The sequence below is a fragment of the Streptomyces mutabilis genome (assembly GCF_014649815.1).
Taxonomy (GTDB): Bacteria; Actinomycetota; Actinomycetes; order Streptomycetales; family Streptomycetaceae; genus Streptomyces; species Streptomyces mutabilis.
In genome coordinates this window covers 57,672-114,491 of record NZ_BMTT01000015.1, presented here as the reverse complement: position 1 = coordinate 114,491, position 56,820 = coordinate 57,672, and the positions used below count along the sequence as shown (strand labels likewise).

Below are 56,820 nucleotides of genomic sequence, written 5' to 3'. Positions count from 1 at the left end.
CCCCGTCACCGGCCTCACCGACGACGGAGTACCCCTCCTCCTCCAGCATCTCTTTGAGATCCAGCCGGATGAGCGCCTCGTCCTCGGCGATGACGACACGGGTCGTCAGCGGAGGCACGTGCGACTTGTCGTCGTCGTTCACGTCGGCGGGCTGGGGCGACTCGGGGGCGGTCACGTGGGGCTCCTCGTTCGGGGCAGGGATACTGCTGACAAGAGCCTACCTAGCTGCGGTATGGTGGACGGGCAGCGGGTCGGTTGCAATCTTCGATTCGCAGGAGCTCCGGTAGTCCAATCGGCAGAGACGATACCCTCAAAAGGTATTCAGTGTGGGTTCGAGTCCCACCCGGGGCACTTTTCCTCAGGTTCCAAGGTCACATCTTCAAGCGGATGTCCACGTTCTCGTGAACATCCGCTTTTTGCCGCGCGTCGCTGCTTTCCCACGTACGCAGTGGCCCGAATGTACGACCCCGGCACAGGCAAACGAGCGTTGGCCTCGCACCCCAAGGCCGCAGTTCCGATTCGGTGAGCGGGGAGACGGGCATCTCCCGGGATGGGATCCGGGCTTGGCGCGCACGCCTGACACCGCTGCCCCGCATGGATCCTGCAACCCTGGTCCGCCCGCAGGCGAGCGGTCCCACTCCTGCCTCCTGGGCCTGCTGCACCTGGGCGATGGCTGCCTCAGCGCTCATCCGCGCGGAACCCGAGCACCGATCACTTGGGGCTGTCGTCCTCCCCGATGTGGTGCACCCGTACCAGATTGGTCGTGCCCGACACACCCGGCGGCGAGCCCGCCGTGATGACCACGACGTCTCCCTTCTCGCAGCGGCCGTAGCGGGTCAGGAGTTCGTCCACCTGGTCGACCATCGCGTCCGTGGAGTCGACGTGGGGGCCGAGGAAGGTCTCCACGCCCCAGGTCAGGCTGAGCTGTGAGCGTGTCGCCGGTTCGGGGGTGAAGGCGAGCAGGGGGATGGGTGAGCGGTAGCGGGAGAGGCGGCGGACGGTGTCGCCGGACTGGGTGAAGGCGACGAGGTACTTGGCGCCGAGGAAGTCGCCGATCTCGGCTGCCGCGCGGGCGACCGCGCCGCCCTGGGTGCGGGGCTTGTTGCGTTCGGTGAGCGGGGGGAGGCCCTTGGCGAGGATGTCCTCCTCGGCCGCCTCGACGATCTTGGCCATGGTGCGCACGGTGTCGACGGCGTGCTTGCCGACGCTGGTCTCGCCGGAGAGCATCACCGCGTCGGTGCCGTCGATGACGGCGTTGGCGACGTCGGAGGCTTCGGCGCGGGTGGGCCGGGCGTTGTCGATCATGGAGTCGAGCATCTGGGTGGCGACGATGACGGGCTTCGCGTTGCGCTTCGCCAGCTTGATCGCGCGCTTCTGGACGATCGGCACCTCTTCGAGGGGCATTTCGACGCCGAGGTCGCCGCGGGCGACCATGATGCCGTCGAAGGCGGCGACGATGTCCTCGATGTTCTCGACGGCCTGGGGCTTTTCGACCTTGGCGATGACGGGGAGACGGCGGCCTTCGTCGTCCATGATGCGGTGGACGTCGAGGACGTCGCGGCCGCTGCGGACGAAGGAGAGGGCGACGACGTCGAAGCCGGCCCGCAGGGCCCAGCGCAGGTCGTCCTCGTCCTTCTTGGAGAGGGCGGGGACGGAGACGGCGACGCCGGGGAGGTTGAGGCCCTTGTGGTCGGAGACCATGCCGCCTTCGATCACCCTGGTGTGGACTCGGGGTCCGTTGACGCCGGTGACCTCCAGGCAGACCTTGCCGTCGTCGACGAGGACGCGTTCACCAGGGGTGACGTCGCCGGCGAGGCCGGCGTAGGTGGTGCCGCAGGTGTGGCGGTCGCCCTCCACGCCCTCTTCGACGGTGATGGTGAAGGTGTCGCCGCGTTCGAGGAGTACGGGTCCTTCGGCGAAGTGACCGAGCCTGATCTTCGGGCCCTGAAGGTCGGCGAGGGCACCGACGCTGCGGCCGGTTTCGTCGGCTGCCTTGCGGACTCGTCGATAGCGCTCTTCGTGTTCGGCGTGGGTACCGTGGCTGAAATTGAAACGGGCGATGTCCATTCCGGCGTCGACCAGGGCTTTGATCTGGTCGTACGAGTCGGTGGCGGGCCCCAGGGTGCAGACGATCTTTGCTCGGCGCATGGGTCGAGCCTATGACTTACTGCCGGGTAGCGAATTGGGCGCGCATGTCCACTCAACAACCTTTGAGTAAAGGGATATTGACAAGTGTTGAATTGTGCGACCGTCTGCTCCGATGAGCATTCACCTCGGCCGTCACCCCTTGACAGAGGGCATGTCCAGGACAGAATCTACGCGCGTTGCCGATGTCGTGCACGGGTCACTGAACCGAGGAGAGCCAGCCATGCCGTTGAACCGCCGGAAGTTCCTGAGCAGGTCCGCAGTGACGGGGGCGGGTGTCGCGCTGGCCGGCGCGGTGGCGGCTCCGGCGGCCGAGGCGGCCCCGGCCCACAAGGGATACCGGGGTCGCCGGAAGCCCAAGCGGTACGCCCTGACCGTGCTCGGCACCACCGATCTGCACGGGCACGTCTTCAACTGGGACTACTTCAAGGACGCCGAGTACTCCGACGCGGCGGGCAACGCCCAGGGCCTGGCCCGGGTCTCCACGCTGGTGAACCAGGTCCGGGAGGAGAAGGGCCGCGGCAACACGCTGCTGTTGGACGCGGGTGACACGATCCAGGGCACCCCGCTGACGTACTACTACGCCAAGGTCGACCCGATCACCGCCGAGGGTGGCCCGGTGCACCCGATGGCGCAGGCGATGAACGCGATCGGGTACGACGCGGTGGCGCTCGGAAATCACGAGTTCAATTACGGCATCGAGACGCTGCGCAGGTTCGAGGAGCAGTGCGATTTTCCGCTGCTGGGTGCGAACGCGGTGGACGCGAAGACGCTGAGGCCCGCCTTCCCGCCGTACTTCATGAAGACGTTCCGGGTGAAGGGCGCGCCGCCGGTGAAGGTGGCGGTGCTGGGACTGACGAATCCGGGCATCGCGATCTGGGACAAGGCGTACGTGCAGGGGAAGCTGGCGTTCCCGGGTCTTGAGGAGCAGGCGGCCAAGTGGGTGCCGAAGCTGCGTTCGATGGGCGCGGACGTGGTGGTGGTGTCGGCGCACTCGGGGTCGTCGGGCACGTCGTCGTACGGTGACCAGCTTCCGTACGTGGAGAACGCGGCGGCGAATGTGGCGAGGCTGGTGCCGGGTATCGACGCGATCCTGGTGGGGCACGCGCATCGGGAGATCGCGGAGCTGAAGGTCGTGAACGAGGAGACCGGCAAGGCGGTCGTGCTGTCGGAGCCGCTGTGTTACGCGGAGCGGCTGACCCTGTTTGATTTCGAGCTGGTCTTCGAGCGGGGCCGTTGGCACGTGGAGTCGGTGAAGGCGTCGCTTCGGGATTCCAGCACGGTCGAGGACGACCCGGAGATCACCGAGCTGCTCTCGGACGAGCACGCGAAGGTCGTGGCGTACGTCAATCAGGTGGTCGGTACGGCGACCGAGACGTTGACGACGGTGGAGGCGCGTTACACGGACGCGCCGATCATCGACCTGATCACGAAGGTGCAGGAGGACGTGGTCAAGGAGGCGCTGGCGGGAACGGAGTACGCTTCGCTGCCGGTTCTGGCGCAGGCTTCGCCGTTCTCGCGGACGTCCGAGATCCCGGCCGGTGACGTGACGATCCGGGATCTGTCGAGTCTGTACGTGTACGACAACACGCTGGTGGCGAAGCTGATGACGGGCGCCCAGCTGCGGGCGTACCTGGAGTACTCGGCGGAGTACTACGTGCAGACGGCGGCCGGTGCGCCGGTGGACGTGGCGAAGCTGACCAACGCGAACGGCCGCCCGGACTACAACTACGACTACGTGTCGGGGCTGTCGTACGAGGTCGACATCGCGCAGGCGCCCGGTTCGCGGATCAAGAACGTGGCGCACGGGGGTGCGCCGTTGGCTGATGACGCGCGGTTCGTGCTGGCGGTGAACAACTACCGGGCCAACGGTGGCGGTGCGTTCCCACATGTGGCGTCGGCCCAGGAGTTGTGGTCGGAGTCGACGGAGATCCGTACGCGGATCGCCGAGTGGGTCACGGCGAAGGGTGTGCTGGACCCGAAGGACTTCGCGTCGGTGGACTGGAAGCTGACGCGGGACGGTGCGCCGGTGTTCTGAGCCCAGCGTTTTCACAGCGTTTTCGATGAGCGGCCTCAGATTCCTTCCACCAGCGGGGTGAGTGCCCGGTGGTCGCGTGCGGAGGGGATCTGGGGCTGTGCGCGTTCCAGGCCGAAGGTGGTGAAGGCGGTGCGGCTGGGGAGCGGGTAGGGGTTTCGTCCGGTGACGTCGTTGAGGATGGTGGCGCTGCGCCAGGCGGCGAGGCCGAGGTCGGGTGTGCCGACGCCGTGGGTGTGGGTCTCGGCGTTCTGGACGTAGACGGTTCCGGTGACGGAGGGGTCGAGGAGGAGGCGGAAGCGTTCGTCGACGCGGGGGCGTTCGTGGCTGTCGCGTCGCATGTAGGGGTCGAGGCCGGCGAGGACGCGGCCGAGGGGGCGTTCGCGGTAGCCGGTGGCGAGGACGACGGCGTCGGTGGTGAGGCGGGAGCGGGCCTTCTGCTGGGCGTGTTCGAGATGGAGTTCGATCCTGTTGGTGGAGATGCGGCCGGCGGTGCGGACGTGGACGCCGGGGGTGAGGACGGCGTCGGGCCAGCCGCCGTCGAGGGTGCGGCGATAGAGCTCGTCGTGGATGGCGGCGGTGGTGTCGGCGTCGATGCCCTTGTGGAGTTGCCACTGGGTGGCGACGAGGCGGTCGCGGACAGATTCGCTCAGGGCGTGGAAGTAGCGGGTGTAGTCGGGGGTGAAGTGCTCCAGGCCGAGTTTGGAGTACTCCATGGGGGCGAAGGCTTCGGTGCGGCCGAGCCAGTGGAGTCTCTCGTGTCCGGCGGGGCGGTGGCGGAGCAGGTCGAGGAAGATCTCGGCCCCGGACTGGCCGGTGCCGATGACGGTGATGTGTCCGGCGGTGAGCAGGGGGTCGCGGTGCCGGAGGTAGTCGGCGGCGTGGACGACGGGGACGCCGGGGGTGTCGACGAGGGGCTTGAGCGGGTCGGGGACGTGCGGTTCGGTGCCGATGCCGAGGACGACGTTCTTCGTGTAGGTGCGGCCGAGGGCGTCGGCTTCTCCGTCGGCGTCGAGCCGGGTGTAGTCGACTTCGAAGAGGTCTCGTCCGGGGTTCCAGCGGACGGCGTCGACCTGGTGGTGGAAGCGGAGGGTGGTGAGGTTCTCGGCGACCCAGCGGCAGTAGGCGTCGTATTCGGCACGCTGGATGTGGAAGCGTTCGGCGAAGTAGAAGGGGAAGAGGCGTTCTCGGGCCCTGAGGTGGTTGAGGAAGGTCCAGTGGCTGGCGGGGGCGACGAGGGTGACGAGGTCGGCGAGGAAGGGCACTTGGACGCGGGCGCCGTCGAGGAGGAGGCCGGGGTGCCAGTGGAAGGCGGGGCGCTGGTCGTAGAAGACGGTGTCGAGGTCGGTGAGGGGGTCGGCGAGGGCGGCGAGGGAGAGGTTGAAGGGGCCGATGCCGATGCCGACGAGGTCGCGGGGGGTCTCGTGGGCGGGGCGTGCGGGGGTGTTCATCGGGGAGTGTGTCCTTCCAGGGCGCTTTCCACGTGGGTCAGGAGGGCGGCGAGGTCGCCGGGCTGTGTGTGGGGGTTGAGGAGGGTCGCCTTGAGCCAGAGGCGGTCGTCGGCGCGGGCGCGGCCGAGGACGGCGGTGCCGGTGGTGAGCAGGGTGCGGCGTACGGCGGCGACGGTGGTGTCGGTGGCGTGTGCGGGGCGGAAGAGGACGGTGCTGATGGGGGGCGGGGCGTGCAGTTCGAACGCGGGGTGGGTGTCGATGAGGGCGGCGAACCGCTCGGCGTTGGCGCAGACCTCGTCGACGAGCGCGCCGAGTCCGCCGCGGCCGAGGGTCTTGAGGGTGACGGCGATCTTGAGGATGTCGGGGCGGCGGCTGGTGCGCGGTGAGCGGCCGAGGAGGTCGGGGAGGCCCGCGTCGGTGTCGTCGTCGGCGTTGAGGTAGTCGGCGTGGTGGTGGAGGGCGGCGAGGTCGTCGGGGTCGGTGACGGTGAGGAGGCCGGCGGCGATCGGTTGCCAGCCGAGTTTGTGCAGGTCGAGGGCGACGGTGTCGGCGGCTTCCAGTCCGGTGAGTTTGGGGCGGTGCCGGTCGCTGAAGAGGAGGCCCCCGCCGTAGGCGGCGTCGACGTGGAGGCGGGCGCCGTGGGCGGCGCAGCGGCCGGCGATCTCGGGGAGCGGGTCGATGAGGCCGGCGTCGGTGGTGCCGGCGGTGGCGATGACGAGGTGGGGGCCGGGGATCCTGGTGAGGGCTTCGTCGAGTGCGGCGGGGTCGAGCGTGCCGGCGGGGGCGGGGACGGCGACGGTTTCGGGCAGGCCGGTCAGCCAGGCGGCACGGGGTACGGAGTGGTGGGCGTTGGCGCCGTGGAGGAGTCGCAGGCCGGCGCCGTGGGTCTCGCGGGCGAGCAGGACGGCGAGGTGGTTCGACTCGGTGCCGCCGGTGGTGACGACGGCGTCGGTGGCGCCGGTCTCCCGGGCGAGTGCGTGGGTGAGGAGGGCTTCGAGGGCGGAGGCGGCGGGGGCCTGGTCCCAGGAGTCGAGGGAGGGGTTGAGGGCGCTGGCGGCGAGGTCGGCGGCGGTGGCGACGGCGAGTGGTGGGCCGTGCAGGTGGGCGGCGCACAGGGGATGGGCGGGGTCGGCGGCGCCTTCGGCGAGCGCGGTGACGAGGGTGTGCAGTGCGTCGGGGTCGCCGTGGTCGGGCAGGAGTTCACCGGCCGCCTTCGTGACCTTGGCGGTGACGGCGTCGGGGCCGCCGGCGGGCAGGGGGCCGCCGCGGGCGGCGATGCCGGTGCGCAGGGCGTCGAGCACGGTGTCGAGCAGGGGCCGCAGGGTGTCGGGGCCGTGCGGGCCCGAGGCGAGGGGCGGCAGGCCCATGGGCTGGCCTCCGGGCGCGGGGACTGGGGTTCCAGCTTGGACGCGGTCGCGTCCGTACACCCGGACAGCTCAATGATCACTACCCGAAAGGGGTATTCGTGCGGCCGGTTCCGGCCCGGTGTGCGGGAACCGGCCGCCATCGGGTCAGCCGGTGGCCGCCTCCCGTACGCGCAGGGCGCGGGCCAGGTCGTCGAGTTGGTCGGTGAGCTTGCGGCGCAGGGCGGGGATGGGGTCGGCATCGCTCAGGCACTGCCGGCCGAGGCGCAGGGTGTCGGTGTCGACGGCGTGGGCGGGGAAGGCCCAGCGGCCGGCGGCTTCGGCGATGGCGGGGCCGCGGCGGGCGGCGACGGCGACGGCTTCGGCGTAGTAGCGGGAGACGTAGTCGCTTACGAGGTCGGCCTGTTCGGGTTGCCAGAAGCCCTGGGCGGTGGCGGTGAACAGGTAGTTGGAGAGGTCGTCGGTGGCGAACATGGCTTCCCAGGAGCGGCTCTTGGCCTCGGCGTCGGGCAGGGCGGCGCGGCAGCGGGCGGCGCCTTCCCGGCCGGTGGCGCTGGGATCGTTCGCGAGTTCGGCGGCGATGGCGGTCTCGTCGGTGGCGCCGAGGACGGCGAGGCGGGTGAGGATGCGCCAGCGCAGTTCGGGGTCGAGTTCGGGGCCGCCGGGGACGGTGCCGTCGGCGAGCCAGGCGGCGATGGTGTCGGGGTGGGCGGCGGTGGCGATGCGGTGGCGGACGGCGATGAGGCGCAGTCCGGGGTGGTCGCCGTCCTCGGTGCGGCGGATGAGGTCGCGGCACAGGTCGGTGAGGGTGGTGAGGGCGGCGGGCCGCTGTTCGGGGGTGAGGTAGCGGTCGGTGACGTGGGCGCCGGCGAAGGAGAGGACGCCGTCGACGAGGGCGAGGTCCCTCTCGTGCGGGAGGTGGGTGCGGGCGATGTCGAGGTAGGCGGTGGGGGCGAGTTCGCCGTCGCGGACGGCGTCGCGCAGGGCGTTCCAGACGACGGCGCGGGTGAGGGAGTCGGGCAGGCCGGACAGGCCGGTGCGCAGGGTCTGGAAGGAGTGGGCGTCGAAGCGGATCTTGGCGTAGGTGAGGTCACCGTCGTTCAGGACGGTGAGGGCGGGGCGTTTGCCGATGGGCCTCGGTTCGCTCTGGGGTACGTCGATGTCGAGGCGTGAGCGCAGGGTGAGGCGGCCTTCGTCGGTGAGGTCGGGGTCGTAGAGGCCGACACGGACGCGGTGGGGGCGGCTGCCGGTGCGGTCGACGGTGAGGGCGCGGTCGCCGTTGTCGCCGGTGATGCGGGGGGTGATGGTGTCGACGCCGGTGGTGCGCAGCCAGGCGTCGGCCCAGGCGTGGACGTCGCGGTCGGTGGCGGCGGCGAGGGAGTCAATGAAGTCGGCGAGGGTGGCGTTGGCGAACTTGTGCCGTTCGAAATGGGTGTTGATGCCGGCGAGGAAGTCCTTCTCGCCGAGCCAGGTGACGAGCTGGCGCAGGGCGGAGGCGCCCTTGGCGTAGGAGATGCCGTCGAAGTTGAGGAGGGCGGAGGCGGTGTCCGAGACGTTCTCGGGGGCGACGGGGTGGGTGGAGGGGCGCTGGTCGGCGTCGTAGCCCCAGGGTTTGCGGGTGACGCCGAAATCGGTCCAGGTGCCGGTGAAGCGGGTGGCTTCGGCGGTGGTCTGGTAACCCATGTACTCGGCGAAGGACTCGTTGAGCCAGATGTCGTCCCACCACTTCAGGGTGACGAGGTCACCGAACCACATGTGGGCCATCTCGTGGGCGATGGTCACGGCGCGGGTCTGGCGCTGGGTGTCGGTGACGGCGGAGCGGAAGACGTACTCGTCGCGGAAGGTGACGAGGCCGGGGTTCTCCATGGCGCCGGCGTTGAACTCGGGGACGAACGCCTGGTCGTAGGAGTCGAAGGGGTAGGGCTCGGTGAACCTCTCGTGGTAGCGGTCGAAGCAGCCGCGGGTGACCTCGAACAGTTCGTCGGCGTCGGCGTCGAGGTGGCGGGCGAGGGAGCGGCGGCAGTGGATGCCGAAGGGCAGACCGCGGTGTTCGGTGCGTACGGAGTGCCAGGGTCCGGCGGCGACGGCGACGAGGTAGGTGGAGACGGGAGGGGTGGTGGCGGCCTTCCAGTGGCCGTCGCCGGTGTGTTCGGTGATGCCGTTGGCGAGGACGGTCCAGCCTTCGGGGGCGGTGACGGTGAGGTCGAAGACGGCCTTCAGGTCGGGCTGGTCGAAGGCGGCGTAGACGCGCTGGACGTCGTCGAGGAAGAGCTGGGTGTAGACGTAGGTCTCGCCGTCGGCGGGGTCGGTGAAGCGGTGCATGCCCTCGCCGGTGCGGGAGTAGCGCATGGCCGCGTCGACGCGCAGTTCGTGCTCGCCGGGAGTGAGGTTCTTCAGCGCGAGCCGGTTCTCGTCGAGCGTGCCGGGGTCGAGGGGATGTCCGTCCAGGGTGACGGTGCGCAGCTCGGCGGGCTTGACCTCGACGAAGGTGTCCGTGGTGTCCGTCTCGTCGCGCACGGTGAAGCGGATGACGGTGCGGGAGTCGAAGGTGTCGTCCCCACGGGTGAGATCGAGGTCGATCGCGTAGTGGTGGACGTCGAGGAGGCTGGCACGGGTCTGCGCTTCGTCGCGCGTGAGTACGGACATGGACGCCATGCTGCCTGATGGCGTCGGCAGGGCACAGAGGCGGATCGGTACGCGGAGTATGTCCGCTCCGTTTCGGAGGGCGGCGTGCTCCCCGGCGCGCCCCCGTGGGCGGGGGCGCCGCTCGGGTCTCAGGCGGGGCCGCTGCCGTTGTTCTCCGCGATGCGCTCGTGGTGGTGGATCACCTCGGCGATGATGAAGTTCAGGAACTTCTCGGCGAACGCCGGGTCCAGCTTGGCGCTCTCGGCGAGGGCGCGCAGGCGGGCGATCTGCTGGGCCTCGCGGGCCGGGTCGGCGGGCGGCAGCTGGTGCCGGGCCTTGAGGTGGCCGACCTGCTGGGTGCATTTGAAGCGCTCGGCGAGCATGTGGACGACGGCCGCGTCGATGTTGTCGATGCTGTCCCTCAGTCGGGCCAGCTCCTCGCGGACGGCGGGGTCGACGGCACCGGTACCGGTGTTGCTGGTGGTCATGAGGGCTCACCCTACGGGCGGGCGCCGGGGCGTCGCAGACCGTCTCAGGGCCCGAGAACCTCTCCGGTGGTGCTCTGCCCGATGCGCTTGTGGAAGTACACGTCCTCGTGTCCGCCGGGTACGCCCTGGATGCGGCCCCGCTCCCGGAAGCCGAGCCTCGGGTAGAAGCCGGGTGCCTGGAAGGTGTAGGTGGACACGATCATGTCGGTGCAGCCGCGCCGGGCGGCCTCGTCCTCCGCCTCGCGCATGAACCGGCTCCCCCAGCCGGCCTGCCGCTGGTCCTCCCGTACCCACAGCATCTCGACCGAGGCGAGGGTAGACCAGGTCCAGCCGGTCAGTCCGCCGATCAGGGCGCCCTCGGCGTCGGTGGCGCGCACGGTGAGGGGTCGAGTGCGGGCGCCGCGGGCGGCGGCGGTGTTGAAGGCGGTCAGCTCGTCGTCGAGCCGCTTCTCCAGGTCGTCGTCGGCGCCGCCCACGTGCAGGGTGGCACCGGGTGCGGTGTGCTGTTCGCTGGTCACGGTCCGGATTCTCTCCGGAGGCCCCGGGTGGGGCGAACGGTTTCGGCCGGGCGGCGGCGGCCCGTGGTGCGGGGCTCCTCGTACAGTGGGAGGAGGGTTCAGGCGTCTTGGGGGTCGGGCGTGGCGAACGGCGGACCGGTCGAGCACGGTTTCCCGCACCTGGAGACGGTGCGGGCCGCCGTCACCGCGCTGTACCGGCGCTTGTCGTACGACACCGTGCGGACGTTCTCGGCGAGTGTGCCTCCGGCGGACGTGGCGTTCTGCGACACCGACGACCTGTATCTGGGCGCCCAGCGGGTGGCTCACGAGCTGGTGCGTCACTACCGTCTCCCGGACGCCCGGATGATCGTCTCCTTCCGGGAGATGACGCACGCGGCGCACGTGGAGCTGACGGCGGGTCCCGAGTACTTCATCGAGTTGAACGACCGCTTCCGCACTCATCGCCGGGACATCGGCGCGGCGCTGGCGCACGAGGTGATGCACGTGTATCTGCACCGCTTGGACCTGTCCTTCCCCGGCACCCGGGACAACGAGATCCTCACGGACACGGCGACGACGTATCTGGGTGCCGGCTGGCTGCTGCTGGACGCCTACCGGGAGGACGGGGCGTCGTCGCAGAAGCTGGGGTATCTGACGCCGGAGGAGTTCGGGTACGTGCTGGCCAAACGGGCGCTGGTGTTCGGGGAGGACCCGTCGGTGTGGTTCACCAGTCCGCAGGCGTACGAGGCCTACGGCAAGGGTCTGGCGCGGGCCCGCCGGGACGAGCGGCAGCCGCCGCTGACGGCGGCCGGCTGGGCGGGCCGCCGCCGGTACGCGCGGGACCGCAGGCACGCGCAGGGTCCGCACGCCTCGTCCGTCCCGCCGGAGGACGGCCCTTACGCGTTCACCTCGCGGGAGCACGGCCCGCTGCGGGTGTCGTTCCCGTGCCCGACCTGTCACCAGCGGATCAGGGTGCCGGTGCGGGGGCGGGTACGGGCGCGGTGCGGGCTGTGCCGGACGGTGCTGGAGTGCGACACCTGACGGGTCGCCGAGGAGCTCCAGGGGGCGGCGCCGGTGCCGCACGCTCCCTTCCCTACGGCCGCACGATGCCCTGCGCCCGTGCGGCCACGAGCCACTTGGGGAACTCGCCCACCAGGCGGTCGTACAGCTCGGCGTCGGAAACCTTCCGCGGGTCGCGGCCGGCGTGGAAGAACCCGGCGTTGTCGACGACCCGCTTGTCCGGCACCGCCAGTTCGTCGAGTTTGCGCAGGTACTCGAACTGGCGGCTGCCCGGGTCGCCGAAGCCGACGAACTGCCAGAACAGCGGCAGGGACGCCGCCTTGCACAGGTACCGCTCGGCGGCGAGCCGGTTGATCGGGCCGCCGTCGGTCTGGAAGACGACGAGGGCGGGGTGGGTGGCGCCGCTGTCGAGGTAGTGGTCGATGACGGCGTCCATGGCCAGGTGGTAGCTGGTCTTGCCCATGTGTCCGAGGTCGGCCACGATCCGCTCGATGCGTCCCCGGTGGTCGGCGAGGGTGATCTCGGTGACGGCGTCGACGTCCGTGGAGAAGAACACCACGGGCACGGTGCCGTCGTCGTCGAGGTGGGCGGACAGCCCCAGCACCCGGTCGGCGAGGGCCTGCACGCTGCCGTCCTTGTAGTACGGCTTCATCGACCCGGAGTAGTCGACGACGAGGTAGACCGCGGCCCGGGTCGCCTCCAGCCCGTGTTCCGTCAGCGACACACCGGCGCGCTTGTACAGATCGACCAGCGCGGGCGCCGTCTCCTGCACCTTGGTGAGACTGATCGCGGCCATGCGGACTCCCCCGTCACCCCTGGGCTTGCGGCTTCTGGCTGCCGAGGTTACGGCACGGCGCACCCCGCCTCTCAGCTCGTCCACAGGCGTTCGCTATTTTGTTCGCCGCCGTCCCCACCGGCTCACCGTCCGTCCCGCCCCGAGGAGCCGGCTGTGGATTCCGAGTCCACCGTCACGACCTGCTACCGCCATCCGGCGGTGGAGTGCCACGTCCGCTGCACCCGCTGCGAGCGGTTCATCTGTCCGGACTGCATGCGTGAGGCCCCCGTCGGCCACCAGTGCCGCGCATGCGTGAAGGAGGGGGCGCGGTCGCTCCGGCGGGCGCGGACCATCGCGGGCGGCCGGGTCCCGGCGTCGCCCGTGGTGACGTACGCGCTGTTCGCGCTGAACGTGGTCGCGTATCTGGCCGAGGCGGTGCGGCCGGAGATCGTGGACCGGTTCTCGATGGTCGGTGCGCGGCTGGTCGGGCAGGACGGCGGCCACTACGTCTACGAGAGCGCGTACTTCGGGCACTTGCGGGCGGAGGGCGTCGCCGCCGGCGAGTGGGAGCGGATGCTCACGAGCTCCTTCCTCCACCTGTCGCCCTTCGAGGGCGCCTTCGGGATCCTGCACATCACCATGAACATGCTGGCGCTGTGGCAACTGGGGCGCGTGGTGGAGCGGATGCTGGGTCGGCTCCGCTTCGTGGTCCTGTATCTGTTGTCCGCGCTGGGAGGTTCGGTCGTGCAGCTGGTCCTGGCCGATCCCGGGCAGTCGTCGGTCGGCGCGTCGGGGGCGGTCTTCGGCGTGGGTGCCGCGTACTACGTCCTGCACCGCCGGCTGGGCGCGGACCTGGCCGCGGTCAACCGTTTCATGATGCTCCTGTTGCTGTGGCTGGTGGTGTCCGCCGGGTTCACTTCCTGGCAGGGGCACCTGGGCGGTCTGCTGGCGGGCGGCGCGGTGGCGCTGGCGTTCGCGTACGCGCCCCGGGACGGGCGCCGGACGGCGGTGCAGGCGGTGGCGTGCGCGGTGCTGGTGGCGCTGCTGGCGGTCGCCGCGGTGGGCAGGGTGACGGAACTGACAGGCGGAGGCATTTCCCTATGAGAGGTATTTCCCGATGAAACGTGCCGGTGTGCTGCTCCTCGCGGCCGTTCCCGTGATCGCCACGGGGGTGTACTTCGTGATGCCGACGGATTCGGCCGACGCCCCGGTGGCGCCTCCCGCGTCCTCCGCCCAGTCGTCCCGACAGGACGCCAAGAGCCGGGCTGAGCAGGAGCGGGAGGCGGACGACGCGCTGATCGCCGACCTGCCGCCGGGGCTCGCCGACCCGGCGAAGAAGGAGTTGGCCCAGCAGTTGGTGTCCAGCGCCGAGAACTCGACGACCGAGTGGCGCACCTCGTACGGCACGATCGACGACCTCGGCGACGGGTGCGGCTACACGGCGGGCATCATCGGCTTCTGCACCGCCACCCACGACCTGCTCACGCTGGTCGAGCGCTACACGAAGGCGCATCCGGACAACGGCCTGGCGACGTATCTGCCCGCCCTGCGCGAGGTGGACGGCACCGACTCCCACGAGGGTCTGGACCCCGGCTTCACGGCCGCCTGGCAGGCGGAGGCCGAGCGGCCGGAGTTCCGCAAGGCGCAGGAGGAGGAGCGCGACCGGGTCTACTTCGAGCCGGCGGTCCGCCTCGCCAAGCTGGACGGGCTCGGCACGCTCGGCCAGTTCGTGTACTTCGACGCGATGGTCTTCCACGGCCCCGACACGGACGCCGAGGGCTTCTACGGGCTGCGCGAGCGGGCCATGGAGAAGGCGAAGACGCCGGCCCGGGCCGGCTCCGAGAAGGCCTATCTCAAGGCGTTCCTGGACGTCCGCCGCGAGGCCATGCTGGCCAAGCGTCCGGGCATCGACACCTCCCGCGTCGACACCGCGCAGCGCCGGTGGCTGCGGGAGGGGAACCTGGACCTGGACGTGCCGCTGGTGTGGGAGATGTACGGGGACACGTACCGGCTGCCGTAGGCGTCCGCGGGCGCATGCGACGGCGCCTGCCCCTTTGTCCGGTCGGGGACAGGGCAGGCGCCATCAGTGTTCCGTACGCCTTTGTACGGGACGTTCTTCGGTTGTTCCGTCCGTCGGGACGGTTGTCCGTCCGTCAGACCGCGAGGGCGCGGTCCGTCGGGCGGATCGGAGCCGGCAGTTCGCTGGCCCCGGTCAGGAAGCTGTCGGCGCCGCGGGCGGCGGAGCGTCCCTCGGCGATCGCCCAGACGATGAGCGACTGGCCGCGGCCGGCGTCGCCGGCGACGAACACACCCGGCACATTGGTCTGGAAGTCGGCGTCCCGGGCGATGTTACCGCGTTCGTCGAGCTCCAGTCCGAACTGGTCGACCAGGCCGTTCTCCCGGTCGGTGCCGGTGAAGCCCATGGCGAGGGTGACCAGCTGGGCCGGGATCTTGCGCTCGGTGCCCGGCTTCGGGGTCAGCTTGCCCTCGACGAACTCGACCTCGCTCATGTGCAGCCACTGGACGTTGCCGTCCTCGTCGCCCTCGAAGTGGGTGGTGGAGACGGCGTAGACCCGCTCACCGCCCTCCTCGTGGGCGCTGGTGACCTTGTAGAGCATCGGGAAGGTCGGCCACGGCTGGGTGACCGGGTTCCGCTCCTCGCCCGGCCGGGGCATGATCTCCAGCTGGGTGACGGAGGCCGCGCCCTGGCGGTGGGCGGTGCCCACGCAGTCGGCGCCGGTGTCGCCGCCGCCGATGACGACGACGTGCTTGCCCTCGGCCGTGATCGGCGGGGAGACGTAGTCGCCCTCCTGGACCTTGTTGGCCAGGGGCAGGTACTCCATCGCCTGGTAGATGCCCTTGAGTTCCCGGCCCGGGACCGGCAGGTCGCGGGCGGTGGTGGCGCCGGCGGCGATGACGACGGCGTCGTAGCGCTTCTTCAGGTCGGTCGCCTTGACGTCGCGGCCGATCTCGACGCCGGTGCGGAAGCGGGTGCCCTCCGCGCGCATCTGCTCGATGCGGCGGTTGATGTGCCGCTTCTCCATCTTGAACTCGGGGATGCCGTAGCGCAGCAGGCCGCCGATGCGGTCGGCGCGCTCGTAGACGGCGACGGTGTGGCCGGCCCGGGTGAGCTGCTGGGCGGCGGCCAGGCCCGCGGGGCCCGAGCCGATGACGGCGACGGTCTTGCCGGACAGGCGCTCGGGGATCTGCGGGGCGACGTCTCCGGTCTCCCACGCCTTGTCGATGATCGAGACCTCGACGTTCTTGATGGTGACCGGCGGCTGGTTGATGCCGAGCACGCACGCCGACTCGCACGGGGCCGGGCACAGGCGGCCGGTGAACTCCGGGAAGTTGTTGGTGGCGTGCAGGCGCTCCTGCGCGGCCTGCCAGTCCTCGCGGTAGGCGTAGTCGTTCCACTCGGGGATCAGGTTCCCGAGCGGGCAGCCGTTGTGACAGAACGGGATGCCGCAGTCCATGCACCGGCTGGCCTGCTTGCTGATGATCGGCAGCAGGGAGCCGGGGACGTAGACCTCGTTCCAGTCCTTGACGCGCTCCTCGACGGGGCGGGTCTTGGCGACCTCGCGCCCGTGGTTCAGGAAGCCCTTGGGATCAGCCATTGGTCGCCGCCTCCATCATCTTCTCGGTGATCTCGGTCTCGGAGAGACCGGCTCGCTCGGCGGCGTCCTTGGCGGCGAGCACTGCCTTGTACGTGCTGGGGATGATCTTGCTGAACCGCTCGACGGCGGCGGGCCACTCGGCGAGCAGCTTCTCGGCGACGGTGGAGCCCGTCTCCTCCTGGTGCCGGCGCACGACGTCGTGCAGCCACTCGCGGTCGGCCTCGTCCAGCGCCTCGATGGCGCCCGCGTTGCCCGCGTTGACGTTGTCGCGGTCCAGGTCGATGACGTAGGCGATGCCGCCGGACATGCCGGCCGCGAAGTTGCGCCCGGTCTCGCCGAGGACCACCGCGTGGCCGCCGGTCATGTACTCGCAGCCGTGGTCGCCGACGCCCTCGGAGACGACCGTCGCGCCGGAGTTGCGGACGCAGAAGCGCTCGCCGACCTTGCCGCGCAGGAACATCTCGCCGCCGGTGGCGCCGTAGCCGATGGTGTTGCCGGCGATGGTGGAGTACTCGGCGAGGTGGTCGGCGCCCCGGTCCGGACGGACGATGATCCGGCCGCCGGAGAGGCCCTTGCCTACGTAGTCGTTGGCGTCGCCCTCCAGGCGCAGCGTGATGCCGCGCGGGACGAAGGCACCGAAGGACTGGCCCGCGGAGCCGGTGAAGGTGATGGCGACGGTGTCGTCGGGCAGGCCCGCGCCGCCGAACTTCTTGGTCACCTCGTGGCCGAGCATGGTGCCGACCGTGCGGTTGATGTTGCGGATGGCGACCTGGGCGCGCACCGGGGCGGCGTCGGTGGCGTCCGTGGCGCCGAGCGCGTCCGCCGCGAGCTTGATCAGCTGGTTGTCGAGGGCCTTCTCCAGGCCGTGGTCCTGGACGGTCGCCCGGTGGCGCACCGCGCCCTGCGGCAGCTCGGGCACGTGGAACAGCGGCTCCAGGTCCAGGCCCTGCGCCTTCCAGTGGTCGACGGCGCGGGTGACGTCGAGGGTCTCGGCGTGACCGACGGCCTCCTCGATGGAGCGGAAGCCCAGCTCGGCGAGGATCTCGCGGACCTCTTCGGCGATGAACTTGAAGAAGTTGACGATGTACTCGGCCTTGCCGGAGAACCGGTCGCGCAGCACCGGGTTCTGGGTGGCGATGCCGACCGGGCAGGTGTCCAGGTGGCAGACGCGCATCATGACGCAGCCGGAGACGACGAGCGGCGCGGTCGCGAAACCGAACTCCTCGGCGCCGAGCAGCGCGGCGATGACGACGTCGCGGCCGGTCTTGAGCTGGCCGTCGGTCTGCACGACGATCCGGTCGCGCAGGCCGTTGAGCAGCAGGGTCTGCTGGGTCTCGGCGAGGCCGAGCTCCCAGGGGCCGCCCGCGTGCTTGAGCGACGTCAGCGGGGAGGCGCCCGTGCCGCCGTCGTGGCCGGAGATGAGGACGACGTCCGCGTGCGCCTTCGACACACCCGCCGCGACCGTGCCGACGCCGACCTCGGAGACCAGCTTGACGTGAATTCGCGCCCGCGGGTTCGCGTTCTTCAGGTCGTGGATCAGCTGGGCCAGGTCCTCGATGGAGTAGATGTCGTGGTGCGGCGGAGGGGAGATCAGGCCCACGCCGGGCGTCGAGTGACGCGTCTTGGCGACCCACGGGTAGACCTTGTGGCCGGGCAGCTGGCCGCCCTCGCCGGGCTTGGCGCCCTGAGCCATCTTGATCTGGATGTCGTCGGCGTTGACCAGGTACTCGGAGGTCACGCCGAAGCGGCCCGACGCCACCTGCTTGATCGACGACCGGCGCGCCGGGTCGTACAGGCGCTCCGGGTCCTCGCCGCCCTCGCCGGTGTTGGACTTGCCGCCCAGCTGGTTCATGGCGATGGCGAGGGTCTCGTGCGCCTCCTGGGAGATGGAGCCGTACGACATGGCGCCGGTGGAGAAGCGCTTGACGATCTCGGAGACGGGCTCGACCTCGTCGATCGGGATCGGCTGCCGGTCGCTCTTGAAGCCGAACAGGCCGCGCAGCGTCATCAGGCGCTCGGACTGCTCGTTCACGCGCTCGGTGTACTTCTTGAAGATGTCGTACTTGCCGGAGCGCGTGGAGTGCTGGAGGCGGAAGACCGTCTCCGGGTCGAACAGGTGGGGCTCGCCCTCGCGGCGCCACTGGTACTCGCCGCCGATGTCGAGGGCGCGGTGGGCGGGCGCGATGCCGCTGGCCGGGTAGGCCTTGGCGTGGCGGGCGGCGACCTCCTGGGCGACGACATCGATGCCGACGCCGCCGATCTTGGTGGCGGTGCCGTTGAAGTACTTCTCGACGAAGGCCTCGTCCAGGCCGACGGCCTCGAAGACCTGGGCGCCGCGGTAGGAGGCGACGGTGGAGATGCCCATCTTGGACATAACCTTGAGGACGCCCTTGCCGAGGGCGTAGATCAGGTTACGGATGGCCTGCTCGGACTCGATGCCGGGCAGGAAGGTGCCCGCGCGGACCAGGTCCTCGACGGACTCCATGGCCAGGTACGGGTTGACCGCGGCGGCGCCGTAGCCGATGAGCAGGGCGACGTGGTGGACCTCGCGGACGTCGCCGGCCTCGACCAGCAGGCCCACCTCGGTGCGCTGCTTGGTGCGGATGAGGTGGTGGTGGACGGCGGCGGTGAGCAGCAGCGACGGGATCGGCGCGTGCTCGGCGTCCGAGTGGCGGTCGGAGAGGACGATCAGCCGGGCGCCGTTCTCGATGGCGGCGTCGGTCTCGGCGCAGATCTCCTCTATGCGGGCGGCCAGCGCGTCGCCGCCGCCGTGCACCCGGTAGAGGCCGGAGAGGGTCGCGGCCTTGAAGCCGGGCATGTCGCCGTCGGCGTTGATGTGGATGAGCTTGGCCAGCTCGTCGTTGTCGATCACCGGGAACGGCAGCAGGACGCTGCGGCAGGAGGCGGCCGACGGCTCCAGCAGGTTGCCCTGCGGGCCCAGCGAGGAGCGCAGGGAGGTGACCAGTTCCTCGCGGATGGCGTCCAGCGGCGGGTTGGTGACCTGGGCGAAGAGCTGGGTGAAGTAGTCGAAGAGCAGCCGGGGGCGGTCGGAGAGCGCGGCGATGGGCGAGTCGGTGCCCATGGAGCCGATCGGCTCGGCGCCGGCCTTGGCCATCGGTGCGAGGATGACGCGCAGCTCCTCCTCGGTGTACCCGAAGGTCTGCTGGCGGCGGGTGACCGAGGCGTGGGTGTGCACGATGTGCTCGCGCTCGGGCAGGTCGGACAGCTCGATCTCGCCGGCTTCCATCCACTCGCCGTACGGCTGCTCGGCGGCGAGCTGGGCCTTGATCTCGTCGTCCTCGATGATGCGGTGCTCGGCGGTGTCCACCAGGAACATGCGGCCGGGCTGCAGGCGGCCCTTGCGGACGACCTTCGCGGGGTCGATGTCGAGGACGCCGACCTCGGAGCCGAGCACGACGAGGCCGTCGTCGGTGACCCAGTAGCGGCCGGGGCGCAGGCCGTTGCGGTCGAGGACGGCGCCGACCTGGGTGCCGTCGGTGAAGGTGACGCAGGCGGGGCCGTCCCAGGGCTCCATCATCGTGGAGTGGAACTGGTAGAAGGCGCGCCGGGCCGGGTCCATGGAGTCGTGGTTCTCCCACGCCTCCGGGATCATCATCAGCACGGAGTGCGGCAGCGAGCGCCCGCCGAGGTGGAGCAGCTCCAGGACCTCGTCGAAGGAGGCGGAGTCCGAGGCGTCCGGCGTGCAGATCGGGAAGAGCCGGTCCAGGTCGGAGGACGAGCCGAGGACGTCGGAGGCGAGCTGGGACTCGCGGGCGCGCATCCAGTTGCGGTTGCCCTTGACCGTGTTGATCTCGCCGTTGTGCGCGACGAACCGGTACGGGTGGGCGAGCGGCCAGCTCGGGAAGGTGTTGGTGGAGAACCGGGAGTGCACGAGCGCGATCGCGGAGGCGAAGCGACGGTCGGAGAGGTCCGGGAAGAAGGGTTCGAGCTGGCCGGTGGTCAGCATGCCCTTGTAGACGATGGTCCGCGCGGACAGCGACGGGAAGTAGACGCCGACCTCGCGCTCGGCGCGCTTGCGCAGCGCGAAGGCGCGGCGGTCGAGGGCGATGCCCTGCGAGACGCCGTCGGTCACGAAGATCTGGCGGAAGACCGGCATGGTCGAGCGCGCGGTGGCGCCGAGCATCTGCGGGGCGACCGGGACCTCGCGCCAGCCGAGGACGGTGAGGCCCTCCTCGCCGGCGATCGTCTCGATGCGTGAGACGGCGTCCTCGGTGCCGTCGACCGGCAGGAAGGCGATGCCGACGGCGTACGCCCCGGCCTCGGGCACGTCAAATCCGGCCACCTCGCGGAAGAAGGCGTCGGGCACCTGGGAGAGGATGCCCGCGCCGTCGCCCGAGTCGGGCTCGGAGCCGGTGGCACCGCGGTGCTCCAGGTTGCGCAGCACGGTGAGTGCCTGGTCGACCAGGGTGTGCGATGCCTCGCCGGTGAGAGTGGCGACGAAACCGACGCCGCATGCGTCGTGCTCGTTGCGGGGGTCGTACATACCCTGCGCGGCAGGGCGAGCATCCATGAAGGACCAGTTCTGGCCATTCGCGGAGTGCTGGGACGGCTGGCGCGGCGTACGCATCGGCTCTCCCGTCGTCGTCATCTGGCATGTGCAAGTGCCGAGGGACGACGTTGGCCCTCTGCGTGGAGATCAAAATTTCGTGCAGGTTACATGATGGAGCGGTTCTCGGGAACCGGGATAATCCGTTCCAACATGCGGACACCGGGTGGGTCGAGGCAGGGGTTCCGTACCCGGCGGTGGGGGCTACGAGGGCCGAGGCGGACAGATCGATGTCCGTCGGTCCGAGGGCGCGGAGAGAGCTTCGTCGCCCACTCCGCGGGTGCGCGGCGGGCCTCGTTGCCCACAGCGCTTACGGCTCATGCCCGGGGATCACGCACTCGAAACCAGCGAGTAACGGCTACCTATGCGGTCCGACGCATAGGTTCGAGCCGGGCTATCCTACGGCCGTCCCGAACAGGCTGCCCAGGGCGTACGTCACACCGGCCGCGGCGCCACCGAGGGCGAGCTGCCGCAGGCCGCTGTACCACCAGCTGCGTGCCGTCACCTTGGCCACCACCGCGCCGCACAGGAACAGCCCCGCGAGCGCGAGCAGCACGGCGGGCCACAGGGCGTCGGCGCCGAGCAGGAACGGCAGCACGGGAAGCAGCGCGCCGAGCGCGAAGGAACCGAACGACGACACGGCCGCGACCAGCGGGGACGGCAGGTCGGAGGGGTCGATGCCCAGCTCTTCGCGGGCGTGTATCTCCAGCGCCTGCTCCGGGTCGCGGGACAGTTGCCGGGCCACCTCCCGCGCTAGCCCCCGCTCCACACCCCGCGCCTCGTAGAGCGCGGCCAGCTCGGCCTCCTCGTCCGCCGGGTGCTTGCGCAGCTCGCGGCGCTCGACGTCCAGCTCGGCCTCGACGAGTTCGCGCTGCGAGGCGACGGAGGTGTACTCGCCGGCGGCCATGGAGAAAGCGCCGGCTGCGAGACCCGCGAGCCCGCTGATCACCACGGTCTGCTGACTCGCCGTACCGCCGGCGACGCCGGTCATCAGGGCGAGGTTGGAGACCAGGCCGTCCATCGCGCCGAAGACGGCGGGGCGCAGCCAGCCGCCGTTGACGTCGCGGTGGGTGTGGTTGTCGCGGTGCGCCTCGTGCAGCGGCGCCTCGGTCTCGATGATGGCCATGCGGGCCCCCGGAAGGTTGGTTCGGATAGCCAGATTGGACTGGGTCTACTTTTTAACAGAACCCAATCTACGCCGGTCATTTCCGCGTCGCCAGCAAGGAAAGGCTGGTCTTACCTGCGGCTTTACCGTTCGACGCTCATCCGTGATCTTGCCCGCACAGATGTCGTCCGGGTGACGCTGCGGCCCGTGAGGCTGCGACGCGCGACGCGCCGGGGACACATCCGCAAAGGGAGAGGAGAGGCCGCATGGCATCCACCGCCTGCATTCCGCCGGCCGCCGCGCCGGGGGACGCCGTCGGACTCCGCGAACGGGCCCGGGGCGCGCTGCTCGGTCTGGCCGTCGGGGACGCCCTCGGAGCGCCGGCCGAGAACATGAAGCCTTCCGAGATCCGCGCGCGCTGGGGCCGCATCACGGGTTACGTGGTCCAGAGGCCGGCCGGCACCGACGACACCGAGTACGCGATCTTCTCCGGGCTGCTGCTGGCCCGGTACGGTTCAGCGCTCACCCCGGCCCACGTGGAGACGGCCTGGCACGAGTGGATCGCGGACCGCGAGGAGGGCCCGTTCCGGGGGGCGGGCTTCAGCGAGCGCGGCACCCTGGAGAACCTGCGCCGCGGGCTGGCCGCCCCCATCTCCGCCCAGCACCGGCACGCCTGGAGCGACGGGCTCGCCATGCGGGCAGCGCCGCACGGTGTGTTCGCGGCGGGCCGTCCCGCCGAGGCGGCCCGGCTGGTGGCGATCGACGGCTCGGTCAGCCACGACGGCGAGGGCATCCACGGCGGCCAGGCGGTGGCGGCGGGGGTCGCGGCGGCGATGGCGGGGGCGTCGACCGACGCGGTGGTGGCCTCCGCGCTGGCCGTCGTCCCGGAGGACTCCTGGACGGCCCGCTGCCTGCGCCGGGCGATGACGGCGGCCCACCTCGGCGAACGCGCCGTCCGCTCGGCGGTGGTCATCGGCGGTTATCCCTGGACCGACCTCGCCCCCGAGGCGGTCGCCCTCGCCTTCGGGGCGTACGCGGCGGCAGACGGCGACTTCACGGACGCGGTGCTGACGGCCGTCAACATGGGACGCGACGCCGACACCACGGCGGCGGTGGCCGGCGCCCTGGCGGGCGCCGCCCGAGGGGTCGCCGCGATCCCGGCCGAGTGGGCGTCGGCCATCGGCCCGGCCCGGGGCAGCTGCCTGCCGGCGATGGCGGGACACCATGTGCTGGAGGTGGCCGATCTGCTGACGCGGGCCGCGGACGAGGCGCGCCTGACGCGTCCCGGGCGTGCCGCCGGGACTCCCGCGGCGGGTGGCGACGGCGTACTCGCCGGGGACGGGCACACCGAGCGCGTCGGTGGCCCCGGCGCGGACCCGGCGCGGGGCGACCCGCTCGCGAAGCCGGATGCCGTACGGCACGAGGAACTCACCCCGGGCGCGAGCGCAGCGCGGGCCGGAGCACTCGCCACGGACCCGAACGGCACACCGCACCCACCAGCCGGCACCGGCACCGGCACCAGCACCAGCACCAGCACCAGCACCAGCACCAGCACCAGCACCAGCACCAGCACCGACGCCGTACATCCCCACGACGCCCCGCCCCCGACCCACTCCCCCAGCCCCCGCGCGGACGCCGTACCACAGGACGCGTCCGCACCCGACGGCGGCCGGAGGACCCGGACCTCCGTACACGCGGGCGCGTCCGAGCCGACCCCCGCGCGGGACGACACTCTCGGTACGGGCCCGGGCGAGACGGCGACGAAGGCGGGGGCGTGACCAGGGGACGGCCCGGCGAGGAGCCGGCCACCACCGCGTACGTCGCCCCGCCCGACGCGCCGGAGGCGCCCGCACCCGCCGGGAGCGGGCACCGCTCGCTGTCCGGAACCGCCACGACGCACCGCACTGCCGCGTGGCCCGACCACCCCGCGGGCGATCGCATCGAGGGCCTGCTCCTCGGGCTCGCCGCCGGAGACGCCGCAGGCTGGCCCGCCGCCCGGCACCGGGCCGCGCGGATGCCTGAGTGGACCCGCCGCCTCACCCGCGAGCTGGACACCTTCGCCGAGCAGAACGCCACCACCACCCTCCCCGTGCCCATCGCGCTGAACCAGCCCCCGGAGCCGCTGCGCCTCGGCCCCTCCGACGACGCCGAGTGGGCGGCGTTCGCGGCGGAGGCGGTGCTGCGGGCCGGGGACGATGCGGCGCTCGGCGACCTGAGCCGGGAGCGGCGGATGCGGGCCGCGATCGACCTGACCTGGAACGCCGTAGCCAGCGAGGTGGCCGCGGCGACGGACCGCGCCCTGGAGGCCGAGTCGGCGGTGCTGCCGCTGCGGGCCCGCATCTCGGTCCGGGCCGGGCTCGGCAACCTCGCCACCGGTCTGCGCCCGCCCGCCACCGGCCACGACAACCCGCACTACTTCGACGACGCCGCCTGCGTCCGCGCCTGCGTCCTCGCCGTCGCCCACCCCGGCGCCCCGCGCCCCGCCGCCGACCTCGCCGAGTTCGACGCCCGCTACACCCAGGACGGCGACGGCGTGCACGGCGCCCGGGCGATGGCGGCGGCCCTGGCCTGCGCCCTCGACGGCGCCGGCGTACGCGCCTGCGTGGCGGCGGCGCTCGCCGAACTCCCCGAGGAGACGGAGATCGGCCGCAACGCCCGCCAGGCACTGGCCCTCGCGGCGGACGCCGAGAGCACCTTCGCGCTCGTCCCGCTGCTGGAACACAGAATCGTCGACCACGTCTACAGCTACGGCATCGCCGCCGCCGAGACCGTCCCGGTCGCCCTCGCCCTCGCCACCGCCGCCGGAGGCCGCATCGCGGAGGCGGTGCCGGCGGCGGCCTGCCTCTCGCGGGTCGCGGACTCCGCCCCCGCGCTGGCCGGCGCCCTCACCGGCGCCCTGGGCGGCGGCGCTGCGATCCCCGCGTCCTGGCGGGAGACGTGCCGGACGCTGTCCGGCTGCGCACTGCCCCGGCTCACCGGCACCGACCTGGTCGAACTCGCCGGACTCCTGCACGCCACGCACCGGCCCCGACCGGAAGGACCGCACCCGGCATGACGACACCCAGCACACCCACCGCGACCCGCGGCGGCGACACGACGACGCCCCTGGACGAGCGCATCACCGGCGCCCTCGTCGGCGCGGCGGTCGGCGACGCGCTCGGCGGCCCCGTCGAGGGATACTCCCCCGAGCAGATCCTCGAACGCCACGGCGGCCGCGTGAACGGGATCGTCGGCCCCTGGAACGGCGACGATTGGCGCACCGCCCGCCCCATCGCGCCGTACCACAAGGGCGACGGCCACGTCACCGACGACACCCTGATGACCCACGCGCTGGTCCGGGTCTACGACACGGTCCGCGACCACCTCGACGCCCACGCGGTCGCCGAGCACCTGGTCCCGGACCTGATGACGAACCCGCGCTGGATCCCGGAACTGGAGGCCGAGGCGCTGCCCCTCCAGCGGATCTTCCTGGCGGAGAAGTGGCTGGTGGCCAGGATCCACTACGGCCACGTCGACCCGCGCGAGGCGGGCACCGGCAACATCGTCAACTGCGGTGCCTCGATGTACATGGCCCCGGTCGGCCTGGTCAACGCCGCCAACCCGGTTGGGGCGTACGCCGAGGCGCTGGACGTCGCGGGCGCCCACCAGTCGTCGTACGGCCGCGAGGCGGCCGGTGTCCTCGCGGCGGCGGTGGCCGCGGCCTGCGCACCCGGGGCGACGCCGGAGTCGGTGGTGGCCGCCTGTCTGTCCCTGGCGAAGGACGGCACCCGAGCGGCAATCGAGGCGGTCTGCGAAGTGGCCGCGGGGTACTCGGACTTCGAGTCGGCGCTCGCGCCGCTGCGGGTGGCGGTCGCCCCCTACGACACGGTGGGCGCCGACTACCGCGCGCCCTCGCTCGGAGCCCGCCGCCCGTCCCGGCTGCACGCGATCGAGGAACTGCCCGTCGCCCTCGGCATGCTGCTCGTCTCCGGCGGAGACTTCCGGCACGCGGTCCTGGGTGCGGTGAACTACGGCCGCGACTGCGACTCCATCGCCACGATGGCGGGCGCGCTGGCCGGGGCGCTGGGCTCACCGGTGCCCGAGGACTGGGCCAAGACGGTCGCGGAGGCGAGCCGGCTGGACCTGTGGGCACCGGCGGCGACGCTCACCGAGGTCGCGCGGGAGGTCTTCGAGCGTGACGTACAACGGCGCCGCGCGCACGAGGAGGCGTTCGCCGCGATCGGGGGCGCGGGATGCTCCGCCTGACCTGGGTCCAGCCCGAAGACCTGATCGGAGCCGAGCTGCGCCAGGCGCGGCTCGACGGCCGCAACCCCTCGGCGGTCGCGGCCCGCTGGCGGGCGGCGGGCGGCTGCGAGGCCCCGCCCCGGGCAGGCGCGTCCCCCCGGCCGGCCTCCCCCTACCTCCGCCTGCTGGCGGAGGACCTCCTGGACGAACTGGCCGATCTGCCCAGCCCCTTGACGGAGAAGGAACCGACGGACCTCGACCGGATCAAGGCCCTGTGCCCGGACTGGCCCGCCCCCCGCCCCGCGACCGTGTCCCCCGCCCGCCTGGAAGCCGCCTGGTTCGGCCGGGCCGTCGGCTGCCTCCTGGGCAAGCCCGTCGAGAAGCTCCCCCTGACCGGCATCCGTCTCCTCGGCCGGGCGGCCGGCAACTGGCCCCCGACCGACTACTTCACCGCCCGGGGAGTCGCCGCCGACCTCCTCGCCGCCCACCCCTGGAACCGCCGCTCGGCGTCCACCTCCCTGGCCGAGAACATCGACGGGATGCCCGAGGACGACGACCTCAACTACCCTCTCCTCGACCTGCGGCTCCTGCAACGCCACGGCAGGGCCTTCACCACCGCCGACGTGGCCCGCCTCTGGCTCGACGAACTCCCCGCCGGCCGCGCCTTCACCGCCGAACGCGTCGCCTACCGCAACCTGCTCTGCGGTCTCGAACCCCCGCACACCGCCCGCCACCGCAATCCGTTCCGCGAGTGGATCGGCGCCCTGATCCGCGCCGACGTGCACGGCTGGACCAACCCCGGCGACCCGGCCGCCGCAGCCGAGCAGGCCCACCGGGACGCGACCCTCACCCACACCGGGGTCGGAGTCCACGCGGCGATGTTCGCCGCGGCCGTCCTCGCCACCGCCGCGACCGGCGCGCACGACGTCCACACCTGTCTGCGCACCGGTCTCACGGTCGTACCGCCCGGCTCCCGCCTCGCCGAGGCCGTCCGCCACGCCGTCCACCTCGCCGGGCGGCACTCCGACTTCGACACGGTCGTGGACGCCCTGCACGCCCGCCACTCCCCCGACCACCACTGGGTGCACGCCGTCCCCAACACCGCGCTGATCGCCGCCGCCCTCACCCACGCGGACGGCGACTTCACCGGCTCGGTCTCCCGTGCGGTGTCGGGCGGCTGGGACACCGACTCCAACGGCGCCACCGTCGGCAGCGTCGCCGGTCTGCTCGCCGGCTCCCCCGCCGCCCTGCCCGAGCACTGGACGGCGCCGCTGAAGAACCGTCTGACCACCTCCGTCGGCGACTTCGACGGCATCGGCTTCGACACCCTCGCCCACCTCACCCACACGGAGGCCACCCGCCCATGCCCCGGCCCGTCGTGACTCACCCCGCTCCCGCTCCGCTGACCGGCCTGCGCGTCCTCGACCTGGCCACCCTTTTCGCGGGCCCCCTCGCCGCCACCGTGCTCGGGGACTTCGGCGCCGAGGTGATCAAGGTGGAACACCCCCGGCGACCGGATCCGTCCCGGGGCCACGGCCCGTCCAAGGACGGCATCGGCCTGTGGTGGAAGGTGCTGGGCCGCAACAAGCGCACCATCACCCTGGATCTCTCCAAGCCCGCCGGCCGCGCCACCCTCCTCCGCCTCGCCGCGACCGCCGACGTCGTCGTCGAGAACTTCCGCCCCGGCACCCTGGAGAAGTGGGACCTGGGCTGGGACGAGCTGTCCGCCGTCAACCCGCGCCTGGTCCTCACCCGCGTCACCGGCTTCGGACAGTTCGGCCCGTACGCGCGCCGCCCCGGCTTCGGCACCCTGGCCGAGGCCATGAGCGGTTTCGCCGCGATGACCGGCGAGCCGGACGCACCCCCGACGCTGCCCCCGTTCGGGCTCGCCGACTCCATCGCCGCCCTGGCGACCGCGTACGCCGTGATGACGGCGCTGGCCGCCCGGGACCGCACCGGCGAGGGACAGGTCGTCGACATGGCGATCATCGAGCCGATCCTGACCGTGCTGGGCCCGCAGCCCACCTGGTACGACCAGCTCGGCCACGTGCAGCCCCGCACCGGGAACCGGTCCCAGAACAACGCGCCCCGCAACACCTACCGCACCGCCGACGGCACCTGGGTCGCCGTCTCCACCTCCGCCCAGTCGGTCGCCGAGCGCGTGATGCGGCTGGTGGGGCGACCCGAACTGGTCGACGAGCCCTGGTTCGGGTCGGGCGCCGACCGCGCCCGGCACGCCGACGTGCTCGACGCGGCGGTCGGCGACTGGATCGCCCGGCACAGCCGCGCCCACGTGCTGGCGGCCTTCGAGAAGGCGGAGGCGGCCGTCGCCCCGGTGCAGGACGTGCGGGACGTGATGGCCGACCCCCAGTACCGGGCCCTCGACACCGTCACCACGGTCGACGATCCGGAGCTCGGCCCGCTGCGCATGCAGAACGTCCTCTTCCGGCTCTCCGCCACGCCCGGCGCGATCCGCTGGGCGGGCCGCCCGCACGGTGCGGACACCGAGGAGGTGCTGACCGAGCTGGGCCTGGCCCCGGCGGACGTGAAGGAGCTGCGTGAGGAGGGCGTCGTATGACCGCACCCGTGCTGACCTGGTTGTACGCCCCCGGAGACCGGCCCCGGGTGGTGACCAAGGCGCTGGCCGCAGGTGCCGACGTGGTGGTGATCGACCTGGAGGACGCGGTCGCCCCCGACCGCAAGCGCTACGCCCGCGAGGCCACCGCCGAGCTGCTCTGCGAGCCGCAGCCGGTGCCGGTCCACGTCCGCGTCAACGCCCTGGACGGGCCCCTGGCCGCGGCCGACCTCGCGGCGCTGGCCGCGCTGCCGGGGCTGTCCGGGCTGCGGCTGCCCAAGGTGACCTCTCCCGAACAGGTCGCCGGTGTCGCGGCGGCCACCGGCGGACCGCCCCTGTACGCGCTGCTGGAGACCGCCCTGGGTGTGGAGCGGGCGTACGCGATCGCGGCCGCCCATCCGTCGCTGCGCGGCATCGCCCTCGGGGAGGCCGATCTCCGTGCCGACCTGGGGGTAGGCGGCGACCCGGGACTGGACTGGTCGCGTTCGCGAGTGGTCGTGGCCGCGCGGGCGGCACGTCTGGCGCCGCCGTCGCAGACGGTGCATCCGGACACCCGGGACCTGGAGGGTCTGGCGGCGTCCTGCGCGCACGGCCGGGCCCTGGGCTTCCTAGGCCGCGCGGCGATCCACCCACGCCAACTGCCGATCATCGAGCGGGCGTACCTGCCGACCGAGCGGGAGCTGGAGGAGGCGGAGACGATCGTGAAGGCGGCCACCGCGCAACCGGGCGCGCTGGCCCTGCCGGACGGGCGGTTCGTCGACGCGGCGGTGGTGGCGACGGCCCGGCGCACCCTGTCGCTGGCCCGGCGGCCCGCGCTGTCCTGACGCCGGTGTCCCGACGAACGCGGAGGGCGCCCGGATCCGTTCCGGGCGCCCTCCGCGACGTACGAGATGACGACCGCCGCGTCAGGACTTCTTGGCCGAGTCGGCCCCGTCCTTCACGTCCTTCTCCGCGTCCTTCACGGCCGCGTCGCCGGTGTCCTCGTTCTCCACGACACCCTCGGCGTCCTCGGAGCCCCGGGAACCGGCGTCCCGCGTCGTGCCGTCCCCGGCGTCACCGCCGACGGACTCCGCGCCGGGCTCGACCACGGCCTCCCGGCCCGGCCGCATCCGCGCCGAGAGCACGATGTACACCACGGCGAGCAGGAAGACGAACAGCGCGGTCCAGTTGTTGAGCCGGAGGCCCAGGATGTGGTGGGCGTCGTCGACGCGCATGTACTCGATCCAGAAGCGGCCCGCGCAGTAGGCCGCGACGTACAGCGCGAACGCCCGCCCGTGACCGAGCTCGAAGCGGCGGTCGGCCCAGATGACGAGCACGGCGACGCCGATGCACCACAGCGACTCGTACAGGAACGTCGGGTGGTAGGTGCCCGGGACCCGTCCGTCGGCCGACGAGGTGATCTCCACGGCCCAGGGCAGGTCGGTGGCCTTGCCGTACAGCTCCTGGTTGAACCAGTTGCCCCAGCGGCCGATGGCCTGCGCGAGGGCGATGCCGGGGGCGACGGCGTCGGCGTAGGCGGGCATCGGGACGCCCCGGCGCCGGGCGCCGATCCAGGCACCCACCGCGCCGAACGCGATCGCGCCCCAGATGCCGAGCCCGCCCTCCCAGATCTTGAAGGCGTCGACCCAGTCACGGCCCTCGCTGAAGTACAGCTGGTAGTCCGTGATCACGTGGTAGAGCCGACCGCCGATCAGGCCGAAGGGAACGGCCCAGACCGCGATGTCGGCCACCGTGCCGGCCCGCCCGCCGCGGGCGATCCAGCGCTTGTTGCCGAGCCAGACGGCAACGAAGACGCCGATGATGATGCAGAACGCGTAGCCGCGCAGCGGGATGGGACCGAGGTTCAGCACCCCGCGCGACGGGCTGGGAATGAAGGCAAGTTCCATGGCAGGGTCGACGCTACCGTGTCGGGCGGTGCCCGCGGCGGGCAGCCCGGCTACGGGTCCGTAACACCGTCCGCTACTTGTTGGCGTCCTCCACCAGCTGCTTCAGCTTGGCCGGGGTCATGGAGCGGTCCTGGTAGACGTTCTTGCCGTCCAGCAGGACGGTGGGTGTGCCGCTGAAGCCGCCGGAGCGGAAGGCCTCGTTGGACTTCTCCACCCAGCTGTTGTGCGTGCCGTTCTTCACGCACTCCTGGAACGCGGTGGTGTCCAGGCCGTCGACCTTGCCCGCCAGGTCGAGCAGCTTGTCCTCGTCGGCGTACGCGTCGTCGGTCTCGGCGGGCTGGTCGGTGAACAGCACGTCGTGGTAGGCCGGGAACTTCCCGGCGTCCTGGGCGCAGGCCGCCGCGTTGGCGGCCTTGCGGGAGCCGGTGCCGCCCATGTTGCCGTCGATGATGGTCGCCAGGTGGTACTCGACCTTGAGCTGCCCGGCGTCGGTGAGCTCGTGGATCGTGTCGCGGTACGCCAGCTCGAAGGCCTTGCAGGCCGGACAGCGGAAGTCCTCCCAGATGACGAGCGTCGACTTGGCGCTCTCCTGGCCGACCGGGATCGCGAGGCTGTCCTTGCCCTGGGCCCCTGAGGGCGCCACGACCGGGCCGGACGACTCGCTGCCGTCGTCCTTGCCCGCGTTGGCGGCGATCACGCCGATCACCGCCGCGAGCCCGAGGACGCCCACCACGCTCGCGCCGACGATCAGCGCGCGCCGGCGCTTGTCCCTGGACTTCTGCTTCTCGCGCTCGGCCGCCAGCTTCTGGCGGGCGGTGCGCCTTCCCTCTCGGTTCTTCTCGCTCACACCCCGCAGAACGAACCGGGGAGGCGCACCGCGCCTCCCCGGTCCCAGGACCACTCGTACGAGGGACCCTGTCACGTGCGTCCCGTCACGCCTGTCCGCGCACGCCCTTCGCCAGGTCGGCGGCGAGCGCGCGGACGCCCTCCACGCCGGCCGCGGCGTCGGGGGCGTCCAGCATGCGCTTGACGAAGGCCGAGCCGACGATCACGCCGTCGGCGAAACGGGCGACCTCGGCGGCCTGGGCGGCGTTGGAGACGCCGAGCCCGACGCAGACCGGCGTGTCGGTGGTGGCGCGGGTGCGCCGCACCAGGTCCTCGGCCTGCGCGCCGACCGTCTCACGGGTCCCGGTGACGCCCATCAGGGAGGCGGCGTAGACGAAGCCGCTGCCGGCCGCGGTGATCTCGGCGAGCCGTTCGTCCTTGCTGCTGGGCGCGACCACGAAGACGGTGGCGAGCCCGTGCTTGTCCGCGTGCTCCCGCCACAGCGCCGACTCCTGGACGGGCAGGTCGGGCAGGATGCACCCGGCCCCGCCGGCCTCGGCCAGCTCGGCGGTGAAGCGCTCCACGCCGTAGCGGTCGATGGGGTTCCAGTACGTCATGACGAGGATCGGCTTGCCGGTGGCCGCGTGCGCCTCCCGGACCGTCCGCATCACGTCGGCGATCTTCAGGCCGCCGCGCAGGGCGATGTCGTCGGCGGTCTGGATGACCGGACCGTCCAGGACCGGGTCGCTGTGCGGCAGTCCGACCTCCACGACGTCGGCGCCGCCGTCGAGGGCGGCCTCGACCGCCGCGATGCCGCCGTCCACGGTCGGGAAGCCGGCCGGGAGGTAGGCGATGAGGGCGGCGCGGCCCTCCGCCTTCGCCGCGGCGAGGGTGTCGTTCAGCAGCTGCACGTTCCCGCTCACTTGGCGTCCCCCTCGATCTCGGCGGTGCCGGAGGCGTCCTCGGTGACCTCGGCGTCGGTGTCGTACAGCCCGAAGTAGCGGGCGGCGGTGTCCATGTCCTTGTCGCCGCGGCCGGACAGGTTGACGACGATCAGCCCGTCCCTGCCCAGTTCCTTGCCGACCTCCAGGGCGCCGGCCAGCGCGTGGGCGCTCTCGATGGCCGGGATGATGCCCTCGGTGCGCGACAGCAGGCGCAGTGCCTGCATGGCGGCGTCGTCGGTGACCGCCCGGTACTCGCCGCGGCCGGAGTCCTTGAGGTAGGCGTGCTCGGGGCCGATGCCCGGGTAGTCGAGGCCGGCCGAGATCGAGTACGGCTCGGTGATCTGACCCTCTTCGTCCTGGAGGACGTAGGACCGGGAGCCGTGCAGGATGCCCGGCTCGCCCGCGGTCAGGGTGGCCGCGTGCTCTCCGGTCTCCACGCCGTGCCCGGCGGGCTCGCAGCCGATGAGGCGGACGTCCGCGTCGGGGATGAAGGCGTGGAAGAGGCCGATGGCGTTCGAGCCGCCGCCGACACAGGCGATGGCGGCGTCGGGGAGGCGTCCGGCCTGCTCCAGGAGCTGGCGGCGGGCCTCGACGCCGATGACTCGGTGGAAGTCGCGCACCATGGCGGGGAAGGGGTGCGGGCCGGCGACGGTACCGAAGAGGTAGTGGGTGCGGTCGACGTTGGCGACCCAGTCGCGGAAGGCCTCGTTGATCGCGTCCTTCAGCGTGCGGCTGCCGGACTTCACGGCGATGACCTCGGCGCCGAGCATGCGCATGCGGGCCACGTTGAGGGCCTGGCGGCGGGTGTCGATCTCGCCCATGTAGATCGTGCAGTCGAGCCCGAAGAGCGCGCAGGCGGTGGCGGTCGCCACGCCGTGCTGGCCGGCGCCGGTCTCGGCGATGACGCGGGTCTTGCCCATGCGCTTGGTGAGCAGGGCCTGACCGAGCACGTTGTTGATCTTGTGCGAGCCGGTGTGGTTCAGGTCCTCGCGCTTGAGGAAGACCCGGGCTCCGCCGGCGTGCTCGGCGAAACGGGGCACCTCGGTGAGCGCCGAGGGGCGGCCGGTGTAGTGGACGAGGAGGTCGTCCAGCTCCCGGGCGAACTCGGGGTCCGACTTGGCCTTGTCGTACTCGACGGCGACCTCGTCGACGGCGGCGACGAGGGCCTCGGGGATGAACTTGCCGCCGTACGCCCCGAAGTAGCCTTCCGGGCTGGGGGTCCGACCCTCGGGGTCGGGGATGAAGAAGTTGCTGGGCATGCGGGTACCTCACGGTGAGTGTCCGGTTCGGGCAGATTCGCCGTGGGGGGCGGGGCAAGTCAGGCCGCCGCGGGCCGTCCGTGGTCGCTCGCGCCCACGCGACGGAGTCGCAGATTCACTGGGAGCCCCGCGCCCCTTACGGGGCGCTGAGGCCATCGCATGCCGTTCACCTGCCCCGGCTCATCCCCGATGACGTACCGCACCCGGCGGCCGTGGACCCGGCGGGCGGGGGCGCGGCAGCCGCGGGGGCGGCAGCCGCGCGCCAGGCGCGCGTACGGGTCCCGGGGGGCCGGGGTGAGCGGAAGCGTCATGCGGGCCAGCCTACCGGGGTGTCAGCCCCGGCCGTGGCGCAGTGCCGGGTGTTCGCCGGCGGCGACCAGGTCGGCGACGGCGGTTCTGGGGTCGCGGCCGGTGACCAGGGACTCGCCGACCAGGACGGCGTCGGCGCCTTCGTTGGCGTAGGCGATGAGGTCGTGCGGGCCGCGGACGCCGGACTCGGCGACCTTGACGATGTGGGCGGGGATCTCCGGGGCGACCCGCTCGAAGGTGCCGCGGTCGACCTCCAGCGTCTTCAGATTGCGCGCGTTGACGCCGATGATCTTGGCGCCGGCGGCCACCGCGCGCTCGACCTCGTCCTCGTCGTGGACCTCCACGAGCGGGGTGAGCCCGATGGACTCGGCGCGCTCGATCAGCGACTCCAGCGCCGGCTGCTCGAGGGCCGCGACGATCAGCAGCACCAGGTCGGCGCCGTGCGCACGGGCCTCCCAGAGCTGGTACGAGGTGACGATGAAGTCCTTGCGCAGGACCGGGATGTCCACGCGGGCGCGGACGGCCTCCAGGTCGGCCAGCGAGCCGCCGAAGCGGCGCTGCTCGGTCAGGACGGAGATGACGGCGGCGCCGCCCGCCTCGTAGTCCGCGGCGAGGCCGGCCGGGTCGGCGATGGCGGCCAGCGCGCCCTTGGACGGGCTGGAGCGCTTGACCTCGCAGATGACCTTGACGCCCTCGCCGCGCAGGGCGGAGACGCCGTCCTTGGCGGGGCGTGCCTTGGCCGCGCGCTCCTTGAGCTCGTCGAGGCTGACGCGCGCCTGCCGCTCCGCGAGGTCGGCACGGACTCCGTCGATGATCTCGTCGAGCACACTCACGCGAGCGGCCCCCTTCCAGGCGGCGGAACGTACGGTCACTGCGATGGTATCCGGATCCGGGCACCGGCCTCGCATCCGGTTGACGCCAGTCCGATACCTGGACGTCCAGCAGATGATCAGGGGCGGAGCCAGCCACCGAAGGGCAGGTTCCGGACAACCGTGAAGGCCAGCATCAAGGTCCCCGCCACCCACAGGTGGACCGGGCCGAGGGCGACGCGCACGGGCCGGCCGCGCGCCACGCGGACCACCCAGACGGCCCAGAGCACGGCGAAGCCGAGGTAGGCGAGGACGGCCGGGGCGTTGGCCTGCAGCGCGGTCAGCACGTCCCCGTGGACGAAGGCGTGGGCACTGCGCAGCCCGCCGCAGCCGGGGCAGAGGACGCCCGTGAAGCGCAGCAGGGGGCAGACGGGGTAGTGGCCGGGCTCGTTGGGGTCCACACCGCCCACGTAGGCGAAGGCGCCGGCCACGGCCGCGAGGACCCCGGCCGGGACCGCGAGGCGGCCGAGCAGGGCGGGCCCGCGCGTCGCTCCCGGGGGCACCGTCGTGCCCTGGGTGAGGGTCCTGCTCGGCGTCGGTTTCCCGGTCTCGGCGTCCACCCTGGGCATTCTGCCTCCGGGCGGTCTCGCACGCACGCGAGGGGCGGGTCGGCACCCGGGTGCCGGCCCGCCCCTCGGGAGGTGTCGTCGCCCGGTCAGCCCTTGGCGCCGACCGGCTCGCTGTCGCCGGTGACCTGGTGCACGGGGTGCGTGTGCCGCGGCTGGCCGAGGCCCATCATGCGCATGATGCCGCCCACGGCACCGCCGAGGAGGACGATCGCCATGCCGGCCCAGAAGCCCACCGGCTGGGCCGCCACCATGAACACGCCCGCGATGCAGAACCCGATGAAGGCGATGATGACACCCGTCCAGGCGGCCGGGGTGTGACCGTGGCTGCTGCCCGCCATTGCTTGCTCCTCGTTGCTGTGTGCCAAGTCTGAGCAGGACGCTCGGGTTCATTGTCCCGCACGGGCGCGCGCGACATGAGCGGGGGTGCTCCCCACGCGCGCGTGGTGACCGGCGGGAGCGGTTCCGGACGGGTGCCCGGGAGGGTGCGGATGAACCGCCGGTCAGGCGCCGGTCGGGTCCTCGCCGCGGTCGAGGGCCTTCCAGAGGTCCTCGGGGCGGTCAGGGTCGACGGTCTGCGGCCTGCGGCGCGGACGCGGCGTGCCGTCGCGCTCGTAGCGGCCGGACATCGCGGGCCACAGGCGTCCGTAACGCAGGGCGAGCAGCCCGGCCAGCAGGAGCAGGGCGCCGCCGACGGCCGCGACGTACGGCCAGGCGGTGTGGGTGAGGGCGTCCACGGTGGCCGAGGTGTCGCCGGCGGCCTCGGCGGCCTTGTCGTCCAGGGCGGAACTGTCGGAGGCGCCGGCCAGGGCCGCGGCGACGGTGCCCGCGCCGCACAGCGTGAGCAGGGCGGCGACCGCGAACCGGCCCGCGCGGCGGACGGCGAAGACGGCGACGAGCGCGGCGAGGCCCACTATGGCGAGCGCCGCGGGTACGCCCGTGACGTCGCTGCCCTTGGCCGTCAGCGGGAAGGCGCCGCCGGCCACCGTCGCGGTTCCCTCCGACCACTCCTGCCGGGTGGCGAGCAGGGCGACGGCCGCGCCGAGCGCGCCGCACAGCAGAGCGGCGGCGAGGCTCCGGCGGCCGGACCGGGCGGGGCCTGCGGCTGGGTTGCGGGGGTGAGGAACAGCTGTCACGTACTCCACTATCACCCGAACCCCGGGCGAACCGTCACCCGGGGTCTGGAATCCGCGGCGTGAGAATGGCCCTATCGCCCCAGCCGGTTGGCCGTGTGCACCGCGCGGAGCACTGCCGCCGCCTTGTTGCGGCACTCGGTGTCCTCGGCGACCGGATCGGAGTCGGCGACGACGCCCGCGCCGGCCTGGACGTAGGCGGTGCCGTCCCGCAGCAGGGCGGTGCGGATGGCGATGGCGGTGTCGGAGTCGCCCGCGAAGTCGAGGTAGCCGACGCAGCCGCCGTACAGGCCGCGCCGGGACGGTTCGAGTGCGTCGATGATCTGCAGGGCGCGCGGCTTGGGGGCGCCGGAGAGGGTACCGGCCGGGAAGCAGGCGGTGAGGACGTCGAAGGCGGTGCGGCCCGGGGCGACGCGGCCGGTGACCGTCGAGACGATGTGCATGACGTGCGAGTAGCGCTCGACGGACATGAAGTCGACGACCTCGACCGAGCCGGGCTCGCAGACCCGCCCGAGGTCGTTGCGGCCGAGGTCGACGAGCATCAGGTGCTCGGCGCGCTCCTTGGGGTCGGCGAGCAGTTCCTCGGCGAGGGCCTGGTCCTCCTGCGGGGTGGCGCCACGGGGGCGGGTGCCGGCGATGGGGTGGACCATGGCCCGCCCGTCCTCGACCTTGACCAGTGCCTCGGGGGAGGAACCGACGACGTCGAAGCCGTCGAGGCGGAGCAGGTACATGTACGGCGACGGGTTGGTGGCCCGCAGCACCCGGTACACGTCCAGCGCGCTAGCCGTGCACGGCGTCTCGAACCGCTGCGAGGGGACCACCTGGAAGGCCTCGCCCGCGCGGATGCGCTCCTTGATGTCCTCGACGGCGCCCTGGAAGTCGGCGCCGCCCCACAGCGCCGTGTACTCGGGCAGCTCGGAGGGCGGCAGCGCGGCCGGCGGCTGGGCGACCGCGCGCGTGAGGTCGGCCTCCATGGCGTCCAGACGGGCGATCGCATCGGCGTACGCCTCGTCGACACCCGTCTCCAGGTCGTTGTGGTTGATCGCGTTGGCGATCAGCAGGACCGAGCCCTCCCAGTGGTCCATGACGGCGAGGTCGCTGGTGAGCAGCATGGTCAGCTCGGGGAGCTTCAGGTCGTCCCGCTCCCCGGGGCCGACCTTCTCCAGGCGGCGCACGATGTCGTAGCCGAGGTAGCCGACCATGCCGCCGGTGAAGGGCGGCAGGCCCAGGTCGTGGGCGAGGTCGCGCGGCGTGTGCAGGGCCTCGACGGTGGCGCGCAGGGCGGCGAGCGGGTCGCCGTCGGTGGGGACGCCGACGGGCGGGGTGCCCTGCCAGTGGGCCTGCCCGTCCTTCTCGGTGAGGGTGGCGGCGCTGCGGACGCCGACGAAGGAGTACCGAGACCACTGGAACGCTGTGCGGCCGTTCTCCGCGGACTCCAGGAGGAAGGTGCCGGGGCGCTCTGCGGCGAGCTTGCGGTACAGCGCGACCGGGGTGTCGCCGTCGGCGAGGAGCTTGCGGCTGACCGGGATCACCCGGCGGTCGGCGGCCAGCTTGCGGAAGGTGTCGAGGTCCATGACGTCCATGTCGTCCATGTGGGCAGACCCTACTGATCCGTGCCGGGCGCGCCGTCCGTGCGGGCGTCGAGCAGCACGTCCGCGTCGAAGCAGGTGCGGGTGCCGGTGTGGCAGGCGGCGCCGACCTGGTCGACCTTGACGAGGACGGTGTCGGCGTCGCAGTCCAGGGCGACGGACTTCACCCACTGGAAGTGCCCCGAGGTGTCGCCCTTGACCCAGTACTCCTGGCGGCTGCGCGACCAGTAGGTGCAGCGCCCGGTCGTCAGCGTGCGGTGCAGTGCCTCGTCGTCCATCCAGCCGAGCATCAGCACCTCCCCGGTGTCGTACTGCTGGGCGATGGCGGGCAGGAGGCCGTCGGCGCTGCGCTTGAGGCGGTCGGCGATCTCCGGGGCGAGCGGGCTGGGCCGCCGGGGGGAGCTGCTGGTCATGACGCCCATTGTGCCGCGCGGGACTGACACGCCACCGCGCCGTCCATTGGGCGGACCCGGCGGACGGTCGTAGGCTGACTCCATGTCGACTTTCGCCAAGCGTGAACGACTTCTGCTCGCGGACCTGTTGGAGACGGCGGGTCCGGACGCCCCGACCCTCTGCGAGGGCTGGCGCACCCATGACCTGGCCGCGCACGTGGTGGTGCGCGAGCGCCGGCCGGACGCCGCCGGGGGCACCCTGATCAAGCAGCTGGCCTCCCGGCTGGACCGGGTGATGGAGGAGTACGGCGCCAAGCCGTACGAGGAGCTGATCCAGCTGATCCGCACGGGTCCGCCGCGCTTCTCGCCCTTCCAGCTCAAGCAGGTCGACGAGGCCGCCAACACGGTGGAGTTCTACGTCCACACCGAGGACGTCCGCCGTGCCCAGCCGGACTGGTCGCCGCGTGAGCTGGACCCGGTCTTCCAGGACGCCCTGTGGTCCCGGTTGGAGCGCGCCGCGCGGCTGATGGGCCGGGGCATCCCGACGGGCCTGGTGCTGCGCCGCCCGAACGGCCAGACGACGGTCGCCCACCGGGGCACGCCGGTGGTGACGGCGACGGGCGAGCCGTCCGAGCTGCTGCTGTTCGCGTACGGGCGGCAGAGCGCGGCGAAGGTGGAGCTGGATGGCGAGGAGGACGCGATCGCCAAGCTGCACGAGACGAAACAGCTGGGGATCTGAGCGCCGGGGCCGCTACTTCGGCAGTTCGGCCCGCCGTACGCCCGGTGCGCACAGGGCGACCACTCCGCCGAGGGCGCATACCGCCGCGCTGACGGCGAAGACGGGACCGGTGCCCCAGGCGCCGATGGCGGCGGCGGACAACGGCATGCTCAACGGTGCGACGCCCAGGCTGACGATCCCGGCGACGGCGGTGACGCGTCCCAGGTAGGCGGGGTCGGACTGGGTCTGCAGCAGCGCCCCGCACATGGCTCCGCTGAGCCCGGTGAGCAGCCCGACGGCCGCTGCGGTGCCGACGGCCGCGGGGAGCCCCGGGGCGTGCGCGAGGGCCGCGATCGCCGCCGCGCCGGGGATGATGGCCCCGGCGGCGACGCACCCGGCGCGCGGTACGCGTCCCCGGACGGTCAGCAGCAGGGCGGCGGCTCCGGCGCCCGTGCCGAAAGCCGCGAGCACCCAGCCCATACCGGATGCGCCCCAGCCCCGCTCGTCGGCGAGCAGGGTGAGCCCGATGTTGAGGGGGCCGACGAAGCCGAGGTCGCCGAGGGCGATGGCCACCATCAGCGGGCCGAGGACGCGGTGGCGGCGGACGTAGCGGAGCCCGCCCACCAGGTCCCGCCAGGCGGTGGTGTCCCGCGCGGCGGTCGTGGCGGTCGCGTCGTCGGCGGGCAGTTCACGCATCCGTACGGAGATCAGCAGCGGCACGGACACGGCGATCAGCAGGCCCGCGCAGGCGAAGGCGGCCGCCGCGCCGCCGGCCGCCACGCCGAGCCCGCCCAGCGGTGCGCCCACGACGGCGGCGAAGCGGATGGCGAGGCCGCGCATGCCCTGGACGCGGGCGAGCTGGTCCTTGCCGGTGATCCGCGCCGGGAGTGCCCCGACGGCGGGCATGAACACGGCGTCGACGGTGCCGAAGACGACGGCGAGGAGCGCGAGGAGCCACAGTCCGGGGTCGGTGGCGAAGAGCACGGCGGCCACCGCCAGGACGGTGAGGCACCGTACGGCGTCACTGCCGACGACGACCCGCCGCGGGCCGAACCGGTCGGCGACCACCCCGCCGCCCAGCATCAGCAACGCGCGGGGCACCGCGCTGACGGCGGTGACGATCCCGGCCTCGGCGGGGCTGCCGTGCTGCACGGCGGCCCAGGACAGCGCGAGGTAGAAGACGGTGTCCCCGAGCATGGACGCGGTGTAGGCGGCGACCCAGCGCAGGACGTTGGGGTCGCGGTGGGCGGGGCGGTCGGCGGTGGCGCGGGCCCGGCCGGTGGCTGTGTCGGTGAGGTCGGTCACTCGTGCGCGAGCCGTTTGATCGCGACGCCCTGCTCCTTGGCTTCCGCGCGCAGCCCGGCCGGCTCCTCCTCGGTGAACTCGATCGTGATCCCAGGCATATGAGCACCCTAGCGGGGCCACGACCGCCTTCACTACCAAGAAGGATGCCTCATGAAACTACCGGACGGGATGCCCCGCCCCCCGCAGCGCCTCCTTCACCTGCCCGATCCGCAGGTCGCCGAAGTGGAAGACGGACGCCGCCAGTACCGCGTCCGCGCCCGCCTCGACCGCCGGGGCGAAGTGGGCGAGGCTGCCCGCGCCGCCCGAGGCGATGACCGGGACCGACACGTGCTTGCGGACGGCCGCCAGCATCTCCAGGTCGTAGCCGTCCTTCGTGCCGTCCGCGTCCATCGAGTTGAGCAGGATCTCCCCCGCGCCCAGTTCGGCGGCGCGGTGCGCCCACTCCACGGCGTCGATGCCGGTGCCGCGCCGGCCGCCGTGGGTGGTGACCTCGAAGGTGCCGGCCTCGGTGCGGCGGGCGTCGACCGACAGGACCAGGACCTGGCGGCCGAAGCGCTCGGCGATCTCGCGGATCAGGTCGGGGCGGGCGATGGCGGCCGTGTTGACGCCCACCTTGTCCGCACCGGCCCGCAACAGCTTGTCGACGTCGTCGGCGGTGCGCACGCCACCGCCGACGGTCAGCGGTATGAACACCTGCTCGGCGGTGCGGCGCACCACGTCGTACGTCGTCTCGCGGTCGCCCGACGAGGCGGTGATGTCCAGGAACGTCAGCTCGTCGGCGCCCTCGGCGTCGTACACCTTGGCCATCTCGACGGGGTCGCCAGCGTCGCGCAGGTTCTGGAAGTTGACGCCCTTGACGACCCGGCCGTTGTCCACGTCCAGGCAGGGGATGACTCGGACCGCCAGGGTCATGAATCCACGGCTCCTCTTGCTCGCAAAGCCTCTTGCTGCTCTCTGACTACTGCTCTCTGAATGCTTCCAGCTCCACCGACACCAGCACCCGCGAGTCCATGAAGCCGTCCACGACCAGCAGGGTCGTGACCGGGCGTACGGCGTCGAACAGCTCCTTGTGGGCGCGGCCCACCTCGTCGACGTCCCGCGCGTGGGCCAGGTACACCCGCGTCCGGATCACGGACTCGATGCCGAGCCCGAACTCGCCGATCGCGTCGACGGCGGTACCGAAGGCCACCTTGGCCTGTTCATAGGGGTCGCCCTCGCCGTACAGCATGTCGTTCTTGAAGGCGGTCGTGCCCGCCACAACGACACGATCGCCCGCCGCGACGGCCCGTGCGAAACCGAAGGACTCTTCCCAGGGACTTCCGCTCTGCACGCGCCGTACGGCTTCGGATGTCATGGCGACACAGCCTCCAAGGCTTCTTCCAGGGTGAACGCCTTCGCGTACAGGGCCTTCCCGACGATAACCCCCTCGACACCGGCCGGGACCAGACCGGCGATGGCGCGCAGGTCGTCCAGGGACGACACGCCGCCGGACGCCACGACCGGGCGGTCGGTCGCCGCGCAGACGTTCTTCAGGAGCTCCAGGTTCGGGCCCTGGAGGGTGCCGTCCTTGGCGATGTCGGTGACGACGTAGCGGGCGCAGCCCTCCTTGTTGAGCCGCTCCAGCGTCTCGTAGAGGTCGCCGCCGTCGCGGGTCCAGCCCCGGCCGCGCAGCGTCGTGCCCCGTACGTCGAGACCGACGGCGATCTTGTCGCCGTGCTCGGCGATGACCTTGGCCACCCACTCGGGGGTCTCCAGGGCCGCCGTGCCGAGGTTGACGCGGGTGCAGCCGGTGGCGAGGGCGGCGGCGAGGGTGTCGTCGTCGCGGATGCCGCCGGACAGCTCCACCTTGATGTCCATCGCCTTGGCGACCTCGGCGATCAGCTCGCGGTTGTCCCCGGTGCCGAAGGCGGCGTCCAGGTCGACCAGGTGCAGCCACTCGGCGCCGGAGCGCTGCCAGGCGAGGGCGGCCTCCAGCGGGGAGCCGTAGGAGGTCTCGGTGCCGGACTCGCCGTGCACGAGGCGGACGGCCTGGCCGTCGCGGACGTCGACGGCGGGGAGGAGTTCGAGCTTGCTCATCTCTACCGGGCTCATCTCTACAGGGTCTCGATCCAGTTGGTGAGGATCTGGGCGCCGGCGTCGCCGGACTTCTCGGGGTGGAACTGGGTGGCCCACAGGGCGCCGTTCTCCACGGCGGCCACGAAGGGCTTGCCGTGCGTCGACCAGGTGACCTTGGGGGCGGCGATCAGCGGGTTGTGCGTCTCCAGGGACCAGTCGTGGACGGCGTAGGAGTGCACGAAGTAGAACCGCGCCTTCGCGTCCAGGCCGGCGAAGAGCTGGGAGTCGGCGGGTGCCTCGACGGTGTTCCAGCCCATGTGCGGGACGACGTCGGCCTGCAGCGGGCCGACCGTACCGGGCCACTCGTCCAGGCCGTCGGCCTCCACGCCGTGCTCGATGCCGCGCGCGAAGAGGATCTGCATGCCGACGCAGATGCCCATCACCGGGCGCCCGCCGGCCAGCCGGCGTTCGACGACCCAGTCGCCGCGGGCGGCCCGGAGGCCGTCCATGCAGGCGGCGAAGGCGCCGACGCCGGGGACCAGCAGCCCGTCGGCGTTCATGGCCTTGTCGTAGTCACGGGTGATCTCGACGTCGGCTCCCGCGCGCGCGAGGGCGCGCTCGGCGGAACGGACGTTGCCGAAGCCGTAGTCGAAGACGACGACCTTCTTGGTGGTGGCGGTCAACTCCACACCTCCAGCCTCAGCACACCCGCCAGGAGACACATCGCGGCGCCGATGGAGAGCAGCACGATCAGGCCCTTGGGCATCTGCTGCTTGGCGAAGGAGATGATGCCGCCGATGAAGAACAGACCGACGACGATCAGCGCGGTGGACGTACCGTTCATGGGTTACAGCGCGCCCTTCGTGGAAGGCAGGATGCCGGTCGCGCGCGGGTCGCGCTCGGAGGCGTAGCGCAGGGCCCGGGCCAGCGCCTTGAACTGGCACTCCACGATGTGGTGCGCGTTGCGCCCGTACGGCACGTGCACGTGCAGGGCGATCTGCGCCTGCGCGACGAAGGACTCCAGGATGTGCCGGGTCATCGTGGTGTCGTACTCGCCGATCATCGGCGCCATCTTCTCGGGCTCGGTGTGCACGAGGTAGGGGCGGCCGGAGAGGTCGACGGTGACCTGGGCGAGTGACTCGTCCAGCGGGACCGTGCAGTTGCCGAAGCGGTAGATGCCCACCTTGTCGCCGAGGGCCTGCTTGAAGGCGGCGCCCAGCGCGAGGGCGGTGTCCTCGATGGTGTGGTGGGAGTCGATGTGCAGGTCGCCGTCGGTCTTCACGGTCAGGTCGAACAGACCGTGCCGGCCGAGTTGGTCGAGCATGTGGTCGTAGAAGCCGACGCCGGTGGCGATGTCGGTCTTGCCGGTGCCGTCGAGGTCGATCTCGACGAGGACCGAGGTCTCCTTGGTCGTGCGCTCCACGCGTCCCACGCGGCTCATGTGCTCTGCTCCTTCTTGACTTCACGGACCGCGTCGAGGAACGCGTCGTTCTCCTCCGGGGTGCCGGCGGTGACCCGCAGCCATCCCGGTACGCCGTTGTCCCGGACCAGGACGCCCCGGTCGAGGATCTCCCGCCAGGTGGCGTGGGAGTCCGCGAACCGTCCGAACTGGACGAAGTTGGCGTCGGACTCCGTCACCTCGTAGCCGATGGCGCGCAGCTCTGCCACCAGCCGGTCCCGCTCGGCCTTCAGCTGCTCGACGTACTTGAGCAGCGTGTCCGTGTGCTCCAGGGCGGCCAGCGCGGTCGCCTGGGTGACGGCGGACAGGTGGTACGGCAGCCGTACGAGCTGGACGGCGTCCACGACGGCCGGGTGCGCGGCGAAGTAGCCGAGGCGCAGGCCCGCCGCGCCGAACGCCTTCGACATGGTGCGGGAGACGACGAGGTTCGGGCGGCCGTCCAGCAGCGGCAGCAGGGATTCTCCGTGGCTGAACTCGATGTAGGCCTCGTCGACCACGACCATGGAGGGCCTGGCGGTCTGGGCGGCTTCGTGGAGGGCGAGGACCGTCTCGGCCGGGACCGCGTTGCCGGTGGGGTTGTTGGGGGTGGTGATGAAGACGACGTCCGGACGGTGCTCGGCGATCGCCTTTTCGGCGGCGGGCACGTCGATGGTGAAGTCCTCGTGGCGCGGGCCGGAGATCCAGCCCGTGCCGGTGCCGCGCGCGATGAGGCCGTGCATCGAGTACGACGGCTCGAAGCCGATCGCGGTGCGGCCCGGCCCGCCGAAGGTCTGCAGCAGTTGCTGGATGACCTCGTTGGAGCCGTTGGCCGCCCAGACGTTCTCGACGCCCACGGTGTGGCCGGAGGTGTCGGTGAGGTACTCGGCGAGCCTGGTGCGCAGTTCGACCGCGTCCCGGTCCGGGTAGCGGTTGAGGTCGCGGGCGGCCTCGCGGACCCGCTCGGTGATCCGCTCGACCAGTGCCTCGGGGAGCGGGTAGGGGTTCTCGTTGGTGTTCAGCCGTACCGGCACGTCCAGCTGGGGCGCGCCGTAGGGGGACTTGCCGCGCAGCTCGTCCCGTACGGGGAGATCGTCGATGCCTGTCACTTGCCGTCCGGGACCTTCCAGTCGAACCGTGCCTTGATCGCCGCGCCGTGCGCGGGCAGGTCCTCCGCCTCCGCCAGCGTCACCACGTGGTGCGCGACCTCGGCGAGGGCGTCGCGCGTGTAGTCGACGACGTGGATGCCGCGCAGGAAGGACTGCACGGACAGGCCCGAGGAGTGGCAGGCGCAGCCGCCGGTGGGCAGGACGTGGTTGGAACCGGCCGCGTAGTCACCGAGCGAGACGGGCGCCCAGGGGCCGACGAAGATCGCGCCGGCGTTCTTGACGCGGTCGGCGAGGGCGGCGGCGTCGGCGGTCTGGATCTCCAGGTGCTCGGCGCCGTAGGCGTCGACCACGCGCAGGCCCTCGTCCATGCCGTCGACCAGGACGATCGCGGACTGGCGGCCCTTCAGCGCGGGCACGATCCGGTCGTCGATGTGCTTGGTGGCCTCGACCTGCGGCCTGAGCTCCTTCTCGACCGCGTCGGCGAGTTCGACGGAGTCGGTGACCAGGACGGCGGCGGCCAGCGGGTCGTGCTCGGCCTGGCTGATCAGGTCGGACGCGACGTGCACCGGATCGGCGGTGGCGTCGGCCAGGATCGCGATCTCGGTCGGACCGGCCTCGGCGTCGATGCCGATCTTCCCCGTGAAGTAGCGCTTGGCGGCGGCGACCCAGATGTTGCCGGGGCCGGTGACCATGTTGGCGGGCGGACAGGACTCGGTGCCGTACGCGAACATCGCGACGGCGGTGGCGCCGCCGGCCGCGTAGACCTCGTCGACGCCGAGCAGGGCGCAGGCGGCGAGGATCGTGGGGTGCGGAAGCCCGCCGAACTCGGCCTGCGCCGGGGAGGCGAGCGCGATCGACTCGACGCCGGCCTCCTGCGCGGGCACGACGTTCATGATCACGGACGACGGGTAGACCGATCGCCCGCCGGGAGCGTACAGCCCGACCCGCTCGACCGGGACCCACTTCTCGGTGACCGAGCCGCCGGGGACGACCTGGGTGGTGTGTGTGGAGCGGCGCTGCTCGCGGTGGACGAGGCGGGCGCGGCGGACGGACTCCTCCAGGGCCGCGCGCACGGCCGCATCGAGCTCCTCCAGCGCGCGCGTGAGCGCGGCGGCCGGAACCCGGACCTGGTCCAGCGCGACCCCGTCGAACTGCTCGGCGAAGTCGATCAGCGCCGCGTCGCCACGATGATGCACGGCCTCGCAGATCGGGCGCACCTTGTCCAGGGCGGCCGCGACGTCGAAGTCGGCTCGGGGCAGCAGGTCGCGCAGGGCGGGACCCTCGGGGAGGGCGTCGCCGCGCAGATCGATTCGGGAGATCACGGAACCAATTCTCTCAGACCCGCGTCGGACACCGTTCGCACGTATCAATGGCTGATACAGAACGCGACAGTCCCTCGGGTGCCGTGGCGGGATTCGGCAGATCGCCCTCACTTTGAGTGTTCAGCTGGTCACTCAGTGGGCATGAACGGTTGTACGAAGGGTGAGCGACCGGCGAGTAGTTGGGGAGGGGGTGAAGCGTCGTGACCGAGGGGGCCGGCCACCGTGACGGAGAGCTGCCGGACGACCTGACGGCCGCCGAGGCGGGCATGTGGCAGGCCTTCCGCAACGGCAGCGTGTACGACCTGTCCAGCGGCGACACGCTCGTCGACGACCCGCACGGCGGGCGTTCCTGGGGGCCGGAGCGGACCGTGCGGGCGCGCATCGTGTGCTGGCTGCTCCTCGACGGTCCGCCCGCGCTCGCGGGCCGGGTCTCCTCGCTGCAGCTCGTGGGCGTGCGGATCAGCGACACGATGGACCTCGCGGGCGGCACGGTCGATCCCTACGTCGAGCTGCGGGCCTGCCGTTTCGACCGGGAGGTCCTGCTGCCGGAGACCCGGTTCACGACGGTGCGGCTGGTGGACTGCTCGGTGCCGCGCCTGGAGGCGGCGCGGTTGCAGACCGAGGGCGACCTGCACCTGCCGCGCTGCCGGTTCCGCAACGGCGTCCGGCTGACCGACGCGCAGATAGGCACCGACCTGCTGCTGAACCAGGCGATCGTGCACCGGGACCGCAGCGGCCGCTCCATAGCGGCGGACGGCATGACCGTCGGGCAGGACCTGCAGGCCGAGATGCTGGAGTCGCACGGCGAGGTGAGCCTGCGCAGCGCACAGGTCGGTGTCTCGCTGAGCCTGCGCGGCGCCCGGCTCCTCAACCCGTACACGCGGCACGCGCTGAACGCCCCGCAGCTGACCGTGGAGCGCACGCTGTACATGACCCCGGCGGGTCTGGGCAGCCCCCTGCTGCGCGGCACCACCCCGGCCCAGGGCACGCGGATCCAGCGCTTCGAGTGCGAGGGCGGGGTGCGGCTGGACGACGGGCGGTTCGGCGACGCCGTCGACTTCGAGCACGCCCGGTTCACCTTCACCGACGACCAGGAGCTGTCGCTGCGCCGGGTGCAGACGCCCGAGCTGCGGTTCCTCGGCGAGCGGCCGGCGCGCGGGCGGGTGGTGCTGTCGGGGGCGCGGGTGGTCAACCTGATGGACCGGGCGGACAGCTGGCCCGGTCCCGGCCGGCTGCACATGGGCGGCTTCGCCTACGAGAACCTTGTGCCGCGGGGGCCGTTCCCGTTGGAGAAGCGGCTGCGGTGGGTGGGCGCCGCCACCGCCGAGTACAACCCGGAGCCGTACGAGCGCCTCGCCGCCGTGCTGCGGGCCGGCGGCGAGGACGAGGACGCCCGCGAGGTGCTGCTCGCCAAGCACCGCCGGCGCCGCGAGAGCCTGCCCGTCGCCGCGAAGCTCGTGGGGTACGCCCAGGACTGGACGGTCGCCTACGGCTACCGGCCGGGCCGGGCGGCGGTGTGGATGGCGGTGCTGTGGGCCGCGGGCTCGCTCGCCTTCGCCCGCGCCGACCCGCCCCCGCTGAAGAACGGCGAGCATCCGGACTGGAACCCGGCCCTCTTCGCCCTCGACCTGCTCCTGCCTGTCATCGACCTCGGCCAGGTCGGCTTCTGGCAGCTGCACGACGGCTGGCAGTGGCTGGCGACGGTCCTGATCCTGCTGGGCTGGATACTGGCGACGACCGTGGCGGCGGGTGCGACCCGTCTGCTGCGCCGCAACTGACCGGGCGAGACACGAAGTCCCCCGTCCGACGGGGCCCGCGACTACGCGGGTGGGTACTCCGAACGGCCGAAGGCGGCCCGAGGCCGCACAACCATCGCGAACCGTCGGCCGTCGTACTGGCCATGCTGCGCGCGTTCCTCCGGACGGCGGCCCGGGCCCGCTCGCGGGCGCCCCGGCCCGCCCATGACGACGACGTGCTCCTCGACGCCCCAGACGACCGCCTCGCCCCCGCCCTCGTCGCGGCGGCCCACGGCGAGCACGCACCCGCGGCCGCGCTCCTCACCGCCACCCGCGAGAACGCCGAGTGGGAGCACCGGGACCGCTACGCGACCGGACTCGCCGCCTTCGCGCGCTCCCGCACCGAGTGGCTGGCCCACTGGCGCGCCACCACCCCGGACGACCCCGACGCCCTCCTGATCGAGGGCCGGCTGACGGTGGACCGCCACTGGGACTCGCCGGCCCGCGCGGAGCTGCTGCGTCAGGTGGCCCCCGCGGTCACGGCCGCCGCGGAGGCCGCCGGACGCGACCCGGTGCCGTGGCGGACCGTTCTGGACGCCGCGCGGGGCGCCCGATCCGGCCACGCCGAGTTCGAGCGGCTGTGGGAGCAGGCGGTGCGCCGTGCCCCGCACCACTACGGCTGCCATGTGGCCGCCCTGGAGTACCTGGCCGCCGCCTCCCCCGGCGCCCACCGGGAGTGCCTGGACTTCGCCGAGACCGCCGCGCACGACGCGCCCGAGGACTCCCCGGTACGGGCGCTGCCACTGCGAGCGGCCTTCACCTGTCTCACCGCGAACGGCGGCGACGACCCGGCCGGCGTGCACCGGGACCGCCTCGACGCGGCGGCCGACCGCGCCATCGCTCTTTCGGCCACCCACCCGGCGGCCGACCCGTGGTCCGCCGGGCTGCGCAACCTCCTGACGTACGTCCTGCTCCGCCTGGAGCGTCCCCAGGACGCGGCGGAACAACTGCGTCTGACCGGCCCGTACGTCACGTCCTTCCCCTGGGACCAGGACGGGGACGACCCGCTCGGCCGCTTCCTCCGGGTGCGCGCGGACGTCCGTGCGGCGGTGGGCTCCGCGCCGGACACGGCGGGTTCGGGTCATCCACGAAGTGGGCGCGGCGGTCGCGTCCGCGCGGACGACCATTAGGCTTCTGCGTCGTGACCACCGTCCGGCTCCCGCTCTTCGCCCTGAACACGGTTCTGTTCCCGGGGCTGGTGCTCCCGCTCAACATCTTCGAGGAGCGCTATCGCGCCATGATGCGCGAGTTGCTGAAGACCCCCGAGGACGAACCGCGCCGGTTCGCCGTCGTGGCGATCCGCGACGGCCACGAGGTGGCCCGGAGCGCACCCGGCCTGCCCGATCCGACGGCGCTGCCCGAGCTCGGCCCGGCGGCCGGGTTCGGACCCGACCCGCTCAAGGCGTTCCACAAGGTGGGCTGCGTCGCCGACGCGGCGACGATCCGCGAGCGCTCCGACGGCACCTTCGAGGTGCTGGCCACCGGGACGACCCGGGCGCGGCTGCGCTCGGTGGATGCCTCGGGCCCGTTCCTGACGGCCGAGCTGGAGCCGCTGGACGAGGACCCCGGTGACGAGGCGGGGGCGCTGGCCGAGGGGGTGCTGCGCTCCTTCCGGCAGTACCAGAAGCGGCTGGCGGGGGCCCGGGAGCGGTCGCTGGCGACCGGCGCGGAGCTGCCGGACGAACCGGGTGTGGTCTCCTACCTGGTCGCCGCCGCGATGATGCTGGACACCCCGACGAAGCAGCGTCTGCTCCAGGCCCCGGACACGGCGTCCCGCCTGCGGGACGAGCTGAAACTCCTTCGCTCCGAGACGGCCATCATCCGTACGCTGCCGTCGTTGCCGTCGTCGGACCTGACGAGCGGCCCGACGAGTCTCAACTGAGGTACTGGCCCGGATGGCGAAGAAGTCCAAGAAGCAGCAGGCCGGTGGCACCCCGGCGACGGTGGCGCTGACGGCTGCCGGGGTGACGTACACGGTCCACGCGTACGACCACGATCCCGCACACCCGTCCTACGGCGAGGAGGCCGCCGAGGCGATGGGCGTCTCTCCGGACCGGGTGTTCAAGACGCTGGTGGCGGACGTCGACGGCGCGTTGACGGTCGCGGTGGTGCCGGTGGCGGGTCAGCTGGACCTGAAGGCGCTCGCGGCCGCGGTGGGCGGCAAGCGCGCGGCGATGGCCGATCCGGCCCTGGCCGAGCGGACGACGGGCTACGTGCGGGGCGGCATCTCACCGCTGGGCCAGCGCAAGCGGCTGCCGACGGTCCTGGACGCGTCGGCTTCGAACCACGCCACGATCTGCGTCTCGGCGGGCCGCCGGGGCCTGGAGGTCGAGCTCTCCCCCGACGACCTGACCGAGCTGACGAACGCGACCCTGGCTCCGATCGGCCGCGCGTGACTCCTCGACAGAGCCCGATTCCCGGCTGATCGGACAGAAGGTGCCGAAGCGGGCGCGCAGACGCGGGTGGCGCATCAGGAAGGGCGAGTCCGACCGCGGTCGCCGCCCGGCCCGGCCCGTCAGGGCCCGGCCCGTCAGGCGTGTGCCGTCCGGGCCTGTCCGGCGGATTATGCCGCGGACGCGGGGCCTGCCACGCCCGTCCGCGGCATCGTCGTCACTCGCCGGCGCTGGGCGGAGATTTTCAGGCGGAGATCTTCCCGTACGGAGCGGGCCACGGGTCGGGCTCCGGGTCCCGGGGCCCGAACAGGCCGGTCAGTCCGAGGTGGACCACCAGCGCCGCGATCGGCCACGCCAGCAACGCGCCCTTCGCCCCCAGCTTCAGGGGCGCGGAGAAGGTAACGCCCTTGCCGACCTCCTTGGCGTGGGCGATGACGTCCTGGGCGGGCCCGAGCCAGATCCCGACCCGCCAGGCCAGCAGCGACCCGAGCAGCCCGCCGGCGCCCAGCGCCACCACCAGCGGCACGCCACCGCGCCGCCGCAGCAGGAAGGCGAACACCGCACTGAGCGCCCCGAACGCGAGCGCGAGCAGCGTGAAGGTGCCGTCGACGCCGACCGACTGCTCGCCCTCGGACTCCTTGAGGTAGACCAGCCACCTGTCGCCGACGATCTCACCGACCAGCGGCACGCTCGGGGCGAGCTTCCACCAGAGCACGCCCAGCAGCAGCCCGGAGAGGGCCACCGCCGCCACGGTCACGGCGGCCTGCCGTACTTCGGTCAGCATTCCGGGGCCGTCCAGTCCTCCGTGCTCGCCGTGAGTGCCGTAGGGGGCGCCGGGCGGAGTACCCAGCGCGTGCGCACCGACGGGCGGCGGCACCGGGCCGCCCTGGTACGACGAGCGTTCGTTCGGTGGCGGTGGCGGAGTCAGAGGTGCGGTCACCCCGCCATCGTGCCAAACCCGCCTGTGCGGCGCTTCACCGGACGGCGGCACGGCGGTACGCCCAGGTGGCGACGGCCAGCGAGATCACCCCGACCACGGCGCACACCGCGAGGTCGCCGAGGACGAAGGCCCAGTCGGGCCGGTCCCCGAACGAGCGTGCGAAGGCCTCCACGCCGTACGTCGACGGCAGCAGGTCCCGCGCGAGGCGTACCACCTCGGGCATCCGCTCGGCCGGCAGCACGCCCAGCAGCAGCGCCGCCGACATGCCCAGCTGGCCGAGGAGGGTGGCGAACTCGGGCCGGGGCGCGAGCAGCCCCAGGGCCGCGCCCAGGCCGGCGAGCGCGGCGCCCGCCAGCGGGATCACGGCCACCAGCACCCACAGGTGGGTCATCGGCAGCCCGAACAGCAGACAGCCGGTCACCGCGGTCACCACGGTCCCCGGCACGGTGAAGGACGCGTACGCGCCGGCCGCGCCGAGGACCACCGCGGCGGGCGGCACCGGCAGCGTCGCGTAGTGGTCGAGGCCGCCGCTCGCGCGCAGCTGCCCGAAGTACTGGGCGAGGAGGTTCAGCGCGACGAAGGCCACGACGAGTACCGCCGACCCGGCGACGACGGCCCGCGCCTCACCGCCGCCGTCCACGACGCCGCGCATCAGGATCATGATGCCGATCGACTGGAAGGTGGCCACGAACAGCAGCGGGATGCGCGCGACCCGCGCCCGGGACAGCTGCGCCCGGTACACGGCCACCAGGGAGGGCCACAGCCGCGCCTTGGGGGCGAGCTCGGCCGCGCCGACGGCGCCCTGCTCCTCGACGGCCAGGGCACCGCCCGGCAGAACATCGGCGGGTACGACACTCACGTCGCGCTGCTCCCCTTCGTCGGGTCGTTCGAAGCTCGCTGGGGGTCGTTCGTGGCGGCCGTCCTGATGGGTACGGACGCGGCGGCCGGTGTGCTCACTCCGCCCCCGCCGCTCGCCGTCGGGGTGTTCAAGCCCTCACCAGCCCCTGTCGCGCGGCGCCGCCCAGGGCCAGGTACACGTCCTCGAGGCTGGGCGTGGCGAGGGTGAAGTCGTCCAGGGCGGCGAAGGCGGCGCCGCCGGTGACGGTGGCGACGACCGCGCGGGCCTCCTCAGGGGCGAGCCGGAGCGTCCAGCGGCGGCCGGACTCGGCGGCGCGGTCGCGCAGAGCGGCGACCTCCGGGACGTTCAGCGGTGCGGTCTCGCGCCACACCAGGTCGACGCGGACCTCGCCGGCGACCTTCTCCTTGAGGCCGGAGGGCGTGTCGCAGGCGATCACGCGTCCCCGGTCGAGGACGGCGACCCGGTCGAGGACGGTCTCGGCTTCGATGACGTTGTGGGTGACGAGCAGGACGGTGGTGCCGAGCTCGGCGCGCCGGCGGTCGACCGCCGCCCACACCGCGCGCCGGGCCACCGGATCCATGCCGGTGGTCGGCTCGTCAAGGACGAGCAGCGGACGCTCCCCCACCAGCACGGCGGCGAAGCAGGCCAGGCGGCGCTGGCCGCCGGAGAGCTTCTTGATCGGACGGGAGGCGATCGGGGTCAGGCCCAGCTCCTCGAGGACCGCGTCCCGCTCGGCGCGGGCCCGCCGCACCTCGAGGCCGCGCAGCCGTCCGGTGGTCTCGGCGGCGAGCGACACGGTCAGCTCGTCCAGGGCGCTGGACTCCTGCCCGAGGTAGGCGAGGATGCGGGCGGCCCGCTCCGGGTGGCGCACGATGTCGTGGCCGAGGATCTGCACGCTGCCGCCGTCGGGGCGCATGAGGCCGGTCAGCTGGCGCACGAGGGTGGACTTGCCGGCTCCGTTCGGCCCGAGCAGGCCGAAGATCTCACCGCGGCGGATGTCCAGGGACACGTCGTCGGTGGCCCGGACCTCCGGAGTCGCGGGAACGCCCCGCCGACCGCGTACCGCGGGATAGGTCTTGGTCAGTCCGCGCACCGCGCACACCGCACCGCCACCGGGTCGAAGTGCCTGTGCCGCGCGCGTACTCACAAGGGACGAGACTACGGGGTCCGTCCCTCCGCCCCGCCCTCGGGTCCGCCCATAAGTGTCGGTTCAGCCGAGGAACGCACGGGGAAGCCGGGGCCTCACTCCGCCGCGGGGGTGCGCTCGGTCGCCGTGCGGACGTCGACCTCCCGCCAGAAGCCCGCCCGGATCGCGTACCGGTCGCGCTCGTCGATCTGGTCGTCCTTGTGGGCGAGCAGCCCGAAGCGGGCGGCGTAGCGCAGCAGCTCACCGTCGACGCGGTGCGGGATGCGGGGATACATCCCGGAGAGCCGCTGCAGGTGGCCGTGGTCGCCGAGGCGCTCCAGCCAGCGGCGGGCGAAGACCTGCCCGACCTCGTACGGATCACCGCCGACCGTGGTGATGTCCTCCTCGCGGTCGGCCCAGCGCTGCTCGGCCGTGGTGAGCTGCGCCAGCGTCGGCATCGAGGCGGCCTCGGCCGGTTCGGCGGCCGGCCGGTCGACCCAGCCCTTGTCGGAGGACCAGCGCAGGGTGGCGCTCGTCGGGGGGTGCGGGGCGGAGTGGGGGCCGGGGGCGCGCAGGGCGGCCAGGTCCTTGGGGGTGGGCACGCCCTTGGGGGGCGGTACGCGCTCCTCGCCGCCGTTGCGCGGGGTCTCGGTCCTGGCGGAGCGCGCGGGTTCCACGGCGGGCCGCTCGGCGGTGCCGGAGAGGGCGGACTCGGGCAGCGGGGCGGAGAGGATCGCGGCGATCTCGGGGCGGGGCACGGGCGGGGGCGCGCAGATCCCGCCGAGTTCCTTGGCGCGTACCGCCTTGGTGATCCACGTACGGTCCAGGACGCGTCGCTCGTCGGCCTCGGCGACCAGATCCTCGGACTGGTTGTAGTCGCCGTCAGCGGCCTGCACGGCCCACAGGTGGACGGCGACGCCGTGTTCCTTGGCGGCCATCATGCCGGGCAGCAGGTCGCCGTCGCCGGTGACGAGGACGACGTCGGAGCAGGCGCGGTTGCGGGCCAGTTCGGTCAGCTCGGCGTGCATGGCGGCGTCCACGCCCTTCTGCGCCCAGCGTCCGTCACTGCGGGTGAGGGCGCCGAGCCGGACGGTGACGCGCGGCATCACGCGCAGCCGGCGGTGCTCGGGCTGCGGGACGCGGTCGGGAGCGCCGTCGAACCAGTAGATGCGCAGCAGCGGCTGCTGCGTGTCGGACTCGGCGCGGTCGCGCAGGCCCTGGATGAGGGCGGCGTGATCGACGGTGATGCGGGAGCGTGAGGGCTCACCGGCGAGGAGACTGGCGGCGGCCCCCAGCAGATACCCGGCGTCCACCAGGACGATGCAGCGGTCCACGCGATCCACCCTCTTTCCGGGAGGTTTGCTTCGGGCTTCCTTCGAGTCTGCCCGACCACGCGGAGGTTAACGGCGCGAACTCGATCTTCGGCGTGGCGTTTCCGCACCCCGCGCCCGGATGACCCGCGTCACGCACGGTAATTGCCCGATATGCGTTCTTTGTTGGCCTATGTGAGTCTGGTTCCGGCCCTGGCCCCTAGATCCCCCTCAGGAGGTAGATCACCATGGCCAAGAACAAGAACAGCCGTGACCGTAAGCAGCCCCAGTCCGCCCGCGCCCCGCAGGCCGCCGAGTCCGCCGTCATGGACCGCGAGGAGCAGCACTCCCCGACGCTGACGACGCCCGGCGACGCCGCCTCCCGCAAGCGGCAGAAGCGCTTCGGCCACAACTGACGGCCGCGCGAGGGGCCGTTGCGGCCCCGCACGGACGAGGGGGGCGCCCGGATGCCCGGCGCGCCCCCTTCCTCGTTTCCGCGCTCAGCTCGCCAGGCAGGACGGACCGAGCAGCACCTTCAGGTCGCCGAACAACGCCGGGTCGGGCTTGACCCGGTGCCGGTCCAGGCGCAACACGGTCGTCTTCGTCGGCCCCTGGAGCCTGATCCGCACCTCGCTGTCGCCCCGGTGGTGGGTGAGGATCTCGCCGAGGCGGCTGACCATCGGCGGAGTGACCCGGGTGGCCGGGATGGTGAGGACCACGGGCGCGTTGGTGCCCGCGTTGGACAGGTCGGGGACCATCAGCTCCATCGCGACCAGGCGCGGCACGTCCTCGCGCTTGTCCAGGCGCCCCTTGACGAAGACCACGGCGTCCTCGACGAGTTGGGTGGACACCAGCTGGTAGGTCGCCGGGAAGAACATGCACTCGATGGAGCCGGCCAGGTCCTCGACGGTGGCGATGGCCCAGGCGTTGCCCTGCTTGGTCATCTTGCGTTGGAGGCCGGAGATGATGCCGCCGATGGTGACGACCGCGCCGTCGCCGTAGTCACCGCCGGTGAGCTGGGAGATGCCCGCGTCGGCCTTGTCGGACAGCACGTGCTCCAGACCGAAGAGCGGGTGGTCGGAGACGTAGAGGCCGAGCATCTCCCGCTCCTGGGCGAGGAGATAGGTCTTGTCCCACTCCTCCTCGCTGAAGACCACGTCCAGTCCGAAGCCCGGCTCCTCGGTCTGCTCGTCGCCCATGCCGCCGAAGAGGTCGAACTGGCCCTCGGCCTCCTTGCGCTTGACCGCGACCACGTTGTCGATCATCGGTTCGTACTGCGCTGTGAGGCCCTTGCGGGTGTGCCCCATCTCGTCGAAGGCGCCGGCCTTGATCAGCGACTCCGTCGTCCGCTTGTTGCAGACGACCGCCTCCACCTTGTCCAGGTAGTCGGGGAAGGAGGTGTACTTCCCCTTGGCCTTGCGGCACCTGATGATCGACTCGACCACGTTGGTGCCGACGTTGCGCACCGCGGAGAGGCCGAAGAGGATCACGTCGTCGCCCTGCGCGGCGAAGTTCGACATCGACTCGTTGACGTTGGGCGGCAGCACCTTGATGCCCATGCGCCGGCACTCGTTCAGGTAGACGGCCGACTTGTCCTTGTCGTCCTTGACCGAGGTGAGCAGGGCGGCCATGTACTCGGCGGGGTGGTTCGCCTTGAGGTACGCCGTCCAGTACGAGACCAGTCCGTACGCGGCCGAGTGCGCCTTGTTGAAGGCGTAGCCGGCGAAGGGGACGAGCACGTCCCACAGGGCCTGGATGGCTTCGTCGCTGTAGCCGTTCTTCCGGGCGCCGGCCTGGAAGATGACGAAGTTCTTCTCCAGTTCCTCGGGCTTCTTCTTGCCCATCACGCGGCGCAGGATGTCGGCCTCGCCGAGCGAGTAGCCGGCGATGATCTGGGCGGCCTTCTGCACCTGCTCCTGGTAGACGATCAGGCCGTAGGTGACCGCCAGGACCTCCTGGAGGGGCTCCTCCAGCTCCTTGTGGATCGGCGTGATCTCCTGGAGGCCGTTCTTGCGCAGCGCGTAGTTGGTGTGCGAGTCCATGCCCATGGGGCCGGGACGGTAGAGCGCGGAGACGGCGGAGATGTCCTCGAAGTTGTCGGGCTTCATCAGCCGCAGGAGCGAGCGCATGGGGCCGCCGTCGAACTGGAAGACGCCCAGCGTGTCGCCGCGCTGGAGCAGTTCGAAGGTCGT

Annotated in this window: 51 protein-coding genes, 1 tRNA gene and 1 pseudogene (2 of these 53 running past the window's edge); 17 read left to right on the top strand and 36 right to left on the bottom strand. The window is 72.2% G+C overall.

Annotated features, from left to right (window positions below):
• A protein-coding gene (locus IE142_RS26405) for an ANTAR domain-containing response regulator (protein WP_019328077.1) crosses the window boundary here: on the bottom strand, positions 1–175 show its beginning. It extends 482 nt beyond the left edge of the window; 175 of the gene's 657 nt are visible here — the first part of the coding sequence; it begins with the start codon at positions 173–175; the stop codon falls past the left edge of the window.
• 102 nt (positions 176–277) lie between these two features.
• Here IE142_RS26405 and IE142_RS26400 point away from each other — a divergent pair.
• A tRNA-Leu gene (locus IE142_RS26400) sits at positions 278–351 on the top strand.
• A 360-nt stretch (positions 352–711) separates the two neighbouring features.
• On the opposite strand, the gene pyk is transcribed toward IE142_RS26400, so the two are convergent.
• Positions 712–2,148: a pyruvate kinase gene (gene pyk, locus IE142_RS26395; RefSeq protein WP_191888057.1), complete on the bottom strand. Its 1,437-nt coding sequence runs from the start codon at positions 2,146–2,148 to the stop codon at positions 712–714.
• 220 nt (positions 2,149–2,368) lie between these two features.
• Between pyk and IE142_RS26390 the strand changes: the two genes are divergently transcribed.
• On the top strand, positions 2,369–4,183 hold the full coding sequence (locus tag IE142_RS26390) for a bifunctional metallophosphatase/5'-nucleotidase (protein WP_191888056.1): 1,815 nt from the start codon (positions 2,369–2,371) through the stop codon (positions 4,181–4,183).
• A 35-nt stretch (positions 4,184–4,218) separates the two neighbouring features.
• Here IE142_RS26390 and IE142_RS26385 read toward each other — a convergent pair whose 3' ends face one another.
• The 5 genes from IE142_RS26385 to IE142_RS26365 form a co-directional block, all read right to left on the bottom strand.
• On the bottom strand, positions 4,219–5,631 hold the full coding sequence (locus tag IE142_RS26385; protein ID WP_191888055.1) for a lysine N(6)-hydroxylase/L-ornithine N(5)-oxygenase family protein: 1,413 nt from the start codon (positions 5,629–5,631) through the stop codon (positions 4,219–4,221).
• Entirely contained in the window at positions 5,628–6,998 is a 1,371-nt protein-coding gene (locus tag IE142_RS26380) for a pyridoxal phosphate-dependent decarboxylase family protein (RefSeq protein ID WP_191888054.1), read from the bottom strand. Before IE142_RS26380 ends, IE142_RS26385 begins: the two co-directional genes overlap by 4 nt.
• 144 nt (positions 6,999–7,142) lie before the next feature.
• Positions 7,143–9,641: an aminopeptidase N gene (gene pepN, locus IE142_RS26375; RefSeq protein WP_191888053.1), complete on the bottom strand. Its 2,499-nt coding sequence runs from the start codon at positions 9,639–9,641 to the stop codon at positions 7,143–7,145.
• Between the two features lie 128 nt (positions 9,642–9,769).
• Positions 9,770–10,108: a chorismate mutase gene (locus tag IE142_RS26370; protein ID WP_191888052.1), complete on the bottom strand. Its 339-nt coding sequence runs from the start codon at positions 10,106–10,108 to the stop codon at positions 9,770–9,772.
• Positions 10,109–10,152: 44 nt separating this feature from the next.
• Positions 10,153–10,626, bottom strand: coding sequence for a GNAT family N-acetyltransferase (locus IE142_RS26365; RefSeq protein WP_229830884.1), 474 nt, complete (start codon positions 10,624–10,626; stop codon positions 10,153–10,155).
• A 120-nt stretch (positions 10,627–10,746) separates the two neighbouring features.
• Between IE142_RS26365 and IE142_RS26360 the strand changes: the two genes are divergently transcribed.
• Positions 10,747–11,646, top strand: coding sequence for a hypothetical protein (locus IE142_RS26360; protein WP_107476829.1), 900 nt, complete (start codon positions 10,747–10,749; stop codon positions 11,644–11,646).
• 52 nt (positions 11,647–11,698) lie between these two features.
• On the opposite strand, the gene IE142_RS26355 is transcribed toward IE142_RS26360, so the two are convergent.
• The gene (locus IE142_RS26355; RefSeq protein ID WP_191888051.1) at positions 11,699–12,421 is read right to left on the bottom strand and encodes a vWA domain-containing protein; all 723 of its coding nucleotides are present in this window, start codon (positions 12,419–12,421) and stop codon (positions 11,699–11,701) included.
• A gap of 153 nt (positions 12,422–12,574) precedes the next feature.
• Here IE142_RS26355 and IE142_RS26350 point away from each other — a divergent pair, with 153 nt between their 5' ends.
• Both IE142_RS26350 and IE142_RS26345 read left to right on the top strand, forming a co-directional pair.
• Positions 12,575–13,504 (top strand): rhomboid family intramembrane serine protease, encoded by a 930-nt coding sequence (locus IE142_RS26350; protein ID WP_191888050.1) that lies wholly within the window; start codon positions 12,575–12,577, stop codon positions 13,502–13,504.
• A 13-nt stretch (positions 13,505–13,517) separates the two neighbouring features.
• Complete coding sequence (locus tag IE142_RS26345; RefSeq protein ID WP_191888049.1) at positions 13,518–14,420, top strand: chitosanase; 903 nt, start codon at positions 13,518–13,520, stop codon at positions 14,418–14,420.
• Between the two features lie 133 nt (positions 14,421–14,553).
• Here the strand turns inward: IE142_RS26345 and IE142_RS26340 are convergent, their stop codons facing one another.
• The 3 genes from IE142_RS26340 to IE142_RS26330 form a co-directional block, all read right to left on the bottom strand.
• Positions 14,554–16,017 carry a glutamate synthase subunit beta gene (locus tag IE142_RS26340; RefSeq protein ID WP_191888048.1) on the bottom strand — a complete coding sequence of 488 codons (1,464 nt, stop codon included), beginning with the start codon at positions 16,015–16,017 and terminating at the stop codon, positions 14,554–14,556.
• Complete coding sequence (gene gltB, locus IE142_RS26335; RefSeq protein WP_191888089.1) at positions 16,010–20,548, bottom strand: glutamate synthase large subunit; 4,539 nt, start codon at positions 20,546–20,548, stop codon at positions 16,010–16,012. The genes IE142_RS26340 and gltB overlap by 8 nt, the downstream gene beginning before the upstream one ends.
• 430 nt (positions 20,549–20,978) lie before the next feature.
• Positions 20,979–21,710, bottom strand: coding sequence for a VIT1/CCC1 transporter family protein (locus tag IE142_RS26330; protein ID WP_191888047.1), 732 nt, complete (start codon positions 21,708–21,710; stop codon positions 20,979–20,981).
• 245 nt (positions 21,711–21,955) lie between these two features.
• On the opposite strand from IE142_RS26330, the pseudogene IE142_RS26325 reads away from it, so the two are divergent.
• From IE142_RS26325 to IE142_RS26300, 6 genes and pseudogenes are all read left to right on the top strand, one after another.
• A pseudogene (locus IE142_RS26325) lies at positions 21,956–22,952 on the top strand (ADP-ribosylglycohydrolase family protein); the annotation flags it as partial.
• A gap of 511 nt (positions 22,953–23,463) precedes the next feature.
• On the top strand, positions 23,464–24,744 hold the full coding sequence (locus IE142_RS26320; protein ID WP_191888046.1) for an ADP-ribosylglycohydrolase family protein: 1,281 nt from the start codon (positions 23,464–23,466) through the stop codon (positions 24,742–24,744).
• Complete coding sequence (locus IE142_RS26315; protein WP_191888045.1) at positions 24,741–25,934, top strand: ADP-ribosylglycohydrolase family protein; 1,194 nt, start codon at positions 24,741–24,743, stop codon at positions 25,932–25,934. The genes IE142_RS26320 and IE142_RS26315 overlap by 4 nt, the downstream gene beginning before the upstream one ends.
• Entirely contained in the window at positions 25,922–27,295 is a 1,374-nt protein-coding gene (locus IE142_RS26310; RefSeq protein ID WP_191888044.1) for an ADP-ribosylglycohydrolase family protein, read from the top strand. The genes IE142_RS26315 and IE142_RS26310 overlap by 13 nt, the downstream gene beginning before the upstream one ends.
• Positions 27,277–28,491, top strand: coding sequence for a CaiB/BaiF CoA transferase family protein (locus IE142_RS26305; protein WP_191888043.1), 1,215 nt, complete (start codon positions 27,277–27,279; stop codon positions 28,489–28,491). The genes IE142_RS26310 and IE142_RS26305 overlap by 19 nt, the downstream gene beginning before the upstream one ends.
• Positions 28,488–29,312 carry an HpcH/HpaI aldolase/citrate lyase family protein gene (locus IE142_RS26300; RefSeq protein WP_191888042.1) on the top strand — a complete coding sequence of 275 codons (825 nt, stop codon included), beginning with the start codon at positions 28,488–28,490 and terminating at the stop codon, positions 29,310–29,312. The genes IE142_RS26305 and IE142_RS26300 overlap by 4 nt, the downstream gene beginning before the upstream one ends.
• 81 nt (positions 29,313–29,393) lie before the next feature.
• On the opposite strand, the gene lgt is transcribed toward IE142_RS26300, so the two are convergent.
• The 11 genes from lgt to hisI all read right to left on the bottom strand — a co-directional run bounded on the left by lgt (position 29,394) and on the right by hisI (position 38,281).
• Positions 29,394–30,374 (bottom strand): prolipoprotein diacylglyceryl transferase, encoded by a 981-nt coding sequence (gene lgt, locus IE142_RS26295; protein ID WP_191888041.1) that lies wholly within the window; start codon positions 30,372–30,374, stop codon positions 29,394–29,396.
• 73 nt (positions 30,375–30,447) lie between these two features.
• The gene (locus IE142_RS26290; RefSeq protein WP_191888040.1) at positions 30,448–31,221 is read right to left on the bottom strand and encodes a DsbA family protein; all 774 of its coding nucleotides are present in this window, start codon (positions 31,219–31,221) and stop codon (positions 30,448–30,450) included.
• A gap of 85 nt (positions 31,222–31,306) precedes the next feature.
• Positions 31,307–32,122 (bottom strand): tryptophan synthase subunit alpha, encoded by an 816-nt coding sequence (gene trpA, locus IE142_RS26285; protein ID WP_191888039.1) that lies wholly within the window; start codon positions 32,120–32,122, stop codon positions 31,307–31,309.
• Positions 32,119–33,402 (bottom strand): tryptophan synthase subunit beta, encoded by a 1,284-nt coding sequence (gene trpB / locus IE142_RS26280; protein WP_191888038.1) that lies wholly within the window; start codon positions 33,400–33,402, stop codon positions 32,119–32,121. Before trpB ends, trpA begins: the two co-directional genes overlap by 4 nt.
• A 59-nt stretch (positions 33,403–33,461) precedes the next feature.
• Positions 33,462–33,713, bottom strand: coding sequence for a tryptophan biosynthesis modulator TrpM (trpM, locus tag IE142_RS37690; protein WP_368857247.1), 252 nt, complete (start codon positions 33,711–33,713; stop codon positions 33,462–33,464).
• A gap of 21 nt (positions 33,714–33,734) precedes the next feature.
• A complete protein-coding gene (trpC, locus tag IE142_RS26275; protein WP_191888037.1) occupies positions 33,735–34,544 on the bottom strand; it encodes an indole-3-glycerol phosphate synthase TrpC in 810 nt (269 codons plus the stop codon).
• Positions 34,545–34,660: 116 nt separating this feature from the next.
• Positions 34,661–35,149, bottom strand: a complete 489-nt coding sequence (locus tag IE142_RS26270) for a DUF2752 domain-containing protein (RefSeq protein WP_229830881.1) — start codon at positions 35,147–35,149, stop codon at positions 34,661–34,663.
• Positions 35,150–35,235: 86 nt separating this feature from the next.
• The gene (locus IE142_RS26265; RefSeq protein ID WP_191888036.1) at positions 35,236–35,487 is read right to left on the bottom strand and encodes an HGxxPAAW family protein; all 252 of its coding nucleotides are present in this window, start codon (positions 35,485–35,487) and stop codon (positions 35,236–35,238) included.
• A gap of 162 nt (positions 35,488–35,649) precedes the next feature.
• A complete protein-coding gene (locus IE142_RS26260; RefSeq protein ID WP_191888035.1) occupies positions 35,650–36,291 on the bottom strand; it encodes a TIGR02234 family membrane protein in 642 nt (213 codons plus the stop codon).
• Positions 36,292–36,353: 62 nt separating this feature from the next.
• Entirely contained in the window at positions 36,354–37,853 is a 1,500-nt protein-coding gene (locus IE142_RS26255; RefSeq protein ID WP_191888087.1) for an anthranilate synthase component I, read from the bottom strand.
• A gap of 29 nt (positions 37,854–37,882) precedes the next feature.
• Complete coding sequence (gene hisI / locus IE142_RS26250; RefSeq protein WP_043377190.1) at positions 37,883–38,281, bottom strand: phosphoribosyl-AMP cyclohydrolase; 399 nt, start codon at positions 38,279–38,281, stop codon at positions 37,883–37,885.
• 82 nt (positions 38,282–38,363) lie between these two features.
• Here hisI and IE142_RS26245 point away from each other — a divergent pair, with 82 nt between their 5' ends.
• Positions 38,364–38,999 (top strand): TIGR03085 family metal-binding protein, encoded by a 636-nt coding sequence (locus IE142_RS26245; protein WP_191888034.1) that lies wholly within the window; start codon positions 38,364–38,366, stop codon positions 38,997–38,999.
• A 12-nt stretch (positions 39,000–39,011) separates the two neighbouring features.
• Here the strand turns inward: IE142_RS26245 and IE142_RS26240 are convergent, their stop codons facing one another.
• The 9 genes from IE142_RS26240 to hisD form a co-directional block, all read right to left on the bottom strand.
• Positions 39,012–40,283 carry an MFS transporter gene (locus tag IE142_RS26240; protein WP_191888033.1) on the bottom strand — a complete coding sequence of 424 codons (1,272 nt, stop codon included), beginning with the start codon at positions 40,281–40,283 and terminating at the stop codon, positions 39,012–39,014.
• 156 nt (positions 40,284–40,439) lie between these two features.
• Positions 40,440–41,195 (bottom strand): imidazole glycerol phosphate synthase subunit HisF, encoded by a 756-nt coding sequence (gene hisF, locus IE142_RS26235; protein ID WP_100044125.1) that lies wholly within the window; start codon positions 41,193–41,195, stop codon positions 40,440–40,442.
• Positions 41,196–41,241: 46 nt separating this feature from the next.
• The gene (locus IE142_RS26230) at positions 41,242–41,637 is read right to left on the bottom strand and encodes a RidA family protein (protein ID WP_191888032.1); all 396 of its coding nucleotides are present in this window, start codon (positions 41,635–41,637) and stop codon (positions 41,242–41,244) included.
• Positions 41,634–42,359 carry a bifunctional 1-(5-phosphoribosyl)-5-((5-phosphoribosylamino)methylideneamino)imidazole-4-carboxamide isomerase/phosphoribosylanthranilate isomerase PriA gene (priA, locus tag IE142_RS26225; RefSeq protein ID WP_191888086.1) on the bottom strand — a complete coding sequence of 242 codons (726 nt, stop codon included), beginning with the start codon at positions 42,357–42,359 and terminating at the stop codon, positions 41,634–41,636. Before priA ends, IE142_RS26230 begins: the two co-directional genes overlap by 4 nt.
• A 17-nt stretch (positions 42,360–42,376) precedes the next feature.
• Positions 42,377–43,021, bottom strand: coding sequence for an imidazole glycerol phosphate synthase subunit HisH (gene hisH / locus IE142_RS26220; RefSeq protein ID WP_191888031.1), 645 nt, complete (start codon positions 43,019–43,021; stop codon positions 42,377–42,379).
• Complete coding sequence (locus tag IE142_RS26215) at positions 43,018–43,182, bottom strand: CG2302 family histidine operon protein (protein ID WP_043374025.1); 165 nt, start codon at positions 43,180–43,182, stop codon at positions 43,018–43,020. Before IE142_RS26215 ends, hisH begins: the two co-directional genes overlap by 4 nt.
• A 3-nt stretch (positions 43,183–43,185) precedes the next feature.
• Complete coding sequence (gene hisB, locus IE142_RS26210) at positions 43,186–43,779, bottom strand: imidazoleglycerol-phosphate dehydratase HisB (RefSeq protein WP_191888030.1); 594 nt, start codon at positions 43,777–43,779, stop codon at positions 43,186–43,188.
• Positions 43,776–44,882 (bottom strand): histidinol-phosphate transaminase, encoded by a 1,107-nt coding sequence (locus IE142_RS26205; protein ID WP_191888029.1) that lies wholly within the window; start codon positions 44,880–44,882, stop codon positions 43,776–43,778. Before IE142_RS26205 ends, hisB begins: the two co-directional genes overlap by 4 nt.
• The gene (hisD, locus tag IE142_RS26200; protein WP_191888028.1) at positions 44,879–46,204 is read right to left on the bottom strand and encodes a histidinol dehydrogenase; all 1,326 of its coding nucleotides are present in this window, start codon (positions 46,202–46,204) and stop codon (positions 44,879–44,881) included. The genes IE142_RS26205 and hisD overlap by 4 nt, the downstream gene beginning before the upstream one ends.
• A 200-nt stretch (positions 46,205–46,404) precedes the next feature.
• Here hisD and IE142_RS26195 point away from each other — a divergent pair, with 200 nt between their 5' ends.
• From IE142_RS26195 to ybaK, 4 genes are all read left to right on the top strand, one after another.
• A complete protein-coding gene (locus tag IE142_RS26195) occupies positions 46,405–47,982 on the top strand; it encodes an oxidoreductase (protein WP_191888027.1) in 1,578 nt (525 codons plus the stop codon).
• 122 nt (positions 47,983–48,104) lie between these two features.
• A complete protein-coding gene (locus IE142_RS26190; RefSeq protein ID WP_191888026.1) occupies positions 48,105–49,130 on the top strand; it encodes a hypothetical protein in 1,026 nt (341 codons plus the stop codon).
• An 11-nt stretch (positions 49,131–49,141) separates the two neighbouring features.
• Positions 49,142–49,882 (top strand): LON peptidase substrate-binding domain-containing protein, encoded by a 741-nt coding sequence (locus tag IE142_RS26185; RefSeq protein ID WP_191888025.1) that lies wholly within the window; start codon positions 49,142–49,144, stop codon positions 49,880–49,882.
• A 13-nt stretch (positions 49,883–49,895) separates the two neighbouring features.
• Positions 49,896–50,396: a Cys-tRNA(Pro) deacylase gene (gene ybaK, locus IE142_RS26180; protein WP_043374012.1), complete on the top strand. Its 501-nt coding sequence runs from the start codon at positions 49,896–49,898 to the stop codon at positions 50,394–50,396.
• A 241-nt stretch (positions 50,397–50,637) separates the two neighbouring features.
• On the opposite strand, the gene IE142_RS26175 is transcribed toward ybaK, so the two are convergent.
• The 4 genes from IE142_RS26175 to IE142_RS26160 form a co-directional block, all read right to left on the bottom strand.
• Positions 50,638–51,333: a hypothetical protein gene (locus IE142_RS26175; RefSeq protein WP_043374009.1), complete on the bottom strand. Its 696-nt coding sequence runs from the start codon at positions 51,331–51,333 to the stop codon at positions 50,638–50,640.
• A gap of 34 nt (positions 51,334–51,367) precedes the next feature.
• On the bottom strand, positions 51,368–52,192 hold the full coding sequence (locus tag IE142_RS26170; RefSeq protein ID WP_191888024.1) for an ABC transporter permease: 825 nt from the start codon (positions 52,190–52,192) through the stop codon (positions 51,368–51,370).
• A gap of 127 nt (positions 52,193–52,319) precedes the next feature.
• Positions 52,320–53,294, bottom strand: a complete 975-nt coding sequence (locus tag IE142_RS26165; protein WP_191888085.1) for an ABC transporter ATP-binding protein — start codon at positions 53,292–53,294, stop codon at positions 52,320–52,322.
• A 140-nt stretch (positions 53,295–53,434) separates the two neighbouring features.
• Positions 53,435–54,652, bottom strand: a complete 1,218-nt coding sequence (locus tag IE142_RS26160; protein WP_191888023.1) for an NYN domain-containing protein — start codon at positions 54,650–54,652, stop codon at positions 53,435–53,437.
• A 224-nt stretch (positions 54,653–54,876) separates the two neighbouring features.
• Here IE142_RS26160 and IE142_RS26155 point away from each other — a divergent pair, with 224 nt between their 5' ends.
• Positions 54,877–55,044 carry a hypothetical protein gene (locus IE142_RS26155; RefSeq protein WP_078948983.1) on the top strand — a complete coding sequence of 56 codons (168 nt, stop codon included), beginning with the start codon at positions 54,877–54,879 and terminating at the stop codon, positions 55,042–55,044.
• A gap of 84 nt (positions 55,045–55,128) precedes the next feature.
• Here the strand turns inward: IE142_RS26155 and dnaE are convergent, their stop codons facing one another.
• On the bottom strand, positions 55,129–56,820 hold the 3' portion of the coding sequence (dnaE, locus tag IE142_RS26150; protein WP_191888022.1) for a DNA polymerase III subunit alpha. Its footprint extends 1,848 nt past the window's final position; the window shows 1,692 of its 3,540 coding nt (coding positions 1,849–3,540); the start codon falls outside the window, past its right edge; it ends in the stop codon at positions 55,129–55,131.

Excerpts from the sequence above, each read along its gene's own strand:
- IE142_RS26305 (WP_191888043.1), top strand. The coding sequence starts at position 27,277 with ATGCCCCGGCCCGTCGTGACTCACCCCGCTCCCGCTCCGCTGACCGGC.
- pepN (WP_191888053.1), bottom strand. The coding sequence starts at position 9,641 with ATGTCCGTACTCACGCGCGACGAAGCGCAGACCCGTGCCAGCCTCCTC.
- IE142_RS26380 (WP_191888054.1), bottom strand. The coding sequence starts at position 6,998 with ATGGGCCTGCCGCCCCTCGCCTCGGGCCCGCACGGCCCCGACACCCTG.
- IE142_RS26190 (WP_191888026.1), top strand. The coding sequence starts at position 48,105 with ATGCTGCGCGCGTTCCTCCGGACGGCGGCCCGGGCCCGCTCGCGGGCG.
- IE142_RS26270 (WP_229830881.1), bottom strand. The coding sequence starts at position 35,149 with ATGCCCAGGGTGGACGCCGAGACCGGGAAACCGACGCCGAGCAGGACC.
- ybaK (WP_043374012.1), top strand. The coding sequence starts at position 49,896 with ATGGCGAAGAAGTCCAAGAAGCAGCAGGCCGGTGGCACCCCGGCGACG.
- hisF (WP_100044125.1), bottom strand. The coding sequence starts at position 41,195 with ATGACCCTGGCGGTCCGAGTCATCCCCTGCCTGGACGTGGACAACGGC.
- hisB (WP_191888030.1), bottom strand. The coding sequence starts at position 43,779 with ATGAGCCGCGTGGGACGCGTGGAGCGCACGACCAAGGAGACCTCGGTC.
- IE142_RS26370 (WP_191888052.1), bottom strand. The coding sequence starts at position 10,108 with ATGACCACCAGCAACACCGGTACCGGTGCCGTCGACCCCGCCGTCCGC.
- IE142_RS26310 (WP_191888044.1), top strand. The coding sequence starts at position 25,922 with ATGCTCCGCCTGACCTGGGTCCAGCCCGAAGACCTGATCGGAGCCGAG.
- IE142_RS26315 (WP_191888045.1), top strand. The coding sequence starts at position 24,741 with ATGACGACACCCAGCACACCCACCGCGACCCGCGGCGGCGACACGACG.
- IE142_RS26230 (WP_191888032.1), bottom strand. The coding sequence starts at position 41,637 with ATGACATCCGAAGCCGTACGGCGCGTGCAGAGCGGAAGTCCCTGGGAA.
- IE142_RS26265 (WP_191888036.1), bottom strand. The coding sequence starts at position 35,487 with ATGGCGGGCAGCAGCCACGGTCACACCCCGGCCGCCTGGACGGGTGTC.
- IE142_RS26355 (WP_191888051.1), bottom strand. The coding sequence starts at position 12,421 with ATGGCCGCGATCAGTCTCACCAAGGTGCAGGAGACGGCGCCCGCGCTG.
- IE142_RS26345 (WP_191888049.1), top strand. The coding sequence starts at position 13,518 with ATGAAACGTGCCGGTGTGCTGCTCCTCGCGGCCGTTCCCGTGATCGCC.
- IE142_RS26300 (WP_191888042.1), top strand. The coding sequence starts at position 28,488 with ATGACCGCACCCGTGCTGACCTGGTTGTACGCCCCCGGAGACCGGCCC.
- IE142_RS26245 (WP_191888034.1), top strand. The coding sequence starts at position 38,364 with ATGTCGACTTTCGCCAAGCGTGAACGACTTCTGCTCGCGGACCTGTTG.
- priA (WP_191888086.1), bottom strand. The coding sequence starts at position 42,359 with ATGAGCAAGCTCGAACTCCTCCCCGCCGTCGACGTCCGCGACGGCCAG.
- IE142_RS26340 (WP_191888048.1), bottom strand. The coding sequence starts at position 16,017 with ATGGCTGATCCCAAGGGCTTCCTGAACCACGGGCGCGAGGTCGCCAAG.
- trpB (WP_191888038.1), bottom strand. The coding sequence starts at position 33,402 with ATGCCCAGCAACTTCTTCATCCCCGACCCCGAGGGTCGGACCCCCAGC.
- trpM (WP_368857247.1), bottom strand. The coding sequence starts at position 33,713 with ATGACGCTTCCGCTCACCCCGGCCCCCCGGGACCCGTACGCGCGCCTG.
- IE142_RS26155 (WP_078948983.1), top strand. The coding sequence starts at position 54,877 with ATGGCCAAGAACAAGAACAGCCGTGACCGTAAGCAGCCCCAGTCCGCC.
- IE142_RS26255 (WP_191888087.1), bottom strand. The coding sequence starts at position 37,853 with ATGGACCTCGACACCTTCCGCAAGCTGGCCGCCGACCGCCGGGTGATC.
- IE142_RS26330 (WP_191888047.1), bottom strand. The coding sequence starts at position 21,710 with ATGGCCATCATCGAGACCGAGGCGCCGCTGCACGAGGCGCACCGCGAC.
- IE142_RS26385 (WP_191888055.1), bottom strand. The coding sequence starts at position 5,631 with ATGAACACCCCCGCACGCCCCGCCCACGAGACCCCCCGCGACCTCGTC.
- hisI (WP_043377190.1), bottom strand. The coding sequence starts at position 38,281 with ATGACCAGCAGCTCCCCCCGGCGGCCCAGCCCGCTCGCCCCGGAGATC.
- lgt (WP_191888041.1), bottom strand. The coding sequence starts at position 30,374 with ATGGAACTTGCCTTCATTCCCAGCCCGTCGCGCGGGGTGCTGAACCTC.
- IE142_RS26215 (WP_043374025.1), bottom strand. The coding sequence starts at position 43,182 with ATGAACGGTACGTCCACCGCGCTGATCGTCGTCGGTCTGTTCTTCATC.
- pyk (WP_191888057.1), bottom strand. The coding sequence starts at position 2,148 with ATGCGCCGAGCAAAGATCGTCTGCACCCTGGGGCCCGCCACCGACTCG.
- gltB (WP_191888089.1), bottom strand. The coding sequence starts at position 20,548 with ATGGATGCTCGCCCTGCCGCGCAGGGTATGTACGACCCCCGCAACGAG.
- IE142_RS26390 (WP_191888056.1), top strand. The coding sequence starts at position 2,369 with ATGCCGTTGAACCGCCGGAAGTTCCTGAGCAGGTCCGCAGTGACGGGG.